Genomic DNA, 55,705 nt, shown 5'->3' with positions numbered 1-55,705 from the left:
ACCGTCTGACCGCCACCAAACGGGGTATCCGGCTGGCTGACGTTGGCCGAGCGGTTAACCGTGACGGAGAGATTGCCCTGCGCCACGGCGCAGCTGTCCAGCGTCACTTCGCGGTTCATCACCACCGATCCGGTACGGGAGTTGATAATGACTTTTGCATCCTGCACCGACACGTTCACTTCCATATTCTGGATATCGGCCAGCATCCGCACCTGGTTGCTGCTACCGGTTGACGTGCGGATCTGCACGGTGCGGGCATCCAGCGCGGTGGCGCTGCCGTAACCCCGGCTGCGGTTGATGGTGTCAGCAATCTGCTGCGCCATCGTGAAGTCTTCGTTATTCAGTTGCAGGTTAATAGTGTTGCCGGTGCCGAACTGGGTCGGCAGCTCACGTTCGATGATCGCGCCGTTGGTAATACGTCCCCCGTTCAGCTGGTTCACCTGCACGCTGCTGCCGCCCGCCGACGCACCTGCCCCGCCAACCAGAATGTTGCCCTGCGCCAGAGCATACACCTGGCTGTCGACGCCTTTCAGCGGCGTCATCAACAACGTACCGCCGCGCAGGCTTTTGGCGTTACCCATCGACGAGACAACCACGTCGATGGTTTGCCCCTGACGCGCAAAGGCCGGATAAGACGCGGTCACCATCACCGCCGCCACGTTTTTCAGCTGCATGTTGGTCCCCGCCGGTACGGTAATACCGAGCTGAGAGAGCATGTTGTTCAGGCTCTGGGTGGTGAACGGCGTCTGGGTCGTCTGGTCACCCGTCCCATCCAGCCCCACCACCAGGCCGTAGCCAATCAGGGAGTTTTCGCGCACGCCCTGCACGCTGGTGAGATCGCGAATGCGATCGGCCTGCGCAACGGTAGCGACCAGCGACAGCGCCACGGCGAAGAGAAATTTATACATAGGTCACCTCGCTTACATCGGCGATAAGTTAAGGAAGAAGCGTTGCAGCCAGCCCATATTTTGCGCTTCGTTGATGTAGCCGTTGCCGACGTACTCAATGCGCGCATCCGCCACCTGTGTGGACGGTACGGTGTTGGTGCCGCTGATAGTGCGAGGGTTAACCACACCGGAGAAGCGAATGAATTCCGTACCCTGGTTAATGGCGATCTGTTTTTCGCCCACCACGTGCAGGTTGCCGTTCACCAGAACCTGGTCAACCGTTACCGTCAGCGTTCCGCTGAAGGTATTGCTGGCGTTCGCGCCACCTTTACCGTTAAAGGTGTTGCCGCCGGAGGCTTCCACATCCGCACGGGCGTTGCCGAACAGCCCTTGCAGATAGCGCGGTACGGTGTCGAAGCCAAAATTGGTTTTGCCGTCGCGGCTGGCATTCGCCGACGAGCTCTTGCTCGCGCTGACGTTTTCCTGCAACACAATGGTCAGCGTATCGCCGACGTTACGCGGACGACGGTCTTCAAACAGCGGCTGATAACCGTAGTTAATCGGCTGCGCGGTCTGGAAAATAGAGCCGTTCACCACCGGCGCGGGGCCGGGAACGGGTTGGGCGGTAGTCGCACCCTGTACCAATGGTTTAGACGGGATCCAGGCACACCCGCTGAGGGTGACAGCCAGAACAGTCAGGATCGGATAACGAAACGCCGCGTTTTTTTGCATTGCCTTCATCTTCGAAAACAGGGAGCCGGTGCGACGTTTACCGCACCGGGCTACACCTTAGAGTTGCGTCAGTTTTTGCAGCATCTGGTCGGTCGTCGACACTGCTTTACTGTTAATTTCATAGGCGCGCTGGACCTGGATCATATTCACCAGTTCTTCCGCCACGTTAACGTTCGAGGTTTCCACATACCCCTGGTACAGCAGCCCCGCACCGTTCAGGCCGGGGGTACTTTCATTTGGCGTGCCAGAAGACTGCGTTTCGGTGTAGAGGTTCTCACCGATGCTTTCCAGTCCGGTATCGTTCATGAAGGTCGTCAGGTTGAGCTGACCAACCTGAACCGGCGCGGCCTGACCTTGCTGAGTGACGCTGACGATACCGTCACGGCCAATGGTGATGCTCAGCGCGTTCGCCGGGATGGTGATCGCAGGCTGAACCTGGAAGCCGCCCGCCGTCACCAGCTGACCATTCTGATCCACCTGGAACGAACCATCGCGGGTATAGGCGGAGGTCCCGTCAGGCAGTTGCACCTGGAAGAAACCCTGACCTTTGATGGCAACGTCTTTGCTGTTGTTGGTCTGGGACAGGTTGCCCTGGCTGTGCAGACGCTCGGTGGCGACCGGGCGTACGCCGGTACCAATTTGCAGACCGGACGGCAGCGTGGTTTGCTCAGAAGACTGCGCCCCTGGCTGACGAATCGTTTGATAAAGCAAATCTTCGAAAACCGCACGCTGGCGCTTGAAACCATTGGTGCTGACGTTTGCCAGGTTGTTGGCAATTACATCCATATTGGTTTGCTGTGCGTCCAGACCGGTTTTCGCGATCCATAAAGAACTGATCATAGGGAGTCCTGTTAACTCATAGCCAGAAGTTGGTTAGCCTTGCCTGCGTTTTCATCGACGCTGCTGATGATTTTCATCTGCATTTCGAAGCGGCGGGCGCTGGCGATCATGTCGGTCATGGCTTCGACCGGTTTGACGTTACTGCCTTCCAGCACGCCGGACATCACGCGGATGGTCGGGTCGGCCTGTAACGTGGCGCCACGCGTGGCCTGCGCCGCCTGGGTCAGACGGAACATCCCGTCATCACCACGCTGCACTTCGTTGCCTTCCGCTTTCACCAGCTTCAGACGACCGACAGGCGCAACGGTGTTCGCCGGGTCGCCCGGGTTTAACGCCGAGATCGTCCCGTCTGCCGCAATGGTCAGCTCTGACCCTTCCGGCACCGTCAGCGGACCGGCTTCGCCCATCACCGGATGCCCCTGAATCGTCAACTGTCCGGTGGCGCTCACCTGAATGTTACCGTTGCGGGTATACCCTTCTGCGCCGTCAGCCGTTTGCACCGCCAGCCAGCCGTCCTGCTGAAGGGCAACGTCCAGCGGACGCGCGGTGTAATCCATCTGGCCTGGCGTCATGTCGGCGCCCGGCGTGGAGGCGGTGACCAGCGTACGCGTGGGCAATGACAGCCCTTCTACCGGCACCGCACGCAGTGCGTTGAGCTGTGCACGAAAACCAGGCGTGGAGGCGTTCGCCAGGTTGCTGGCGGTAACAGCCTGCTGATTGAGCGTCTGGCTTGCAGCCCCCATCGCTGTATATATTGCGTGATCCATTGCGCTTTCCCGTCAGCCGCTTAACGCAGGTTAACCAGCGTGTTGAGGATCTGATCCTGGGTTTTGATGGTCTGCGCGTTGGACTGGTAGTTACGTTGCGCGACAATCATGTTCACCAGCTCTTTACTCAGATCGACGTTGGAGGCTTCAAGCGCGCCGTTGGTCAGCGTGCCGAAGTTACCGGAACCCGCGGTACCCAGCAGGGCAACACCGGAAGACTGCGTGGCGGACCAGACGTTATCCCCTTCGGACTTCAGGCCTTCGTTGTTGGCAAAGTTAGCCAGCACGATCTGGCCCAGCACCTGGGTCTGTTCGTTGGAGTAGTTACCGACAACGGTGCCGTCATCGTTGATCTGGTAGCTCACCAGATCGCCCGGCTTATAACCGTTCTGGCTCGTCGCCACGATGTTGTTCGCACCGGTGTTCTGTTGCATGGAGCTCTGGAAGCTCAGAGAGAACTCGGCAGGCTCCGCACCGCTAATGATGCCAGTAGTAATGTTGATAGCTGGGGTGGCGTTTGGCGTAGCGCTTATCACGCCAGCAGCGTCGTAGTTATAAACACCCGCCAGGTTACCGTTACTGTCGAAGCTCATCTGTGCCGCTTTTTTTGCAGGAGAACCCGCTACGCTGCCATCCTGGGTATACACATCCCATTTGTTGTCAGTTGTTTTGACATAGAACAGGTTCATGTTGTGCGCATTACCCTGGCTGTCAAACACCGTCACGGTGCCTTTCTTGTTGTAAGAGTCAGGGTTGGCCGGGTCGAATGCGACGGTTGGCGCGGTATCGGTGGAGTTCAGGTTGATCTGCTGAGAGGCCGTGGTGGTGGACTTCGCCGCCATCAGCGTCGTTGGGATGGTGATCGCCTGCGGATTCGCACCGGTTTGCACCGTAGGCGGCGTGCCGGCAACCGGATAACCGGTTAACTGAAGCCCCTGCATGTTCACCAGGTTACGGTTTTCATCCAGCTTGAACTGGCCGTTGCGGCTGTAGAACACGGAACCGTTGGCATCTACCATACGGAAGAAACCGTTCTGGCTGATGGCGACATCCAGACCACGACCGGTGTTGGTGGTCGTCCCGTCAGTGAAGTCCTGGGTGATACCCGCAACCTTCACGCCCAGGCCCACTTTAGAGCCTGCAAACATATCTGCAAAAGACGCAGAACCGGATTTAAAACCATAGGTCGCGGAGTTGGCGATGTTGTTGCCAATGACGTCCAGGTTGGTGGCCGCAGCATTCAGGCCGCTGACCGCTTGAGAAAAGGCCATGACTTACTCCTGATAAGTATGAAGGCTTAGATAATCTGCCGAACTTCGTCGAGTGTGGTGGTACCGGAGGTACCCAAATCCAGTTTGTTGCCATCGCTACCTTTGATGACGCCCTGAACCAGGGCAAACTGTAGCGGCTGAGCTACCAGCTGCGTGGTGCCGTTGCTGGCGCTAATCGCAACCTGATACGAGCCGTTAGGCGCTTTAGTGCCGTCGGTCAGGCTGCCATCCCAGGTAAAGGTATGAACGCCCGCTTTAAGCTCGCCAATCTCAATCGTGCGCACCACGTTGCCGCTGGCGTCTTTGATGGTGGCGGTGACTTTGTCGGCTGGCTGCTGCAACTCAACGCCAAACGGCGTCGTGGTGGTGGTGGACGTGCCATCGGTGGTGCTGGTGCCCGCCAGAATCGTGGTCCCCGGGATCATCACCCCGTGACCGATCAGGTTGGCGGCCTGCAAGGACTGGCTGTTATCGATTTGACCGGAGACCGAGCCGAGCGTGGTGTTCAGTTTCTCAATGCCGCTGACGGTACTGATCTGCGCAAGCTGCGTGGTCAGTTCGTTATTCTGCATCGGATTGGTCGGGTCCTGATTTTTCAGCTGTGCCACCAGCAGGGTCAGAAAGCTGCTCTGTAAATCGGAGGCATTGCTTCCGGTGAGAGAGCTGGAACCGGTTGCACTACTGGTGCTGTTGACGCCGGTATTTGTCGGGTCATTCACGTTTACGGCGATGGACATGCGTGTCTCCTTTACTGGCCGAGAGTGAGTGTTTTGAGCATCATGCTCTTCACGGTATTAAGCACTTCGACGTTTGCCTGGTAGCTGCGTGACGCGGACATGGAGTTCACCATCTCCCCGACCACATCCACGTTCGGCATTTTCACGTAGCCGCTGGCATCCGCGAGCGGGTTGCCTGGCTCGTAAACCAGCTTGTCGGGCGCCTGGCTCTCAACCACGTCCGCCACTTTCACGCCGCCCGTTGCCGCACCCGGTGCAGCATCAACCTGGAAGACGACCTGTTTAGCGCGATACGGTTGTCCGTCAGGTCCGGTCACGCTGTCGGCGTTGGCCAGGTTACTGGCTGCCACGTTCAGTCGTTTGGACTGCGCCGTTAATGCCGAACCGGCGATATCAAAAATATTCAGCAAGGCCATTTACTAATTGCCCCCCTGCAGGACGGTCATCATGCCTTTGATTTGCCCGCCGAGTAGCGTCAGGCCTGTCTGGTATTGCAGGCTGTTATCGGCAAACTGTGTGCGCTCCCGGTCCATGTCGACGGTATTGCCGTCAAGCGAGGGCTGATCGGGGACACGATAAAGTAAGTCAGTTGTTGGCGCGGTCATCGCCTGAGCGGGAATATGCCGTGAGGATGTCAGGGCAAGTGAGACACCCGTCCCTTCGGCACGTCCACGCTCCATCACTTTTTTGAGTTCACTGGAAAAATCAATATCGCGCGCCTGATACCCGGGGGTGTCCGCGTTGGCGATATTGGCGGCTAAAATTTCCTGCCGCTGGGCGCGTAAGTTGAGCGCTTCCTGCTGAAAACGTAACGCGGCGTCGAGTTTATCGAGCATGTCTCCTCCGCTGATGAGAAAATTTCAGTTCACAGCTTAAATCTCACCCCGTCTCCCCTATCGACGGAATAAGCGCAAAATGCGTCGCTATTTGTTGCGTTGATGGAAAACCACTGCGGGTAGAATTTGCTTAATTCTGGACATGGTGGAACGTGCGATGCGGACTTTTAAACGTGGCCTTGCGGCGACCCTGCTGCTTTTGAGCCCTCTTGTGCAGGCTGAGGGGTTAGAGAACCAGCTCAATGCATTCTTTGCGCAGAAGCTGGCCGGTTTCAGCGATGACGTACGCGTGACCGTACGCACCCCGCCTAACCTTTACCCTTCCTGCGAAGCCCCGTCATTTAGCGTGACCGGCAGCACCCGATTATGGGGCAACGTGAATGTGCTGGCGCGTTGCGCCAACGAAAAACGTTATTTACAGGTTGCGGTTCAGGCGACAGGCAATTATGTTGTCGCCGCCGTTCCCATTCCCCGGGGCAGCCTGCTGCAACCAGACAGCGTAACGCTGAAGCGAGGCCGTCTGGATCAGCTTCCACCGCGGACGATGCTGGATATTAACCAGGCTCAGGAGGCGGTCAGCCTGCGCGATGTCGCCCCTGGACAGGCGATACAGCTCTCTATGCTGCGCCAGGCGTGGCGGGTGAAGGCGGGACAACAGGTGATGGTGGTCGCCAATGGCGAAGGCTTTAGTATCAACAGTGAAGGAAAAGCGCTGAATAATGCCGCAGTAGCACAAAATGCCCGGGTCAGAATGTCCTCAGGCCAGGTGGTCAGCGGCACGGTCGGTCCTGATGGGAATATTCTGATTAACCTGTAATCTTTTTAAAGATTTCGCGGCGACTGCCGATAAATATTCAACAAATGATGATGTCAGGCGCAAACGCCGCGAACCCTCGATGAGGACAACACTATGAGCATTGATCGTACATCAGCCCTGAAGCCGGTTAGCACTGTACAACCTCGCGAAACGAGTGAGGCTGCCCCGCAAAAAACGCGTCTGGAAAAAACCTCGACGGCTAACAGCACCAGCGTCACGCTGAGCGATGCGCAGTCGAAGCTGATGCAGCCAGGCAGCAGCGATATCAACATGGAACGAGTTGAAGCGCTGAAAACGGCTATCCGTAACGGCGAACTGAAAATGGATACCAGCAAAATCGCTGATGCGCTGATTCAGGACGCACAGAGTTTCCTCCAGAGTAATTAACCGTATGAGTCGACTGTCAGAAATACTGGATCAGATGACGGTGGTCCTGAACGACCTGAAAACGGTGATGGACGCAGAACAGCACCACCTCTCTTCTGGTCAAATCAACGGCAGCGCGTTGCAACGCATTACTGAAGATAAAAGCTCGCTGCTGGCGACCCTGGATTATCTGGAAAAACAGCGACGCGCTGAGCAAGACACGAAACGCAGCGCCAATGATGAGATCAACGAACGCTGGCAGACCATTACAGAAAAAACCCAGCATCTTCGCGATCTCAACCAGCATAACGGCTGGCTGCTGGAAGGTCAGATTATCCGTAATCAGCAGGCGCTTGAGGTGTTAAAGCCCTATAAAGAGCCGGGGCTGTACGGTGCGGATGGTCAAACGGCCACGGCACGTATCACGGGCGGGAAAAAGATTTCGATTTGACGCACTAGCGGCATGTCATGAAGCGGGGAGCACCTTCTGGTGACTCCCCTTTTGGCGTTTATACCGTGCGGCGGGTAAACTCTTTCACTTTGAAGCCAAGCACCGCCAGCGTGGCAAAGTACGCCACCACCCCGACCACCACCACGGCCATCAGACGCATCAGGCGGTAAGGCATGGTGCCCTGCGCCCATTCAGGCATGACATACAACATGCCAACCAGCGCGGCCGCCATCACTACTACCGCGATCGCCAGACGCAGCAGGAAGCTTGCCCAGCCCGGCTGCGGGGTGAAGATATCCTGCTTACGCAGCTGCCAGTACAGCAGCCCGGCGTTGAGACAGGCCGCCAGACCAATCGACAGTGACAGACCCGCGTGTTTCAGCGGACCAATAAACGCCAGGTTCATCAGCTGCGTCATGATCAGCGTCACAATGGCAATCTTAACCGGCGTTTTGATGTCCTGACGTGAATAGAAGCCGGGCGCAAGCACCTTCACGACAATCAGCCCCATCAGCCCCACTGAGTAGGCTACGAGCGCACGCTGGGTCATGGCGGCATCAAAGGCGGTGAATTTTCCATACTGGAACAACGACACCGTCAGCGGTTTCGCCAGGATCCCCAGCGCCACCGCGCTTGGCAGCGCCAGCAGAAAACAGAGACGCAGACCCCAGTCCATCAGGCGGCAGTATTCATCGTGGTTGCCGCTGGCGAAACTTTTCGACAGCGACGGCAGCAGAATAGTCCCCAGCGCCACGCCCAGCACCCCGGATGGAAACTCCATCAGACGATCGGCGTAGTACATCCAGGACACCGAGCCCGACACCAGGAAAGAGGCGAAGATGGTATTGATGATGAGCGAGATCTGGCTGACGGACACGCCGAGTATTGCCGGTCCCATCTGTTTGATAACGCGCATTGCGCCCGCATCTTTGAAATTAATGCGCGGCAGAACCAGCATGCCGATCTTTTTCAGGTGCGGGAGCTGGTAAGCAAGCTGTAACACCCCGCCGACGGTCACGGCCCAGGCCAGCGCCAGCACCGGTGGGTTAAAATGCGGCGCGGCGAACAGCGCAAAGCCAATCATGCTGACGTTAAGGAACGTGGGGGCAAAGGCCGGCACGGAGAAGCGGTTCCAGGTATTCAGGATGGCGCCCACCAGCGACGCCAGCGAAATCAGCAGAATATAGGGGAAGGTTATCCGCAGCAGTTGCGTCGTCAGGGCAAATTTATCCGCCGTGTCGGCAAAGCCCGGCGCCGTTACCATGATTACCCAGGGCGCTGCCAGCATCCCCAGTACGGTCACGATCGCCAGCGCCAGCGTCAGTAAACCGGAAACGTACGCCACAAAGACGCGGGTGGCATCTTCGCCCTGCTTGCTTTTATATTCCGCGAGGATCGGGACAAATGCCTGTGAGAAAGCCCCTTCGGCAAAAATACGGCGCAGCAGGTTCGGCAGCTTGAACGCAACGAAAAAGGCGTCAGTCGCCATCCCTGCGCCAAAAACCCTTGCCACAATGGCATCGCGCGCAAAGCCAAGCACGCGGGAAAACATGGTCATCGAGCTGACGGCCGCCAGCGATTTTAATAAGTTCATTAACGTGAAGTTCCACAACCCTACGGATTTCCAGGACGGATAAGCGAAAGCGCCACCCGGCAAAGCCAACAAGCGGCGCTTAGTCTAACCGGATTTCAACGAATTACTATCGGCAGATGTTACAGCGAGTTATTCCGACATCGCTTCGCGCCAGAGTCGTTCCACGATGCGCTGCGCCAGAATGGCCTGCTCCCCGGACGTTTCAGGAACCGTCTGATTCTGCACGCAGGTAATGAAGTGACGCGCGCAGCCCACAAAGCCACGCTGCTCCAGGGTGCTCTGCCAGCCGGGAACGGGTAACGCGAGCACGCCATTGCCCTTCTCTTCCCGCCACTCACGCATATCGGTGACGTCATACAGCGCGCCATCCGTAACGGCCTGCACGGACTCGCGTTGGCTGCCCGCACGACGATGCATGCTGGTCGTCACCTGTAAATGCTCAACGGCAAAATGATGTTCGGCGTAAACCATTTCACCCTGCTCGTTGGTCAGCAGCGTGCCGCTTTGCAGCTGGGCTTTTCCGTTACCCAGCCACAGGGCCGTATCCACGACGTGGAGATAATCATCCAGCAGCGTGAACCGCAGATCGTTCGGCCCTACGCTGTCGGTACGGTGCTTATCCATACGCAGAGAGGCAAACGAGCCGGACTGCGCTTTAAGCTTCTGATAGAGCGGCGCAAAACGGCGGTTGAAGCCGACCATCAGCGTCAGCTTTTTACGCGCGGCCAGCTCAATCAGTCGTTCAGCATCCTGCACATTTTCCGCCAGCGGCTTATCAACGCAGACGTGAACGCCTGCGTTCAGCAACTCGCTCACCACCTGGAAGTGCGTCGCGGTTGAGGTATGCACAAATACCGCATCACATTCACGGGCTAAATCCTGGAGTGAGCCAGCATAAGGGATGCGCCAGGTTTTGCAGATGCGCTCTGCTTTCTCGCGGGTGGGCGACCACGCCCCTTGCAGCGTCCAGTCTGACGCGGCGCCTAAAACGGGCAGCCATGCTTTTTGCGCAATCCCGCCCAGCCCCACCACTCCAATGCGTAATGTAGTCACGGTTAATCTCCCAGGTGTGCGAGTAAAGCATCCAGACGCTGCTTCAGCCCGGCAACCTCGTCTTCCAGGGCTGCCACGCGCGCGGTCAGGCTGTCGTTTGATGCTGGCGTGTCGGATTCGACGGCCAGCGTAGAGGACTCCACGTCGCCGCTAAACAGGTGCATGTAGCGGCTTTCACGCTTGCCCGGCTCGCGGGCCAGACGCACCACGTAAGGACCGTCCTCGCGTGAGGCTAATCCCTCCAGCGTCTGTTCAACGTCCTGCATATCCTGAAACTCATGCATGCGGGAGGCGCGTGTGCGCAGTTCACCCGGCGTCTGCGCCCCGCGCAGCAGCAGCGTGGTGATAACCGCCACTTCTGCGGCGCTGAGTTTTAAATCGCCAAATTCGGAATTACAAAAGCGCTGTTCATATTTAGTGACGCGATTACCGAAGCCGCTGACGGTGCGCAGGTAGTGGCGCTTCACCAGCTCATCAAGGATATCCTGCACCTCGTGCTCGCCAAGGTTCATCACTGGCTCACGGTTCGTCTTTTGGTTGCAGGCCATCGTGACGGCATTCACGGAAAGAGGATACTGTTCCGGCGTCGTAACCTGCTTTTCCAGCAGGCAGCCAATCACGCGCGCTTCGGCGCCATTTAACTGATATTTCATCTTTTCTCCTTAACGACCCGCGGTCCACTCCTGCGTGGTGAGCGCGGTGAGGACATGGTCCCGCCACTCGCCGTCAATCAGCAGATAATCTTTGGCATAGCCCTCTTTCTCAAACCCCAGGCGGGCCAGCAGATCGCCGCTGCGCTTATTGTGCGGCATGTAGTTCGCCATAATGCGATGGATATGTTGCGTGCGCTGCATGTAGCGAATCGCCGCCGTCAGCGCCTCAAACATGAGCCCCTGCCCCTGCCATTTCTGGCCGATGGAATACCCGAGATAGCAGGCGTGAAACGACCCGCGTACTACGTTTGAAAAATTGGCAATGCCAACGATCTCTTTCTCTTCCGGATCGAGAAGCGCGAAATAAAACGCACTTCCCTGTTTGTGAAATTCCGCAATCATACTGAGGCGCGCCTGCCAGCCAGAGGGGTAGCAATGGCTCTCGTCCCGAACGGGTTCCCAGGGTTTTAAAAACTGGCGATTCTCGGCGTAATAATCCGCCAGACGCCAGGCATCACGCTCATGCACCAGACGAACGACCAGCCTGTCCGTCGTCAGACGCACTTTTGGCACATTACTGCGATAGCCAAACATCGATACCACTCCTTCCCGTCGCTTCTGCTCTGCCTGTTAGCTTTACTATACCTGCGCCTGTGCCTTCTGTGAAAACAGTGACATACCATTTTTATCGCTTTTCACATTTTTCGATGAGAACTCTCTATCAAAGCACCTTTTTGATAAAAAAATATTGTCGCCAGCAGGTATGTGAAAAAGCGCGGCGACACCGCAGAATATTAGCGTGCTCACCTTTTATTTTCCCTGGAGGGAAAATGTCCCGCGTATCACAGGCCAGGAGCCTGGGTAAATATTTCCTGCTCGTCGATAACATGCTGGTCGTGCTCGGCTTTTTTGTCGTTTTTCCACTTATATCGATTCGTTTTGTCGATCAAATGGGCTGGGCGGCGCTAATGGTCGGGATCGCGCTGGGCTTACGCCAGTTTGTACAACAGGGTCTTGGCGTGTTTGGCGGGGCAATAGCCGACCGCTTTGGTGCGAAACCGATGATCGTCACCGGCATGCTGTTACGTGCGGCGGGATTCGCCACGATGGCAATCGCTCATGACCCCTGGCTGCTGTGGTTCTCCTGTTTCCTTTCCGGGATTGGCGGCACCCTTTTCGACCCACCGCGTACCGCGCTGGTGGTTAAGCTTATCCGTCCGCAACACCGGGGGCGTTTCTTCTCAATTTTGATGATGCAGGACAGCGCTGGCGCGGTAGTGGGCGCCCTGCTGGGAAGCTGGCTGCTGCAATACGATTTCCGCCTGGTCTGCGCCACCGGCGCGGTGCTGTTTATTCTCTGCGCGCTGTTTAACGGTCTGTTTCTGCCTGCATGGAAGCTGTCGACGGTAAAAGCGCCGGTGCGGGAAGGGCTTGACCGCGTGCTGAGCGATAAACGCTTCGTCACCTATGTTTTAACGTTGACCGGCTACTACATGCTCGCCGTGCAGGTCATGCTGATGCTGCCGATTATGGTTAACGATATTGCTGGCACGCCGGCGGCGGTAAAATGGATGTATGCCATTGAGGCCTGCCTTTCTCTGACTCTGCTCTATCCGATTGCCCGGTGGAGCGAGCGCCGTTTCCGGCTTGAGCACCGTCTGATGGCCGGGCTGTTGCTGATGACGCTGAGCATGATGCCCATCGGCCTGGTGAGTTCACTCCAGCAGCTGTTTATGCTGATTTGCACCTTCTATATTGGCTCAATCATTGCCGAGCCGGCCCGTGAAACCCTGAGCGCGTCACTTGCCGACGCCCGGGCCCGTGGCAGCTACATGGGCTTCAGCCGTCTCGGACTGGCGCTTGGCGGCGCGCTGGGTTACACCGGTGGCGGCTGGCTGTTTGATGCCGGAAAAGCGCTCCATCAGCCGGAGCTGCCGTGGGTCATGCTCGGTATGGTCGGCTTTATGACGCTGATTGCCCTCTGGTGGCAGTTCAGTGATAAACGCAGCACCCGCGGGATGCTGGAGCCTGGCGCCTGACCTTCTGGGGGAGGATATTTACCTCCCTTCACTATCAGTTTTTTCTGCTGGTTTCTCCAGGATCACCCTGACATACTGGCGTATCAGGACAGATGCGCCGATTTTATGTTGAGGAACACCATGAAAAAGATCGTTATTGCCGCTGCGTTAATTGTCAGTGGGCTGCTGGTGGGATGTAACCAGCTTACGCAGTACACCGTCAGTGAGCAGGAAATTAATCAGGCGCTGGAAAAACATAATAACTTTTCAAAAGATATCGGCGTGCCCGGCCTTGCGGATGCACATATCGTCCTGACGAATCTCGCCAGCCAGATTGGGCGCGAGGAGCCTAACAAAGTCACCCTGTCCGGCGATGCCAGCCTGGACATGACCTCGCTCTTCGGCAATCAGAAAGCGGATATCAAGCTGAAGCTCAAGGCGCTGCCGGTCTTCAATAAAGAGAAAGGGGCAATTTTCCTGCAAGAGATGGAAATCGTCGATGCGGTCATCACGCCGGATAAAATGAAACCGGTGCTGCAAACGCTGATGCCTTATCTCAACCAGTCGTTACAGAACTATTTCAACCAGCAGCCCGCCTACGTTCTGAGCGAAGACAAGAGTAAGGGCGAATCTCTGGCGAAAAAATATGCCAAAGGGATAGAGGTGAAACCGGGTGAAATCATCATTCCTTTCACCGACTAAATACTCCGGGCGCTCAGGCGCCCGTTTTTTTTAACGGAATAGTGTGCAAACGAAAACGTTTCCGCTTATGATTTGTGTCCGGCAAAAACAGCCATCTTATGACTGATCCCTTTCAAGCCGGAGCTTCCATGACTGTACAATCCCAGGTTCTCAAAATCCGCCGCCCAGACGACTGGCATATCCATCTTCGTGATGGCGACATGCTGAAAACCGTCGTGCCGTATACCAGCGAAATTTATGGCCGTGCGATTGTTATGCCTAACCTGGTTCCGCCAGTCACCACCGTCGAGGCCGCGATCGCCTATCGCCAGCGTATCCTTGACGCCGTTCCGGCCGGGCACGATTTTACTCCGTTGATGACCTGCTACCTGACGGACTCGCTGGATCCCAATGAGGTTGAGCGCGGATTTAACGAAGGTGTGTTCACCGCCGCGAAGCTCTACCCGGCAAACGCCACCACCAACTCCAGCCATGGGGTGACGAGCATTGACGCCATCATGCCCGTTCTGGAGCGTATGCAAAAACTGGGAATGCCACTGCTGGTGCACGGGGAAGTGACCCACGCTGACATTGATATTTTCGATCGCGAAGCGCGTTTTATCGAAACGGTCATGGAGCCGCTGCGCCAGCGTCTTCCTGGGCTGAAGGTAGTGTTTGAACACATTACGACCAAAGATGCCGCAGAGTATGTCCGGGATGGAAACGAATTGATTGCCGCCACCATCACCCCGCAGCACCTGATGTTTAACCGTAACCACATGCTGGTGGGTGGCGTTCGCCCACATCTGTATTGTCTGCCGATCCTCAAGCGCAATATCCACCAGCAGGCGCTACGTGAGCTGGTCGCCAGCGGCTTCCCGCGCGCGTTCCTCGGCACGGATTCCGCCCCGCATGCCCGTCACCGAAAAGAGGCGAGCTGCGGCTGTGCAGGCTGCTTTAACGCCCCGACCGCCCTGGCAAGTTACGCAACCGTCTTTGACGAGATGAATGCGTTAGGCCATTTCGAAGCCTTCTGCTCCCTTAACGGCCCGCGTTTCTACGGTCTGCCGGTTAATGACACGTTCATTGAGCTGGAGCGCAAAGAAAGCCAGGTTGAAGCGTCGATTGAGCTCACCGACGATACGCTGATCCCCTTCCTGGCCGGTGAAACCGTAAGCTGGACGGTAAAAAGCTAAAAAATTGTCATCCCCCTGTTGTCAAACCGCCAATATAACTGTATAAATAAACAGTATATTACACAGGGGGCATTTATGCGTATTGAAGTCACCATTGCCAAAACCACCGTCCTGCCTGCTGGCGCACTCGACGCTCTGGCGGGTGAGCTATCCCGACGTATTAACAGCACTTTTCCTGAAAACGATGGCGCCATAACGGTACGTTATGCGACAGCAAACCATCTTTCCGTCATTGGCGGCGCGAAAGAAGACAAAGACCGCATCAGCGAAATTTTGCAGGAAACATGGGAAAGCGCCGACGACTGGTTTATCACTGATTAAAATTTGCTCCCTCATTGTGTTTTTTTGCCGGGTCGCCCCGGCTTTTTTTCGTTTCGTCTCCTGAAAGTTCAAAATATTTCAGTATCTTCTTAGAAAATCGTGAACAAGATGACGTTTTATTGTTCGAACAATCCTAAAAAGCAGAAAAATGTGTTGCTACCCGTTTATTTTTTCCTGCGGAACCCTTATTAATTGATATACTGAAAAAGCTTTCAGAAAAACATGCATTGAACCTCAAAGTCGTTGTCTTCTAACACGCATTAAGGGGGTTATAATGGAAAAGAATAATGAAGTCATCCAGACCCATCCACTCGTTGGCTGGGATATCAGCACCGTAGACAGCTACGATGCGCTGATGCTGCGTTTGCACTACCAGACCCCGAATCAGCTAAACCGTGACGAAGCGGAAGTTGGACAGACGCTGTGGCTTACAACAGACGTCGCCCGTCAGTTTATTTCTATTTTGGAAGCAGGCATCGCAAAAATAGAATCTGGCGACTACCAGGAAAATGAGTATAAACGGCATTGACCTTATGCCCCTTTTCACTCAACAGGCACCCTCGCGGTGCCTTATTTATTTCGCTCTTGTATAAGCCCACATAGTTAATTACTCTGCTAACAAAGCGTTAGTAAAGAGAAGCCTATGAAATACGATTTGATCATTATCGGAAGCGGCTCCGTTGGATCTGCAGCCGGTTATTACGCTACGCAGGCGGGTCTGAATGTGCTGATGATTGACGCCCACCATCCCCCTCATTCTGAAGGAAGCCATCACGGCGATACCCGTCTTATCCGTCACGCTTACGGCGAAGGTGAGCGCTATGTACCGCTGGTGCTTCGGGCTCAGACGCTGTGGGATGAGCTGGCCGCAGTCACCGAAGAACGCATTTTTGAGCGCACCGGGGTTATTAATCTGGGGCCCGCCAACTCCACGTTTCTGGCGAATGTCGAGGAGAGCGCGAAAGCCTACCGTCTGGATGTTGAGCGTCTGGATGCGAACGACATAATGGCGCGCTGGCCGGAAATTTCTGTCCCTGAAGACTACATTGGATTGTTTGAAGCCAATTCCGGGGTACTGCACAGCGAAACGGCCATTAAGACATGGATTGATCTCGCCGCCAAAGCGGGCTGCGCACAGTTGTTTAACTGTCCGGTCACGGGTATCACCCACCATGCCGGGGGTTCAACCGTCACCACGTCTGAAGGTGAATATACCGCCACGCGCCTGCTGGTGAGTGCGGGAACGTGGGTGACGAAACTGCTGCCGGATCTGCCCATCCAGCCGGTACGCAAAGTCTTCTCCTGGTTCCAGTCTGACGGGCGTTACTGCAGCCAGAACAAATTCCCGGCGTTCACGGGCGAGTTACCTAATGGCGACCAGTACTACGGTTTCCCCTCGGAAAAAGACGCGCTCAAGATTGGCAAACATAACGGCGGACAGGTCATTTCCTCTGCGGAAGAACGCAAGCCGTACGGAGCCTATCCGCAGGATGGTTCCGAAGCCTTCACGTTCCTGCGTAATATTCTGCCGGGCGTAGGCGGGTTGCTTTATGGCGCAGCGTGCACCTACGACAATACGCCAGATGAAGACTTCATCATCGACACCCTGCCTGGGCACGACAACACCCTGATCGTAACCGGGCTCAGCGGTCACGGGTTTAAATTTGCCTCTGTGTTAGGTGAAATCGCCGCCCAGTTTGCTCAGGGGGTTGCGCCTTCGTTTGATCTCAAACCCTTCGCGCTCTCGCGCTTTAGCCGATAATACCGCTACAGGCTCCGAATAACCGGAGCCTGATTTGCGAGAGGATCATCATGCGCAGACTGGTGAATTACCTTATCAATAACATCCGCGAGCATTTCATGCTCTACATTGTCCTTTGGTCGCTGCTGGCGATTGTTGACGTCATCTTTATTGTATTCTTCTGAAAACCATCACTGACGTTTATTGACACTCCTTTAAACTTATTTAACTTATAGTTTTTATAAAAAGTCATCTCAAATTTATTGAACGAAGCGATTGAAATACATTGCGGAAACATATTCAAATTCGCTGAAATAAAATAACTAAATAACATTATTCCTTTTTTTCAGTTGCATTATTTAATTAATCCGGCCATTTTTATTGCTCAGTCATTTGAGAACGGAAATTCATATGCAATGGCGTAACTCCTCCAGCCGCTACGGAATAATATCCATGTGTTTACACTGGCTATTTGCACTTGCTGTCTATGCCATGTTTGGTCTCGGCCTCTGGATGGTGACATTAAGCTATTATGACGGTTGGTATCATCAGGCCCCCGAATTGCACAAAAGCATTGGGGTTCTGCTGATGATGGGTCTGGTTTTTCGCGTGATCTGGCGACATCTCTCTCCGCCCCCTCCTGCCCCCAAAAGCCATGGCCGTCTTACCCGCATAAGCGCTATTGGCGCACATATCGCACTCTATGCTCTGCTGTTCGCCATTCTGATCAGCGGCTATCTCATTTCGACCGCAGACGGCAAACAGATCAGCGTGTTTGGGCTCTTTGACGTCCCTGCCACGCTGGCTGACGCCGGTTCACAGGCTGACACCGCAGGTGTAGTTCATCTGTGGCTGGCATGGAGCGTGGTGATCCTGTCTGTTCTGCATGGCCTTGCGGCCCTGAAACACCACTTTATCGATAAAGACGATACGCTGAAGCGCATGCTTGGCCGTTCGTCAGTTGACTCTGGAGCATAAAATGAAAAAACGCCTGTTGGGTATCGCATTAGGTTCGCTGTTATTTACCACCGGTTCGGCCATTGCCGCCGACTATAAAATTGATAAAGAAGGCCAGCATGCCTTCGTCAATTTCCGTATTCAGCATCTGGGTTACAGCTGGTTATATGGTACGTTCAATGATTTCGATGGCACATTTAGTTTCGACGAGAAAAACCCTGCTGCCGATAAAGTAAACGTCACCATTAATACTAACAGCGTCGACACTAATCACGCCGAGCGTGATAAACATCTGCGCAGCGCTGAATTCCTGAACGTAGGCAAATTCCCGCAAGCTACTTTCGCGTCGACAGAAGTGAAGAAAGACGGTGATAAGCTCGCTATTACCGGTAATCTTACGCTGAACGGCGTAACAAAACCGGTAACACTGGATGCGAAATTAATCGGCCAGGGCGACGATCCGTGGGGCGGAAAACGTGCTGGCTTTGAAGCCGCCGGCAAAATTCATCTGAAAGATTTTAATATCACCACAGATTTAGGACCGGCATCGCAGGATGTAGAGCTGATTATTTCGGTGGAAGGCGTTCAGCAAAAGTCATAAAACAGGCCCGGCAGGCTTTTACGCCGCCGTGCAATGTTTTACTCCGGGTCCGGAATACCCAGTTTGGTATTCAGTCGGCCCCGGGATTTATTAAAGATCTTATTCCCGTTCTCGCGCCCGGCACGGCGACGACGTTGCTCTTCTTCAGGCAGGATACTCTCTTCACTGCACAGCTCGCTACAGCAGCCATTAAACTTCTCGGCACATGCAGGACACTGAATAAACAGAAGATGACAACCGTCGTTTTTGCAGTTGGTATGCGTGTCGCACGGCGTACCGCACTGGTGGCAGTGAGCGATTACGTCCTCTGAAATTCGCTCGCCCATACGCTCATCAAACACAAAGTTTTTACCGATAAAACGCACCGGTAACCCCTGCTCGCGGGCGCGGCGGGCATATTCAATGATCCCACCCTCAATATGCCAGACTTTATTAAAACCGTTGTGTTTCATCCAGGCACTGGCTTTTTCGCAGCGGATCCCCCCGGTGCAATACATAACGATCTTTTTGTCTTTATGCTCCTGCATCATCTCAACCGCTTTCGGCAGCTGTTCGCGGAAAGTGTCGGCAGGAATTTCCATCGCATTCTCGAAGTGGCCCACTTCATATTCGTAGTGGTTACGCATATCGATGAACACTGCATCCGGATCGTCGAGCATCGCGTTCACTTCAGCGGCCTTGAGGTACTCCCCCACATTAGCGGCATTGAAGTTCGGATCGTCGATGCCATCCGCCACAATACGCTCACGCACCTTCATGCGCAGCACCCAGAACGATTTGCCGTCATCATCCAGCGCAATGTTCAGGCGTAAGCCGTTAAGCGCCGGATCAAAACCATAAAGGAGATCGCGGAAGGCACTGACTTTGCTTTCCGGCACGCTGATCTGCGCGTTAATACCCTCACGCGCCAGATAGACGCGACCAAACACGTTCAGGGCGGTGAAAGCCTGGTAAAGCGCATCGCGGGTCGCCTGTGGATCGTTGATGGTAAAATATTTATAGAAAGAGATCGTTGTGCGCGGTTCGGTTTCGGCCAACATACGCGCTTTCAACATCTCATTCGAAACGCGGTTGTGTAACACTGGCATGGTGTACAAGTCCTGCAATCGTTGAGAAATAAAAATCGGTCGGCATGATATAGCAAACAAAGACAATTTACATCCACACAATTTACGCTACATTTCAGTCAACCTGATTAATCAGACTTAACACTTGCATATTCTTTCATGTTTCGATGACAGACATTTTGGCTATGCCTCAAAAAATGAGACAATAGCCCTTCAGGACGTTAGAACACAGGACAGACATGACCCAGTTACCGAAATTTACTGCCGCGCTTTTACACCCACGCTATTGGTTAACATGGTCAGGCATTGGCTTGTTGTGGCTAATTGTACAGCTGCCTTATCCCGTAATTTTCCGCATGGGTAAAGGACTGGGCCGCATTGCTCAACAATTTATGAAGCGTCGCGCCAGGATCGCGTATCGAAATCTTGAGCTTTGCTTTCCTCAGATGAGCGAATCTGAGCGTCACGACATGGTGGTTAAAAACTTCGAATCTGTCGGCATGGGACTGATGGAGACCGGTATGGCCTGGTTCTGGTCTGATAAGCGCATGGCGCGCTGGACGGAAGTGGCCGGAACCGGCATGGATCCGGTGCATAATCTCAAGGCCAACCAGACTGGCGTCCTGCTGATTGGCGTTCATTTCCTGACGCTCGAAATTGGCGCACGCATGTTCGGCATGCAGGCGCCGGGTATTGGCGTTTATCGTCCCAACGATAATCCGGTGATCGATTTGATCCAGACCAACGGACGCATGCGCTCGAATAAAAGCATGATCGACCGCAAAGACCTTAAAGGGATGATCCGCGCCCTCAAATCAGGTGAAGTGGTCTGGTATGCCCCGGATCATGACTACGGCCCGCAATCCAGCGTGTTTGTCCCGTTCTTTGCGGTGGAAGAGGCCGCGACGACCACCGGGACCTGGATGCTGGCGCGGATGTCCAAAGCCGCTATCGTGCCGTTTGTTCCGCGCCGTAAGCCGGACGGTTCAGGCTATCAGCTCATCATGCTGGAGCCGGAACTCACGCCGCCACTGGATGATGCAGAAACCACCGCGCGCTGGATGAACGCTATTGTCGAGAAATGCATTATGCTCGCTCCCGAGCAGTACATGTGGCTGCATCGCCGCTTCAAAACCCGGCCTCAGGGCGTCCCTTCTCGTTATTAATCTGCATGCGGTCTTCCGGGCCGCAAGCTGTTTTAGCTTTAAAAGCTCCCCGTCATTGCGGCAATCATACCCCAGGCGCATAATTAGCAGGCTTATTACCTCACTGGTCACGGTGCCCTGCACCTCATTATGCGGATAGTTATGTCCTCCACAGATGCTCCCATAAACTGGAAACGCAACCTGACGGTTGCATGGCTGGGTTGTTTTCTTACTGGCGCCGCCTTTAGCCTGGTAATGCCCTTCCTGCCCCTCTACGTTGAACAGCTCGGCGTCACCGGCCATAGCGCACTGAATATGTGGTCCGGCCTGGTGTTCAGCATTACGTTCCTGTTCTCCGCCATTGCGTCGCCTTTCTGGGGTGGGCTTGCGGATCGCAAAGGCCGCAAAATTATGCTGCTGCGCTCCGCGCTCGGCATGGCGATCATAATGCTGTTGATGGGGGTGGCGCAGAATGTCTGGCAGTTTCTGATATTACGCGCGCTTCTGGGTCTGCTCGGGGGATTTATCCCCAATGCCAACGCCCTGATCGCAACCCAAATCCCACGCCATAAAAGCGGCTGGGCATTAGGTACGCTCTCCACTGGCGGCGTAAGCGGCGCACTGCTGGGTCCGCTGGCGGGCGGGCTGCTGGCCGACCACTACGGACTGCGGCCGGTATTCTTCATTACCGCCAGCGTGCTGTTCCTCTGCTTCCTCGTGACGCTTATCTGCATCCGCGAGAATTTCACGCCGGTAGCCAAAAAAGAGATGCTGCACGCCCGGGATGTGCTGGCCTCGCTGAAAAACCCAAAGCTGGTGCTGAGCCTGTTTGTGACCACCATGATTATTCAGGTGGCCACCGGTTCAATCGCGCCTATTCTGACGCTCTATGTCCGCGATCTGGCGGGAAACGTCAGCAACATTGCTTTTATTAGCGGCCTGATCGCCTCTGTTCCCGGCGTGGCCGCGTTGCTGAGCGCGCCGCGGCTCGGCAAGCTGGGCGATCGCATCGGCCCGGAGAAAATCCTGATCTGCGCCCTGATCCTCTCCGTCCTGCTGCTGATCCCCATGTCGATGGTGCAGTCTCCCTGGCAGCTCGGCGTGTTGCGCTTTCTGCTGGGCGCAGCGGACGGCGCGTTGCTTCCGGCGGTGCAGACGCTGCTGGTCTATAACTCCACCAACCAGATTGCCGGGCGTATTTTCAGCTACAACCAGTCGTTTCGCGATCTGGGTAACGTCACCGGGCCGCTGGTCGGCGCGGGGGTTTCGGCCAGTTTCGGTTTCCGGGCGGTCTTTATCGTGACGGCAGGCGTCGTGCTGTTCAACGCTGTTTATTCCTGGCTCAGCTTATCCCGGGCGCTACGCCCGGCGCGCATAACACAACATCGTGACGGCTAATTTACGCATTCATACTTGCAAAATCACATAATCAGCTATTCTTTCCCTGAATACCTTCACGAAAAACAGGGAGACACCAATGACAATGTACGCCACGCTGGAAGAAGCTATCGATGCCGCTCGCGAAGAATTCCTCGCCGATAATCCCGGCATTGAGGAAGAAGATGCTGACGTGCAACAACTCAATATCCAAAAATACGTCCTTCAGGACGGCGATATTATGTGGCAGGCCGAATTCTTTGCTGATGAAGGTGAAGACGGAGAATGTCTGCCGATATTGAGTGGTGAAGGTGCGCAGGCGGTATTCGACGGCGACTATGACGAAATTGAGTTACGTCAGGAGTGGCTGGAAGAAAATACGCTGCATGAATGGGATGAAGGTGAGTTTCAGCTCGAACCGCCGCTGGATACCGAAGAGGGTCAGGCCGCAGCGGACGAATGGGACGAGCGATAAGCTCTCGTTACTCGTAAGGGCCGTGGCTGGCATCGATGGGCAGCAGTAGCGTGTCGAAAATCAGCGAAAACGGCAGATCGAGCACGGTGAGATAGCGCCATGCGGAATCGCGGACATCCCACTGTACGCCGGGGTAGTACTGATTCCCGTGGCCCTGTCCGGGAATGGTGCGGCTGATGATGCTGCCGCAGCCGCTGAGCAGGCATGCCATCATGACAACAATGATTACTTTCATTTCTGACCTCTAAAAAAATACCGGCGATTAAGCCGGTATTTTATTTGGCGGGTGGCGCTTCGCTTACCCGCCCTACTTAACAACTTACTTCGCCTTCAGGGCCAGCGGATTCAGCTTCACGTCCTTGTAGTAGTTCACCCACGAAGAGTATCTCTCCGGAGAAGTCCACACGCGGTAGTGAAGCCGTGCCATCGTCACCGGATCGCTCAACAGCACCAGACGACGGTCGCGGTTAAGCTTTTCTGGCGTCTCATTCAGCGCCTGCTCAACGTGGCGATCGCGGGCGATCTCCAGCACCTGGCTGGCACGGTGACGCGCAGTCGCCATCGCGGTTGCCAGCGCGTTGAATGACGGGTTAAACACGGCGTGCATAAAGCCATCATCCAGCGTGCGTTTGCGGTTCTGCTCCAGATAGGTATCGGTATCCACCAGCACCTGCGGCGGAGAATACTCTTCCGGGATCAGGAACAGCTTCCAGCGTTTGGTACGCAGGCCCACCGTAGAACGGCTGGAGATCACCGACACAAATGGCGACAGGATTAGCGAGAAGACGATTGGCGCCAGCCAGAACAGGAAACGCAGATCCAGCCAGGCCATACCAACGGCCCACACCAGGCCCAGCAGCAGCTGAGAGCCGTGGCGCATAAAGGCTTCACTCCATGGCGTAGAGTCATCGTCACGCTGCGGTGAATTCCACACCACTTCCCATCCCAGGAACGCGCTCACCACGAATACCGTGTGGAACAGCATACGCACCGGTGCCAGCAGGACCGAGAACAGCACTTCCAGCAGCAGTGAAAGGGTTACGCGGCAAAAACCACCGTACTCCTTCGAACCTTTACACCAGATCAGAATGATACTGAGCAGCTTGGGCAGGAACAGCAGCACCATGGTCGACGCGAACAGCGCAATCGCCAGCTCCGGACGCCACTGCGGCCACACCGGGAACAGCTGGCGCGGTTGCAGGAAGTACTGCGGCTCCGTCAGGGCATGCACAACCTGCAACGCGGTCGAGAGTGCCAGGAACATAAACCACAGCGGCGCAGACAGATAGGACATGACGCCCGTCAGGAACACCGCACGGTGAACAGGGTGCATCCCCTTCACCAGGAACAGGCGGAAGTTCATCAGGTTACCGTGACACCAGCGGCGGTCACGCTTGAGCTCATCCAGCAGGTTCGGCGGCAGCTCTTCATACGAGCCCGGCAGATCGTAGGCAATCCAGACGCCCCACCCTGCGCGACGCATCAGCGCGGCTTCCACAAAGTCATGCGACAGAATGGACCCGGCAAACGATCCTTCACCCGGCAGCGGCGCCAGGGCGCAGTGCTCGATGAATGGCTTCACGCGGATAATGGCGTTGTGGCCCCAGTAGTGAGATTCACCCAGCTGCCAGAAGTGCAGACCGGCAGTAAACAGCGGCCCGTAGACGCGGGTCGCAAACTGCTGGCAGCGCGCATATAGCGTGTCCATACCGGACGCTTTTGGCGAGGACTGAATAATACCCGCGTTCGGATTGGCTTCCATCAGACGGACCAGCCCGCTCAGGCAGTCGCCGCTCATCACGGAGTCCGCATCCAGTACCACCATGTAGCTGTACTGGTTACCCCAGCGACGACAGAAGTCATCGATGTTCCCGCTCTTACGCTTAACACGACGACGACGACGACGGTAGAAGATCTGCCCTTCGCCCTGCACTTCAGCAATCAGCTCCATCCAGGCTTTTTGCTCTGCCACGCAGATATCCGGGTTGTAGCTGTCGCTCAGGATGTAGACGTCGAAATGCGCCGCGTTACCGGTCGCCTTTACGGACTCCCAGGTGGCACGCAGCCCGGCGAATACGCGGTCAACATCTTCGTTACAGATAGGCATGATCAGCGCGGTACGGTGCTCAGGATTGAGGGGTTCATCCCCGACCGTCGACGCGGAAATGCTGTATTTGTCACGCCCCATCAGCAGTTGCAGGAAGCCCATCAGCGCCGTCCAGAACCCGGCGGAGACCCAACAGAACAGCACGGCAAACAGCAGAAGGATGCCGCTCTGTAAAATATACGGCAGCAGCTGCATGAAGGAGACCCAGATATCCTGGCCAATCATGTCAGCAGGGTTAATCAATGCCCAGCCCTGGTACGGCAGAATAGTTTTCATGTACCAGGTGGCGACAACCGTCTGTGCCAGCGTCAGCAGCAGCAGAATGTAACGACGAATCGTTCCCACGGTACGCCATTTCTGCTCGGACGCCTGTTGTTCTTTGGTCAGACGTGACAGATAGCGCGGCGTCACGTCACGCCCACGCAGGCGATCCCAGAAGCGACCCACCGGGTTGGTGCGCCACGGATCGGGGAACATAGAGGAACGCGTGGCCTTCGGCATCGCCTGTAGCTGGTCACGCCCTTCGTCATCCTTGATTAACTGCCCTTCTGCCAGCGAGTCTGGCCATGCCTGCTCCAGACGTGCCTTCACTGACCCCAGCGGCGTATCATCATCACGGGAAAAGTGACGATGTTCACCATCCAGCGCGGTGTGAACCGCGCGGATGTCGCTCGCAGGGAGTGCCGCTTTTTCAATGTCCGTTAGCGGCATGGCATCAATATATTCAGATGTATTATTCATTGGCAGGTAGCTGATAGCTCCAGGTTTCACTCAGCGGCTTATCGTTACTGACCAGCGCGGCGCGCATTTCAGTGGTCTGTTTCGGATCTTTCACCTTCACGCGCAGGGTCAAACGCCACCCTTTGGTGACCGGATTGTAACGCACGGCGTTCTCAACGATTTCACCGTTATCGCCAATGCTGGCCTGTGCCGTCACGGCAGTATCCGGCGCCAGTTTTTTCATATCCTGCCCGGTGAAGTCCACGATAAATGCCAGCGTGCCATCCGGCTGACGAATCAGGTTGGACTGCTTCACGTCCCCCGTAGAACGACGCGTCTGCATCACATACGCGTTATCCGGTGCGTGCAGTTTGTCTTCGTCACGGCTGAAGGTGATCGCATACTTGAAGTTCATCTCTTTACCGGCTTCAGGCAGCTGATCCGGTGTCCAGTACGCCACGATGTTATCGTTGGTTTCATCATTGGTTGGAATTTCAACCAACTCAACCTTGCCTTTACCCCAGTCGCCTTTCGGTGTAACCCAGGCGCTTGGGCGCAGATCGTAGCGGTCGTCCAGATCTTCAAAGCGGGAGAACTGACGGCCACGTTGCAGCAGACCAAAGCCCTGCGGGTTTTCCATCGCAAAGCTGCTGACGGCGAGGTGTTTCGGGTTGTTCAGCGGACGCCAGATCCACTCGCCGTTACCAGCATGAATGGAAAGGCCATTAGAATCATGCAGTTGAGGGCGGAAGTTAGTCGCCGGAGACGGCTGATTCGGCCCGAACAGGAACATGCTGGTCAGCGGCGCGACGCCCAGTTTGCCCACTTTATCGCGCAGGTAAACTTTAGACTGCACGTCAACCACCGTGTCACGCCCTGGCATGATCACGAAGCGATAAGCGCCTGTCGCACGAGGGGAGTCCAGCAGCGCATAAATTGTCAGACGTTTGTCGGTTGGTTTTGGACGTTCGATCCAGAACTCGCGAAAACGTGGAAATTCTTCACCTGATGGCAGCGCGGTATCAATTGCCAGACCGCGCGCAGAAAGCCCGTACACCTGCCCCGCGCCAATCACGCGGAAGTAGCTGGCGCCAAGCATGCTGACGATTTCGTCGTTTTTATCTTTGCTGTTAATCGGGTAAAGCACCTTGAAGCCTGCGAAGCCGAGGTCTTTCACCGTGTCTTTATCGTGTTGCACATCGCCAAAATTGAAATAATCCGGGCTGTACTTGATTTTACGTACCGCGGTCGCCGTCACTTCATTGATGGCAACCGGCGTGTCGAAGTACATACCCTGGTGGTAAAATTCAAGCTTGAACGGGGTTTTAATATTGTTCCAGTACGCTTTATCGTGATTGAACTGGATCTGCTGATAGTCCGCGTATTTCATGTCGCGGAAAACGGAGGGCAGGTTACTTTTTGGCGCTTCGTAGCTCTTGCCCGCCATCGATTTAGCCTGTTTTGCGACATCATCGATGTTAAAGGCCAGTGCAGATGAGGTATACAGTGACAACAGCACTGCTACACCCAACCAACGCATTTTCATCATTTGTGGTTTATGTTTCATAATAAGTAAGCACTTCCCCCTTTGTGTGCTTATATCGATCCGATCCATTTTAATGGAAACTCAGGCAATCCGACAACATTATCACTGCTTTGTTCAGCTCGCTGGCTCATGGATTAAGCAAATGAAAGAACCCGCTTTTCACTTTGCGTGCTTATCCTGGAGACAGGGTGTCGGTCTTGGTGTAGGGTTGGCTCCGAATGTAACCATTATGAGCCTTAGGGATAAGGCGAAAAGTCTGAGAATGCGCAAAGTTATATGAGCACAACCCCTGTACAACGTGAATATTTCCTCGACTCGATCCGCGCATGGCTCATGCTATTGGGGATCCCTTTTCATATTTCACTGATCTATTCCAGCCACACCTGGCATGTGAACAGCCAGATGCCCTCCTGGTGGCTGACGCTGTTCAATGATTTTATCCATGCCTTCCGCATGCAGGTGTTTTTCGTCATTTCAGGCTATTTCTCTTACATGCTCTTCTTGCGCTATCCCCTCAAGCGGTGGTGGAAAGTGCGCGTGGAGCGCGTGGGCATACCAATGTTGACGGCCATTCCGCTGCTGACGCTGCCGCAGTTCATCATGTTGCAGCATGTTAAAGGCAAGGCGGAAAACTGGCCTAATCTCTCGTTCTATGAGAAATACAACACCCTGGTCTGGGAGCTGATTTCCCACCTCTGGTTCCTGCTGGTACTGGTGGTGCTAACCACGGTGAGTTTGCTGATCTTCAGTCAACTGCGCCAGCGCGCGAGCGCCGCAACCTCGACCTTCTTCGCCAACATCACCCTGGGCAAGCTGTCGCTGCTGTTTCTTGCGCTGGGGGTCGCGTATGCCGCCGTCAGGCGTACGCTGCTCATTGTCTACCCTCCCATTCTGAGCGATGGGCTGTTTAATTTCGTGGTGATGCAGACCCTGTTCTACATTCCCTTCTTCCTGATTGGGGCGCTGGCATTTATTCATCCCCGGCTTAAAGCGCTGTTTACCACCCCCTCCCCCTGGTGTGCGGTGGGTGCTGCGCTGGCCTTTGCCGCCTATCTTCTCAATCAGCGCTTTGGCAGCGGGGACGCGTGGATGTATGAGACAGAGAGCGTGATAACGATGCTGATGGGCCTGTGGATGGTTAACGTGGTGTTCGCCCTTGGCCATCGTCTGCTGAATTTTAAATCAAGTCGCGTCACCTATTTCGTTAATGCTTCACTGTTTATCTACCTGGTCCACCATCCGCTGACGCTGTTTTTCGGGGCGTACATTACGCCGCATATCAAATCGAATGCGCTGGGCTTCTTCACCGGTCTGGTCTTTGTGGTTGGCATTGCCATCGTGTTGTATGAAATCCACCTGCGGATCCCGCTTTTGCGTTTCCTGTTCTCAGGCAAACCTCAGGTTAAAGCGGGATAAAAAAACGGCGCCTCCAGAGCGCCGTTTTTGCTTTTCAGACATCAAAATGCCTGGCTGCGCGCGGTCAAAAGCCGCTGATACAGGTCGGCGGTGTGCTCATCGAAACAGACAAAAATGACTTTTTCCGGCATGGGTTTGAGGGAAAGGTAGTGATAAACGGTATTCACGGCGATCGTAGCTGCCGCTTCCTTTGGATAACCGTACACCCCGGTGCTAATGGCGGGGAACGCCATGGTCTTATAGCCGTTATCTGCCGCAAGCCGCAGGCAGTTACGATAAGCCTGCTCCAGAATCTCAGCCTCATGGCGGTCGCCACCGTGCCAGACGGGTCCAACGGTATGGATCACCGCTTTGGCCGGGAGATCGCCCGCAAGCGTAATAACAGCATGCCCCGGCGGGCACTCTCCCTGCTGCTGGCGCACGGTTTTGCATGCTTCAAGGAGCTGAGGGCCCGCGGCCCGGTGAATGGCACCGTCTACCCCGCCCCCACCCATCAGGGAGGAATTGGCTGCGTTGACGATCACGTCAACGTGCACCGTCGTGATATCGCCATGAATAACGTCGATTTGCGGTCTCATAAACACCCTCTGCAACCCGCCTTTTTCATCAGTGTATCGCAGAGGGAGAAGGAGAAAAACTGTCGCGAAAAAAACGGCGATTAACGGTAATCCACCTGAACGACCGCAAGCGTTTTCTTTTCATTCAGGTATTTCATGGTGACAGCGGCCAGCGCTGAGTGAGGATGATGGCCCCGGAGCGCCTCGTCATAACTGATAGTATGCGTTTTCATACGGTTATTTTCCGGGCAGGAAATTGCAAACTGCTGATGCCGGGGCGTGACTTCGCACGGGTCAGCGACCACCGCGCCACGAAAATGAATCACCCCACCATTCTCTACAGTTGCTGAATAAGCCGGAGGAAAAAAAGAGGACAGGATCAGTCCCAGACCAGAAATAATACACGCTGCGGATTTGAACATTATTTGTACTCCTCAATGAAATTCGTCCTTGAGGGGTAAAAACGCTCCGTTATGACGTATCAATTTAAGCAACCCGTTTGCTGGGTTCTTGATATCAGCATAGCTTACCTGTGCAGCGCCGCCACTTTATTAAATCATTGATTTTATGAATGATTAAAGCGTACTTGCCGGTGCGTTCCACTGCTGTGATAAATGAAGCGATTTTCCATCGGAAACGGTGACGATTATTTTTACCGCATCCCCTGAGCGAATATTTAAACTGATTCGCGTTAAATCAATCGGCTGATTAGCGGGTATAAAAAGAGTATTTTTCTGCCGCGATGTACTTTGTCCCCCCTGCCCCTGTCGGACAGATAACACCTCAACCTGACATTCGCAGGCGTCTGCCAGCGTGACCTGAGGAATAATGGTTGTCACATTTGCCTGCTGTGAGGTGCTGAACGTTATCTGGCTGGCAAGCGCGGCAAGGAGAATGAAGGTGCTCATGAGATCCTCCCGAAAAAAAACAGGGCGCATGCCCTGTTTTTTGGTACAGAAATGAATCAGTACTGGTGTGCGGTCGCGTTGTTGCCGAAGCCAACCTGGTGCACAGTCACCGTTGAGCCGGACGCTGTCTGGTCTACCGCCGCGCCGTTGCCGCCGCCGAACTGTTTCACGTTGATAACAGAATCTTTGCTATTCCACTGGTCGATGGTGGCGCTGTTACCAAAGCCTTTTTGCAGCAGATCGATAGAACTGTCATCAGAGCCCTGGCCAACGTCTGCGCCGTTACCGCCACCATGCTGGGTAATGGTCAATTCAGAATCTCGGGCGTCCGTCTGCAAAGCAAGCGCGGAGTTACCGCCGCCGTACTGGTAAATGCTCAGGGTTGAGTCAGGGCCGTTATTGCCGCCACCCCAGCCACCACCGTGACCGCCGCCAAATTGTGGTACCGCACCTGCGAAAGCACTGCCAGAAACTACGATTGCTGCAATAACTGCCACTTTGAAAAGTTTCATGGTAAACCCCCATCGGATTGATTAAGGCGTCACACATCGCTAGCGTTGAATAACGCGAATAGCCATTTGCGACTGTCTCTGTACTACAACTGCTGTTTTCTGCGTACCATACTGCGTTATATTCGCCCTGTTACCCGAGCCTTTCTGGATAATCATGGCGGTGTTGCCAAAAACGCCCTGCTTAATACTCGCATCGTTGCCGTTGCCGGTCTGATCGATATAAGCAAGGTTATACGTCCCTGACTGATCAACATTCGCGCGGTTATTCCCGCCCTCCTGGGAAATAACGGACAGCAATTTAGAACCGCCCTGGCGTACATCAGCATTATTTCCTGAACCCTGTTGACCAATAATGGCTGCCTGATTGTATGAAGCTTTACTTAATTCATTTATCGCAAAATTATATTCAGAACTGGCTAAATCTGAATCACCTGCGATTACAAACCCAGGCGCACCCAGTAATGTAAACATCATAAACAACGTTTTGTTTTTCATGCTGTCACCCTGGACCTGGCTATAAAAAAGGTATTCCTTACTCCGTTAACGCGATTCGTTTTGTTAACGCCGCGTTACGGAAAAGAGTATGTCTGCCGAAACATGTTTAATATCTCACCCGTGCGCCTTATTTTTATATTCCCCTTCACCTCAAAGTCGTAAATCTCGCCTGAAACGACGGGATACTCGCCTAAAGCAGAAACCAAAAATGTCTTCCTGCGCTTGTACAACAGCGAGACAGGTTGTCCAACCTGTACCGGCTTCTTCAGACAAAAACGACAATGCCCTTTGTCACGCGCGTGACACGAAGCAAGTTTTCTTAAGAAAAAACTCCGGCTTAGGGAAGTCTTATGTTTTTAGCAGAGTTCATACTTTTTACCGGTTGGCTTACAATAATAAAAAACCAGATAATACAACTCATTATAATATACCGTATGGTTTTTAAAATCTGTGCACGTTTATACACCTGTACAACTTTCCCCTTATCTTAAAATCTATTAACCCTGCAAAATACACAAATAAATATCGAATTTTACATTCTGTTACACGATTAACACTTGCTTTAAAGTTTGCAATAGCTAGATTGAAAACAGCAGTACGTTATTTGTTTTTAATTTTACCGCCTCCTTTGGAGGAAGGTTTTTTAACTACACACAGCAGTGCCACACCTGCAGTACTTCTGGTGCCCTTTTCAATAAAACGAGGGCAACTGCCGGGTGTCATAAATAACGTGGGGTTTCATCATGTTTAATGAAGTCCATAGCTTACCCGGTCATACATTATTGTTGATCACAAAACCTTCCTTACAAGCGACAGCGTTATTGCAGCATTTAAAACAATGCCTGTCACTTAACGGGAAACTTCATAACATTCAACGTTCTTTTGATGATATCGCTCCTGGCAGCATCATTCTTCTCGATATGATGGAAGCGGATAAAAAACTGATCCATTACTGGCAAGATAATTTAAGCAGGAAAAACAATAATATCCGCGTGTTGTTATTGAATACGCCTGATGAGTATCCTTTCCGCGAAATTGAGAGCTGGCCGCATATTAACGGCGTGTTTTACGTTACAGAAGAAGAAAACCGTGTCGTGGAGGGTTTGCAGGGCATATTGCGGGGGGAGTGTTATTTCTCGCAAAAACTGGCCAGCTACCTCATTACCCACTCCGGAAATTATCGCTATAACAGTTCGGAATCGGCCCTTCTGACGCACCGTGAGAAAGAGATCCTGAACAAACTGCGTATTGGTGCTTCAAATATTGAAATCGCCCGTTCGTTATTTATCAGCGAAAATACGGTTAAGACGCATCTTTATAATCTTTTCAAAAAGATAGCTGTTAAAAATCGCACGCAGGCGGTGTCGTGGGCAAACGATAACCTCAGGCGTTAATAGCATGAAACGCACCCTAAGTTGGATTGCCGCCGCAGGCATTATGCTTGCTGCCGGAAACCTTCAGGCTGTTGAAGTGGAAGTTCCTGGACTGTTGACCGACCACACCGTCACCTCTGTCGGACACGATTTTTATCGTGCCTTCAGCGATAAGTGGGAAAGCGATTATCCGGGTAATTTAACCATCAACGAACGGCCCAGTGCGCGCTGGGGAAGCTGGATCACAATAACCGCTAATCAGGACGTTATTTACCAGACTTTTTTATTCCCAACGAAAAGAGACTTCGATCAGAACGTCGCTTTCGCACTGGCACAAACCGAAGAAGCTATTAACCGCCTACAGTTAGATAAAGCCCTTTTGAGCACAGGCGATTTAGCAAAAGATGAGTTCTAGCAACGACACCTATTTCGGAGGCTGTAATGCGTCTCGCACACACAGTGATTTCGTTAATGCTCATTGCGCCGTTGAGTTGGGCCGGAAATATGACATTCCAGTTCCGCAACCCTAATTTTGGCGGCAACCCGAATAACGGAGCCTTTATGCTTAACCAGGCGCAGGCTCAAAACTCCTATAAAGACCCCAGCTATGACGATGATTTCGGTATCGAGACCCCGTCAGCTCTGGATAATTTTACTCAGGCCATCCAGTCGCAAATATTAGGTGGCTTATTAACCAACATTAATACCGGAAAACCCGGCCGGATGGTCACTAACGACTTTATCGTCGATATTGCCAATAAAGACGGGCAGCTTCAGTTAAATGTGACAGACCGAAAAACCGGTAAGACGTCGACAATCCAGGTTTCCGGTTTGCAGACCAGTTCAACTGATTTCTAAACAACCCCGAAATAAGGACAATTATTATGCAGCGCTTTTTTATTTTAGTTGCAGTGTGCTTATTAAGCGGTTGTTTAACTGCCCCGCCAAAAGAAGCCGCTAAACCCACCCTAATGCCCCGTGCCCAGAGCTATCGGGATCTGACGCATCTGCCGGGCCCTACCGGGAAGATATTCGTCTCGGTCTATAACATTCAGGATGAGACGGGCCAGTTCAAACCGTATCCGGCCAGTAACTTCTCCACGGCCGTACCGCAGAGCGCCACCGCGATGCTGGTTACCGCCCTGAAAGATTCGCGCTGGTTTATCCCGCTGGAACGCCAGGGGCTGCAAAACCTGCTTAACGAACGAAAAATCATTCGTGCTGCACAGGAGAATGGTACCGTTGGCGTCAATAACCGCATGCCGCTACAGTCTCTCACCGCAGCCAATATCATGGTGGAAGGCTCGATTATCGGCTACGAAAGTAACGTGAAATCGGGCGGCGCGGGTGCCCGTTACTTTGGTATCGGGGCCGACACGCAGTATCAGCTGGATCAGATTGCCGTCAACCTGCGCGTGGTTAACGTGAGCACGGGTGAAATTTTATCCTCCGTGACCACCAGTAAAACGATTCTCTCATATGAAGTGCAGGCGGGGGTATTCCGCTTTATCGACTACCAGCGTTTGCTGGAGGCTGAAATTGGCTATACCTCTAACGAGCCGGTCATGCTGTGTCTGATGTCGGCCATCGAAACCGGGGTGATTTTCCTGATTAATGACGGCATCGATCGCGGCTTGTGGGATCTTCAGAATAAAAGTGACGTGAGTAATGCGGTGCTGGTGAAATACCGTGAGATGTCGGTTCCGCCGGAGTCATGATTGGCGGCGTATAAAAAGGCGAGATTTTCGTCTCGCCTTTTTTTTATTTACCTACCACAGGAACGTTCTGGCTCTTCTCGCGTCGGGCTGCAAGCCAGAGACCGCTGTTCTTCATAGCGTAGCCAAACAGTAATCCCAGCATGAGCGAAGGGACCACCAGCTTCCAGTCCCCCTGGCCTGCAAAGGTCGCGCAGGCACCCATGAACGTGCCGGGCACAAAGGACAACAGCAGATGTTTTGCCTGAACGCACATCAGGAAAGCCACAATACCAGTCATGACGTACCCCAGGATTTCCACATGCGGCGCCAGCGCGCTGCCCTTCATAATGATCAGCGCCCAGACCACGCCACTCAGTAACGTGCTGCCTGAAATAAAGAGCCCTTTAAAACCACCCTGCGGACAGGCGAAATAGGCCGTGCAGCCAAGAAAACCGGCCCAGCTCAACAAACCGAGAGATACCGCCACCCAACCCCAGAGGCCGGAGAGGATGCCAGTCGTGATTGCAATACAAAGTAATATGTTCATGGTGCGCATCTTAGCAGATGCGCACCCTAGAAATGAGATCAGAAGCACGTTACGTGCAAGTTGAAATGTATCGTTGCAGGATTTTTGTGATTTAAATCACTCTTCACTCTCTTCTTCCAGCTCATCCCACATGGCAGCGATAGCGTCACGCGTCAGCGGAGCCAGCGTTCTCCAGAACGGAGAGGTGGCGTGGGCTTCAACTTTACCCAGGAAGGTTCCGACCCACGGCAGCAGATACGTTTCGAACAGGGTTTCAATCGCCTCATTCTCATCATCACCTGCTTTATCTTCAATCCATGAGGCCGCCAGCAACAGGGTACCGATATGATCGGCAGGCATATCCGTCAGCGGCATGCCGCGTTCTGAAAGAAACGCCCGAACTTCCGCTTCGGTCGCACCTTCCTGCCAGGCAGAACGATACGGCGACACGCGACACTCTTCCCCCACGAACAGCGCGTTGTAATCCGTTGAAATCTGCTGCATATCGCAACTTTTTTGCAAGCGTTCCAGCAACTCATCCTGTTCCAGCGGCCAGCTCTGCGCCAGTTTACCTTCACGAATCAGGGTAAACAGCGGAACCAGCAGTGGATCCTGCGGCTGGCGGTAATATAAGGTGCCCAGCACGCGGCAAAGGATGGAAAACTCATTCATGTTTTTATTCCGTTATTGATTAAAGATCGGCAAATTCATCAATCGGCGCCATGCCGCGCGACTCAAGGAAGTCGAGCATACGACGCGGCGTGACGTTCAGGATCTGTTCTTCCGGGAAATTCACGTCCCGCAATATTTTCAGGCACTCGCTGAAATCACCCAGCGTGAAGGCCGTGTGTGAATCAGAGCCCAGCGCCACCATTCCGCCCGCGTCACGCACGGCCGCCGCAACGTCGCGGCAGTTGGCCTCACTGCCCTTACGCGAATGCACGAACGAGGAGTTGTTGATCTCCAGCGCCACGCGGTGCTTCGCTGCGGCCTGTGCCACGGCCTGAATATCGATCGGGTATTTCGGGTTTCCCGGGTGGCTGATAATGTGCACATTGCCGCTGGCAATGGTGGCAATCATCGCCGCAGTGTTGGTCTCTTTATCCTGGGGCGCAAAGACCGGCTCGTGGAAGCCGGCGAGGATCAGATCTAACGAGGTCAGCATCGGGCCGGTGCAGTCAATTTCACCGTCGGTATTTTTGATGTTCGCTTCGATGCCGCGCAGGATCCCGATACCGTCAACCAGACGTGGCCAAATACGCATATTCACAAAATGCCAGTAGTGCGGCGCATCCGCCATATCCGGACCGTGATCGGTTATCGCAAACAGTTTGATGCCTTTCAGCTTCGCCTGAGCGATATAATCATGGAGGTTACTGTAAGCGTGGGTACTGGCGACGGTGTGCATATGCAGGTCAACGGGATACATCTTTCTCTCCTCTGCGGTTTTTCCAAAGGATAGCAGTTATCAGCGGCGAATATTAGCAAAAACCCGGCGAACGCCGGGTTTCTCTCAGTAGCCTCGCTGTCTGTCGACCTGTCCGGTCACCGCATTGCCCTTCTCTATTTCGCTGATGGTATGCGAGATATACGCCACGGCCTCCGCCGGTCGCGTCACGGCCGCAATATGGGGCGTCATCGCCACGCGCGGATGTGCCCAGAGCGGGCTGTCTGTCGGCAGCGGTTCGCGGCTATACACATCCAGCATTGCGCCTTTCAGTTTACCGCTATCCAGCGCTTTCAGCAGATCGTCTTCCACAACGTGTACCCCGCGCGCCAGGTTCATTAAGTAGCTATCTTCTGCCAACTTGTTGAGGAGCGTGCCATTGATAATGCCGACCGTTTCCGCCGTATTCGGCAGCAGGTTAATGAGAACGCGTGTCCCTTTCAGGAACGCCGGGAGTTCGTCCAATCCGGCAAAGCTCTCGACGCCCGGATAATCCTTACGGCTCCGGCTCCAGCAGCGCAGTGGGAAGCCCCACGGAGCGAGCGCTTCGGCGACTTTCGAACCCAGCACACCCGCCCCGAGGATGCCGACGGTGAAATCTTCACGCTGATAATCCGGGAGAGGTTCCCAGTGGGATTGCTGTTTAAACGCCTGATAATCGTCGAAGCGGCGGAACCAGTGCAGCACCTGGCTTACGGCGTATTCCTGCATCTGCTCCCCCATACCGGTATCTTCCAGACGAAACAGGGGAATATCTTCCGGCAGCATTTCAGGGTGCGCCTTCAGCTTACTGAGAATGGAATCCACCCCCGCACCAAGAGCAAACACCGCCTTCAAACGGCGTCCCTGTAGCATTTCGACCGGGGGATGCCAGACCAGCGCGTAGTCGGCATGTTCATTATCGCCCTGTTTCCATTCGCGAACGCGTGCGCCAGGCAGTGCCGCCGTGAGCGCCTTAATCCAGTAAGCCGTATCAAAAGTGGGGTGATAGAAGATAATATCCATAGTCATTGCCTTTTAGTGCGCTGTTTTATTTTCATTTTCAACTGGCTTGTCAGCATAACAAATTTCTCGCTAAACCGCGTTGCTGATAAAAGAGGCGCTTTTCGCACATTTCGAAATCAGGTTGCCTGAAGTTTGTCTAAACACGCTAAATTACTGAAAAAGTGGGTTGACGGCAGTACGGCTTTTCCTTACATTAGCGCCCGTCCCGACAACAACGGGATGACAATATGGTGAGGTGTCCGAGTGGCTGAAGGAGCACGCCTGGAAAGTGTGTATACGGCAACGTATCGGGGGTTCGAATCCCCCCCTCACCGCCATATTTGAAGAAGAGCTCGCATGAAAATGCGGGCTTTTTTTTCGCATATTGCACGACTGCGGGGGGGATGAGAACCCCCGACCGGGGTTCGACAACTGGCGCAGCCAGTTGGACAGACTGTGAGCGTAGCGAACAGGCTGCCCGAAGGGCGAGCGAAGCGAGTCAATCCCCCCCTCACCGCCATATTTGAAGAAGAGCTCGCATGAAAATGCGGGCTTTTTTTTCGCATGTTGCACGACTGCGGGGGGGATGAAAACCCCCGACCGGGGTTCGACAACTGGCGCAGCCAGTTGGACAGACTGTGAGCGTAGCGAACAGGCTGCCCGCAGGGCGAGCGAAGCGAGTCAATCCCCCCCTCACCCTAACCCTCTCCCCGGAGGGGAGAGGGGATAGTTAGGTGCTCGCATTCAGTTGTCCCCTGGAAACGTTACTCCTCCACCATCCGGGCATATTCTTCGGTTAGAAAATCCACCAGCGTCCTGACCGATGGCAGCAGGCCGCGCCGGGAAGGATATACTGCGTGAATCACTTCCCGTCTTGGCTCCCACGCGTTCAGCACCCGAACAAGCTCACCTGAAGCCAGCTGATCCTTCACCATCAAAATGGGCAACTGTACCACGCCCACGCCCGCCATCGCTGCCTCCCGCAGCGCCAGCATATCGGTAGTCACCAGGCGCGGCGTGAAGTGAATGTCTGCTTTCGCCCCCTCCGGCCCGCTCAGCTCCCACTTATGCAGGTGTTTACCAGCGCCCATACTTAAACCCGGCCATTCGCTGAGCTCAGAAGGCATCGCCGGGTTGCCCATCCGTTCAATCAGTGTCGGCCCGGCAACCAGACAGTGTCCCCTGTCCGCCAGCACCCTTAATACCAAATCGCTGTCATCAAACGGGCGCGGACGAACGCGGATCGCCACATCCACCCCCTCCCCCACCAGATCGACCCGGCGGTTGGTGGCTTCAAGCTGGAGGTTGATCCCCGGATAGCGCGCCATAAACCTCGCCAGCATGGGCCCCACGTGAACGTGCAGTAGGGTTACGGGGCAAGTGATCCTGACCATACCGCGCGGCTCAGCCTGTAAAGCAGCCACCGCCTCCTCCGCAGCTTCAGCCTCCACCAGCATGGCTTTACAGTGCTGATAGAACGTCTGCCCCACTTCAGTCACCGCAAACTGCCGCGTGGTACGTTGTATCAACCGAACACCCAGGCGTTCTTCCAGCTGCGCAATCCGACGGCTCAGTTTCGACTTTGGCTGATCGAGCGCCCGCCCCGCCGCCGCAAAGCCGCCATGCTCCACCACCTTCACAAACCATACGAAATCATTGAGATCCTGCATACGCCCCCATTGTTCCATTTAAGGAACAGTGAATGTCATTTTTGCTATCTACCGGGATATTAACCCTGAATATAAGCTAATTACATCAACAGGACATCAGGAGTTAATCATGAAAAACGTAACAGGCGTGTATACCGCACCTCGTCCGCACTGGGTCGGTGATGGTTTTCCGGTTCGTTCGATGTTTTCTTACCAGACGCACGGCGAACCGCTGAGCCCGTTCCTGCTGCTTGACTACGCCGGACCACATACCTTCCCGGCGGATGGCGCAAAACGCGGCGTGGGCGAGCATCCTCATCGCGGTTTTGAAACGGTGACCATCGTCTACTCAGGCGAAGTTGAGCACCGTGATTCCACCGGCAGAGGCGGCGTTATTGGTCCAGGCGATGTGCAGTGGATGACGGCAGGCGCAGGCATTTTGCACGAGGAGTTCCACTCCAGCGCGTTCTCGCAGAAAGGCGGTGAACTGAAAATGATGCAGCTGTGGGTCAACCTGCCCGCCAAAGACAAAATGGCGACACCTGGCTACCAGAGCATCACTCAGGCGGATATCCCGGTGGTCACCCTGCCGGATAACAGCGGAACAATGCGCGTGATTGCTGGCCGCTTTGGAGAGGTAACCGGCCCGGCGCATACCTTCTCACCGCTTAACGTATGGGATCTCGCGCTGCACCAGGGCAGCCACCTGACGCTCAATCAGCCCGAAGGCTGGAGCACGGCGCTGGTTGTTGTTGAGGGCAGCGTGACGGTGAACGGCACCACGCCTGCGGGTGAGGCGCAGCTGGTCGTGCTGAGTCAGAGCGGCGACAAGCTGCATCTCGAAGCCAGCAGCGATGCCAAAGTGTTGCTGATGGCCGGGGAGCCACTGAATGAACCCATCGTGGGCTATGGCCCGTTTGTGATGAACAGTAAAACCGAAATCGCCGAAGCTATTCGCGATTTCAACTCCGGCCGCTTTGGCCAAATCTAAACGTAATAAAGGAGCGCATTATGTCTACCCCTGCAAACTTCAACGGTGCACGTCCCGTTATTGACGTCAATGATGCCGTTATGCTGCTTATCGATCACCAGAGCGGATTGTTCCAGACTGTTGGAGACATGCCAATGCCTGAGCTGCGCGCTCGTGCAGCAGCGCTGGCAAAGATCGCCTCGCTGGCGAAGATCCCGGTGATCACCACGGCGTCGGTTCCACAGGGACCGAACGGCCCGCTTATCCCGGAGATCCACGCCAATGCGCCGCACGCACAGTATGTGGCACGCAAGGGTGAGATCAACGCCTGGGATAATCCGGAGTTCGTGGCGGCGGTGAAAGCCACCGGACGCAAAACGCTGATTATCGCGGGGACGATTACCAGCGTTTGCATGGCCTTCCCGTCTATCAGCGCGGTGGCGGACGGATATAAAGTGTTTGCGGTGATTGATGCCTCCGGCACCTACAGCAAAATGGCGCAAGAGATCACCCTGGCGCGCGTGGTGCAGGCAGGCGTGGTACCGATGGACACAGCGGCAGTGGCCTCAGAGATCCAGCGCACGTGGAACCGTGAAGATGCGGGAGAATGGGCAGAGGTGTACACACACATCTTCCCTGCCTACCAGCTGCTGATCGAAAGTTACAGCAAAGCGCAGGACGTCGTGAAAAACAGCGAAGTGCTCGATTCGCAGCGTTGATCCTGCGCGGTGCGCCATAAGCTGATTAAGGCTTAACCGAACAGGCACGAATGCAGAAAATCTGCTTGACCGCTTTCGCGCAACTCCCTATAGTAGCGCCCCGTTGCCCCCCAAGCGGTCAGGCAGCAAAACAATATGGTGAGGTGTCCGAGTGGCTGAAGGAGCACGCCTGGAAAGTGTGTATACGGCAACGTATCGGGGGTTCGAATCCCCCCCTCACCGCCATATTTTAAGAAGAGCTCGCATGAAAATGCGGGCTTTTTTTTCGCATGTTGCACGTCTACGGGGGGATGAGAACCCCCGACCGGGGTTCGACAACTGGCGCAGCCAGTTGGACAGACTGAGAGCGAAGCGAGTCAATCCCCGCCGGTGCGGGTGATACCGCCTCACCCATAAAAAAAGCCCGCGCATAAGCACGGGCCCGTTTTAAACTATTCCTCAGTTATTCAACTTCCCCGCCGGCTGCTTTCCTTCAGGAGAAGAAACCTGCCCCGGCAATCCCCCCTCTTCATCTCTGCGCTCCCCCAGCCAGTAATCCGCATTTTTAATCCCAAGCCGAACCGGATCAAACTGTGGATCAATTCCCTGCGCATTCTGGGTTTCATAATCCTTCAGGCTGGCAAAGGCTTTTTTATGCAAGAGGACAATGGCAATAATGTTGAGCCAGGCCATCAGCCCTACCCCGATATCCCCTAATCCCCATGCCAGATCCGCGGTGCGGATTGTGCCATATACCGTGGAAGCCATCAGACATAATTTAAGCAGGAATGTCAGCCACGGACGGTGAATTTTACGGTTGATGTAGGCGATATTGGTTTCAGCGATATAGTAATAGGCAATGATGGTGGTGAAGGCAAAGAAGAATAGCGCGATGGCGACAAAGTAATTACCAAAGCCCGGCATCATACTTTCCATCGCTGTCTGCACATAGCCAGGACCCGCCGCCACGCCTGCAATACCGGTATAAAGGGCTGCGCCGTCGACGCCCTGAACATTATAAAGCCCGGTGATCAACAGCATAAACCCGGTCGCGGAGCAGACAAACAGCGTGTCGATATATACGGAGAACGCCTGAACCAGCCCTTGTTTCACCGGATGACTTACGGCTGCTGCCGAGGATGCATGTGGCCCGGTGCCCTGCGCCGCCTCGTTGGAATAGACGCCGCGTTTAACGCCCCACATGATAGCCTGGCCCAGAATAGCGCCAAATCCCGCTTCAAGGCCAAAAGCACTTTTCCAGATCAGCAGGATAACAGCAGGCAGTTTTTCAATATTGATCGCGATAATAACGCAGGCAACAATAATATAGCCGAGCGCCATAAACGGAACGACCATACTGCTAAAGCTGGCGATCCTTTTTACACCACCGAAAATAATGAAGCTTAACAGTACAGCCAGTATTGCCGCCGTAACGTTTGGGTTAAGACCGAAGGCAATATCCAGGCTGGCGGCAATTGAGTTTGCCTGTACGCCCGGAAGTAATAAACCGCAGGAGAAAATGGTCACAATAGCAAATAACCATGCGTACCACTTCACCCCCAACCCTTTTTCAATATAAAAGGCAGGTCCCCCACGATATTCGCCGTTAATTTTTTCTTTATAAACCTGACCTAACGTGGATTCAACAAAAGCAGAGCTGGCGCCTAAAAATGCCACTACCCACATCCAGAAAAGCGCACCGGGGCCACCAAAGGTAATGGCGGTCGCCACACCGGCGATATTCCCTGTCCCTACGCGGCCCGCCAGCGTCATCGTCAACGCCTGAAACGATGATACGCCGGCATCGGTAGCCCCGCCCTGAAACATCAGGGTAATCATATGTTTTATATGACGTAATTGTAGAAAACGACTACGCAGTGAGAAATAGAGACCGACACCCAGACATAAAAATATTAACGCAGGGCTCCAGATAACACCGTTAATTGCACTAACCAGTTCGTTCATGTATGACCCTCAGCGTGATGTTCCAGAGGAAACGATCCCCTGGTGTGTTTCTTCTTAGAATTTAATTTGAACAAGTACGAAACATAGATAATTACCCAAAAGACACCAACTTAATTTTTACTGCTTAGTCATGTTCTGTGACAACATTCACGTTTAATTTTCACCTAACAATTAGCGCGATCATTATATTTACAGGTATTTTGTGGGTATTGTAAATACATATCACATTTTTGCGACCTGTATAAAAAGCGTTCGCAGCAAATTAACAGCAATATTATTATTACCGAAAAACGGTGCGTAAATCCCGTTGAATGCTATAGGAAATAAATATGATTAAAAAAAAGCCATGCGAACAGAGGGAATAAAAGAAGCTTCCCGGCATGACGCCGGGAAGAAATGACTTAAAATGTGAAATGATCTTAGTCGGAGTACACTTCCAGCGTTCGTTGACACAGCGCTGAGCGGACGCAGTCCTCTTTTGTGAAGCGGACCACCCCTATCATCTCATCTTCCTCAAAACGTGACATGGCATCGCTCAGGCCAGACTTCACGCCCGACGGCAGGTCACACTGGGTAATATCGCCGTTGACGATAACCGTCACGTTCTCCCCGAGGCGCGTTAAAAACATCTTCATTTGCGCAGCGGTCACGTTCTGAGCCTCGTCAAGAATAACGACCGCATTTTCAAATGTACGTCCGCGCATATAGGCGAACGGCGCGATTTCCACCTTGCCAATCTCTGGTCGCAGGCAGTACTGCATAAAGGAAGCGCCCAACCGCTTCACCAGCACGTCATAGACGGGCCTGAAGTACGGGGCAAACTTCTCAGAAATATCGCCAGGCAGGAAGCCCAGATCTTCATCCGCTTGCAGTACCGGACGGGTAACGATGATCCTTTCCACGTCCTTATGAATCAGCGCCTCCGCCGCTTTGGCGGCACTGATCCAGGTTTTCCCGCATCCGGCTTCCCCGGTTGCAAAGATGAGCTGTTTACTCTCGATAGCATTCAGGTAGTGCGCCTGAGCTTCATTCCGCGCCACTATTGGCGATGCATCGCGGCTGTCCCGCGCCATGCCAATGGATTCTACGCCGCTCATCTGCACAAGCGAGGTGACCGATTCTTCTTCACGCTGTTTATGGCTACGTGAATCCCGTCTCAGCACACGTTTTGCTTCGCGACGAGCTTTGATCACTGCTTTCTGTCTTCCCATGGATAGCACCTTGAGTTGTTGGTATTCATCACACGCGCCAGCATCGGCACGATTATGCGCACGAACATCAGAGGGTTGGCTTCCTTGTAAGCCATTGCTTGCATTACCGGATGACGATACAGAACGGCTACGCGCACCGTTATGCACGTCGGTAGAAATCGTATTTAGAGGTGGAGGGGAGAATTTTGTGGTGAGGAAATCGCTGCCGGAGTCTGAGCCTCCGCGCCGGGTGCTGCGGTTGATGTGTTTACCTTGTCCAGTACAGGACGCAACCATTCGCGATCTCCATAGTGAGTCAGTATCACTGCCGGGAACTACCGCTGTCTTATCTTAAGTACATCAGGAATTATCATAAATGCAACATTTATTTTACCTAGATGCAACCTTTAAGACTGTTCCTGCAGCGGAATCAGTCTCATATATGAATATTACAGAAATATAACAACAAGATAGTCATATGGAAAAATAATGTCCCCGCGAACTGTCGCAGGGACGATTATCAGGCTTCTATCAGACCCTGAGCGAGCCAGGTCTTCGCGTCACGCGCGCCGGGCAGGGCAAAGAAATAGCCGCCGCCGATGGGCTTGATGTACTCCTCCAGCGCTTCGCCGTTGAGCCGCTTCTGCACGGTGAGGAACCCTTTCTCCAGATCGTGCTGATAGCAGACAAACAGCAGTCCCATATCAAGCTGACCGGAATTGGTCACCCCCAACGAGTAGCTGTAGCCCCTGCGCATCATCAGGCTGGACTGGGTCTCTTTGGTGCGAGGATTGGCGAGACGAATATGGCTGTCCAGCGCGATGACATCTCCGTTCGGATCGCGGGCGTAGTCGGGTTCATCGTGCTCGTGCTTCATGCCGAGCGGTGCGCCGGTTTGCTTATCGCGGCCGAAGATCGTCTGCTGCTCTTTCAGCGGCGTGCGGTCCCAGAACTCCACGTGGAACTGAATGATACGCACCGCCTGATAGCTGCCACCCACCGCCCAGGCCGGTTCGCCCTGATCCGCCGTCACCCAGACCACGTTTTTCATCAACACGGTATTGCTGCTGTCCGGGTTGGCGGTACCGTCTTTGAAGCCCAGCAGGTTGACCGGCGTCTCTTTCCCTTTACTGCGCGCGGCGTGGTCAGAGATAAAACCTTCCCGCTTCCAGCGCACGCTGAGCAGATCCGGGGTGTGCTTGATGATATCGCGCAGGGCGTGGATCACCGTATCCTGGGTATTGGCGCAGATCTGCAACAGCAGATCGCCGTGGCACAACGCCGCGTCGAGAGAGTCATTCGGGAATCGCGTCATTTTTTGCAGCGCTTTCGGCTTCTGCTTCGCCAGACCGTAGCGATCATCAAACAGCGATTCCCCCACCGACACGGTGATGGTCAGATTATCGGGAGCGATAAACGCCCCGAGGATCCCGGAATCCATCGGCGGCAGGCGCGGATTCGGTGTTTCCGGTGCCGGACCGCCCGCCGTAAGGAAGGCAATGCGCGTGGTCAACAGCCTGAACAGACGCTCAAGGTCAGCCTTATCACTCGCCAGCGAATCGAAAGCCACCAGCATCATCGAGGCCTGCTGCGGCGTCAGGATTCCTGCCTGGTGCTCACCATAAAACGGCTGCGTTTCCATACGCGCATCCGGGGAGAGCGTGCCGGGGGCACTTTGCGGTTTTGCCGCATGCGCCACCGGACAGCCGCCCGCCAGGGCAAACGCGCCGCCCAGCGCCCCTACCCCTTTTAACAACCGACGTCGGGAAGGTTCCGCCACGTCGTACTCATCATGCTTGTTCATCGCTTAGTCCAGACCCAGAACGCCACGCAGCAGGGAGAGATCTTCCGCCAGCGTCGTAATCGGGCCTTTCAGCGCGTTACGGTCAGCATCGGTCAGCTTGTCGTAGGTTTCGAACCCGTCTTTGGTACGGTATTTCGCCAGGATGGCGTCAACTTTCTTAAAGTTGGCATCCACTTTCGCCAGCAGTTCGCCGTTCTCTTTTTGCAGCTGGGGCCGCAGCAGATCGACAATTTTTTGTGCGCCGTCGACGTTTGCCTGGAAGTCCCACAGGTCGGTGTGGCTGTAGCGATCTTCTTCGCCGCTGATTTTGCTCGCGGCCACTTCTTCAATCAGACCCGCAGCACCACCCACCACTTTCGACGGCGGGAAGGCCAGCTCGCTGATGCGTTTTTGCAGCTCCAGCACGTCGCTGTTGAGCTGATCGGCGTATTTCTCCATCCCTTTGGTGGAGCTATCGCCAAACAGGGCTTTTTCCAGTCGGTGGAAGCCGGTGAATTTCGGATCGGCGGCCTTCTGCTCGTAGTCATCTTCGCGGGCGTCAATGCTGCCATCGAGGTCAGAGAACAGCTCGGCAATCGGCTCGATGCGCTCGTAGTGCTGACGTGTAGGCGCATACAGGGATTTCGCTTTTTCGATATCGCCCGCTTTCACCGCGTCGGTAAAGGCTTTGGTGCCTGCCACCAGGTCAGCCGTCTCTTTGGTGACGTAGGCTTTATAGGCGGTAATGGCGTCGCCGAGGCTCAGCAGCGCGGTGCCTTTGGCCGCGTCCGCCGTCGCTGCGCCTTTGACGATCAGCTTACCTTTCGGGTTAGTCAGCAGGCCGCAGGTCATGTCATATTCCCCCGGCTGAAGATTAGCGGTCATTTTCTGGCTGAAGCCAGGCGCGATATTTTCACGCTCTTCTACCACCATCACGCCTTTCAGGATCTCCCACTCCAGCGCCTTCTGGCTGTGGTTCTGAATAATAAACTGGGTTTTACCGCTGTTAACCGTGATGGTCATCGGCTCGCACTGTTTATCGTTGACGGTGACTTTTACCTGCGGAATATCTGCTGCCTGAGCGGCGAAGGCAGACGCGAACAGCGCTGCCACACCAACCTGTAACGCGCTACGACGGAATTGAATAGCCATGTCTCTTCCCTTTAAAGTATGTTGTAACTAAACAAAGCGCTTCACGGCGCAGTACGCGACGGCTGAGCGCTGGGGCGCGATGGCATGAAGAACAGCACCAGCGCCGGAATAAGATAGATAAAGTACATCGCCACCTCGCTGACACTCGGCGTTTCCTGATAGCCGAAGATACCTTCAAGGAGCGTGCCGGTCAGTGAGTGGGTGGAGAGAACGTTACTAAAATCAAACGCCACGTCCTGGAAGTGGTTCCACAGGCCCGCTTCATGGAAGGCGCGGATCGCCCCTGCCGCCAGCCCCGCGGCCACCAGCAAAATAAACAGGCTGGTCCACTTGAAGAACGCGCCCAGGTTAAGACGAATGCCGCCCCAGTAGAGCAGGAAGCCAAGCACAACCGCCGTGGCCAGCCCAAGCATCGCGCCCAGCGGCGGCCAGATGCCCACGTCCTGCTGAAAAGCCGCGAGCAGGAAGAAAACTGACTCCAGGCCTTCACGCGCCACGGCGAAAAAAACCATCATGATCAGCGCCCAGCCGTGGTGGTTGCCTTTTTGCAGGGCGTTATCCACCGCCTGCTCCAGCTGTACCTTCACGTTACGGGAGACCTTGCGCATCCAGAACACCATCCAGGTGAGGATCACCACCGCTATTACGGCAACAATGCCTTCAAAAAGCTCTTGCTCTTTCTGAGGAAATTCACCGGTGGTTTCGTTGATAAGAATACCCAGCCCCAGGCAGAGCGCCGCGGCCAGGAAGACGCCAACCCACATCACGCCGATCCAGCGTCCACGCTGGGTGCGCTTCAGATAACTGGCGATAAGGCTAACAATCAGGGCCGCTTCAAGGCCTTCACGTAACATAATGAGAAAAGGAACAAACATGCAGACACCTTAAATGTTTATCGCGGTCAACTGATGCAAAGAAAGGTAAATTCTTGTGATAGTGATTATCATTACGGCTACAAGAAAAACAAGCGAAATATGTGGAGTTTTGATGACCAGATGTAAACGCATTGCGGAATAATAATTGCCTGAGTAACCGTTGCGTTTATAAGGTATAACGAAAATGCCCATTTACGGTTAACCGGGGCTGTGGCTAAATGTCCGCCTCGAAAACCAACTGAAAATAAACCATGTTTAAAATTGTCCATTTCCTGCTGGCGCTGGTGATTATTCTTGCGCTTGCCTGGCTGGTGAGTTTCGACCGCCGAAAAATTCGCATTCGTTTCGTTTTACAGCTGATCGTGATTGAAATCGCGCTGGCATTCTTTTTTCTGCATGCAGAAAGCGGCCTGTTCATTATTAAACATGTCTCCGGTTTCTTTGAATCACTGCTTAAATTCGCTGCCGAAGGGACGAATTTTGTCTTTGGCGGGATGGGTGAAAAAGGGCTGGCGTTCATTTTCCTTGGCGTGCTCTGCCCCATTATTTTTATCTCGGCGCTGATTGGTATTCTGCAGCACTGGCGTATTCTGCCGATCTTTATTCGGGTTATCGGGACGCTGCTGTCAAAACTGAACGGCATGGGCAAGCTGGAATCCTTTAACGCGGTGAGCTCACTGATACTCGGTCAGTCTGAAAACTTCATTGCCTACAAGGGCGTGTTGGGCGATCTCTCCTCACGCCGCCTGTTTACGATGGCTGCAACGGCGATGTCGACGGTTTCGCTGTCGATTGTCGGTGCCTATATGACCATGCTCGACGCCAGATTTGTCGTCGCGGCACTGATCCTGAACATGTTCAGCACCTTTATTATCCTTTCGGTCATTAACCCGGCCCGCCCGGAAGCCGAACCCGATATCAAACTGGAAAAGCTGCATGAATCCCAGAGCTTCTTTGAAATGCTGGGCGAATATATTCTGGCCGGTTTTAAGGTGGCGATGATTATTCTGGCGATGCTGATTGGCTTTATCGCCCTTATTAGCGCCGTTAATGCCCTCTTCTCCAGCGTATTTGGCCTGAGCTTCCAGCAGATTCTGGGTTACGTGTTTTATCCGCTGGCGTGGCTTATTGGTATTCCGCTGAGCGATGCCTTAAGCGCGGGCAGTATTATGGCAACCAAACTGGTGGCGAATGAATTTGTGGCGATGATCGAGCTGCAAAAAATAGCCCACCAAATGTCACCGCGCGGACTGGGGATTTTGTCAGTGTTCCTGGTGTCGTTCGCTAACTTTGCCTCCATTGGTATTGTGGCGGGGGCAATAAAAGGCCTGAACGAGCAACAGGGTAATGTGGTGTCGCGGTTTGGTTTACGCCTGGTGTACGGGGCAACGCTGGTGAGTTTGCTGTCGGCGAGCTTTGCGGGGTTGGTGTTGTAAGTTTTGTGCGGTTAATGCCCGGCGGCGCTTCGCTTGCACGGGCCTACGATACTACAACGGCGGGATTTCCCGCCGTTTTTTATTAAAACTGTACGCACACCGGCTGGTCGACCCGCATCACCGACTCCTGTGCGAAGCGGGATTTATAAATACCGCGTAAAGCCTCAATGTTTTTCTCGCTCTGCGCGTCTTTGCCGTGGATCAGCATCAGCGCCTTGCTCGGCTCGCGCGCCACCTTGCCGTCGTTACCCAGCCACTGACCACGGGCATCAAACACCGTTAAGCCATCGCGAAAGCGCGGCGTCACGTCCTGGTCGACAAACTGCTGCCATTCGTTGCCTGTAATTTGCGCCCCGGCAGGACGGTTTAAGCCGAAATAGAGCGTGGTTTGCTGCATCTGATTTTCTGCTTTGCAGGTTTCCACCGCCGCATGCTGCGCGGGTGCGTTACAGCCCGCCAGCATTACGAATGCTGCCACCATTAGCCCTGTTTTAATTCTCATTGATGAAGACTCACATAGGTGAAAGGACTATCCCCTCTCCCCACCGGGGAGAGGGTTAGGGTGAGGGGGAAATTACTCAGCCTGGAGCTTAGACGGCGGCGCTGAGTGGTAATGCGCATCCGCTTCCGCAAAGCGCTTCTGCATAGATGCAGACGGCGCTTTACCCAGCAGGCTAAACACCACAATACCGAGGCTGCCGAAGATGAAGCCCGGGATAATTTCGTACAGGCCCAGCCACGCGAACTGTTTCCAGACGATAACGGTAACCGCACCGATGATCATCCCCGCCAGCGCGCCGTTGCGGGTCATGCGTGACCACAGAACGGAGAATAGCACCACCGGACCAAATGCGGCGCCAAAGCCCGCCCACGCGTAGCTCACCAGCCCCAGCACGCGGTTTTCCGGGTTAGCCGCCAGCGCAATCGCCACCAGCGCCACCAGCAGCACCATAAAACGCCCTACCCACACCAGCTCTTTCTGGCTCGCGCCCTTACGCAGGAACGCTTTGTAGAGGTCTTCGGTGATGGCACTGGAGCACACCAGCAGCTGACAGCTCAGGGTGGACATGACTGCCGCCAGGATCGCGGAGAGCAGGATACCGGCAATCCACGGGTTGAACAGGATCTGCGCCAGCTCGATGAACACGCGCTCGGCGTTCTGGTTTACCGCGCCCGCCTGCGCCGGGTTGTTGTTGAAGTAGGCGATACCGAAGAAACCGACCGCGCACGCCCCCGCCAGACACAGGATCATCCACGTCATGCTGATGCGACGCGCGTGAACGATGGTGTGGTGAGAATCCGCCGCCATAAAGCGCGCCAGAATGTGCGGCTGACCGAAGTAGCCCAGGCCCCATCCCATCAGGGAGACGATGGCCACGAAGTTCAGCCCTTTCAGCATATCGACGTTTTCGATGCTCTTCTGCTTGATCACTTCCAGCGATTCGCCAAAGCCGCCGACGGTAAAAATCACAATTATCGGGGTCAGGATCAGGGCGAAAATCATCAGACTCGCCTGCACGGTATCGGTCCAGCTTACCGCCAGGAATCCGCCCACGAAGGTATAGAGGATGGTCGCGGCCGCACCGGCCCACAGCGCCGTTTCATAGCTCATGCCGAAGGTGCTTTCGAACAGGCGCGCACCCGCCACAATGCCGGAGGCACAGTAGATGGTGAAGAACAGCAGGATCACCACCGCAGAGATAATACGCAATATGCGGCTGTTATCTTCAAAGCGTCCGGTGAAGTAATCCGGCAGCGTCAGGGCGTTGTTGTTGGCTTCGGTATGCACACGCAGACGGCCTGCTACCAGCTTCCAGTTAATCCATGCGCCAACGGTCAGGCCGATGGCGATCCAGCTTTCGGAGATACCGGAGATGAAAATCGCGCCCGGCAGCCCCATCAGCAGCCAGCCACTCATGTCGGAAGCGCCCGCTGAAAGCGCGGTGACCATCGGGCCTAAGCTGCGCCCGCCGAGGATGTAGTCGTCAAAGTTTTTAGTGGAACGCCATGCCAAAAACCCTATCAGGATCATGCCAAAAATATAAACGAGAAATGTCACCAGCATCGGTGTGCTAATAGCCATTCAAATTCTCCAAAATGTCGAGCGACAACCGTCCGGGTTGCCTTGTTATGTCATCACCGGAACGTAGTGATGTGTGTATGTGTTTCCGTTGGGCGCGCTATCCTGCCGTATACGCATCCCACTGACAAACGATTTAACACTGCATTTACATGAATTTCATCCCTGGTTTTATACGTCTTTCCTATAGGTTGCACTCGCTCACGCTTTTACGGGTTGCACCTTTAAAAAATGTTAAGCACCGCATAAAAACTGGGCTCAGAAACCGCCGCGCGTTCTTTTTCACAGCTAACTAATCGTTAACAATCCATTCATTTTCCAGCTTGCAGACCAGGTCACATTTAACACGGTTGCACAAAGTTGCAACATGGTGGATATTTCACGCTATCAACAGAACGCTATTACAGAACAACAGGAGTTTTGGCATGGGGATGACCACCATGGGGGTTAAGCTGGATGACGCTACCCGCGAACGGATTAAAACCGCTGCGACCCGTATCGACCGCACGCCGCACTGGTTAATCAAGCAGGCGATTTTTAACTATCTGGAAAGACTGGAGAGTGAAGAAGGTCTGCCGGAGCTGCCTGCCCTGCTGGCGGGCGCTGCGAACGAAGGCGAAGAGGCCGCGACGGCCGCTGATGAGAACCACCAGCCGTTCCTGGAATTTGCCGAGCAGATCCTGCCGCAGTCCGTCAGCCGCGCCGCCATTACCGGCGCCTATCGCCGTGCCGAAACCGACGCCGTGCCGATGCTGCTGGAGCAGGCGCGCCTGCCGGAAGCCGTTGCCGCTCAGGCGCACAGCCTGGCGTATCAGCTCGCCGACAAGCTGCGTAATCAGAAAACCGCCAGCGGACGCGCCGGTATGGTGCAGGGTCTGTTGCAGGAGTTCTCCCTCTCCTCGCAGGAAGGCGTGGCGCTGATGTGTCTGGCGGAAGCGCTGCTGCGTATCCCAGATAAAGCCACCCGCGATGCCCTGATCCGCGACAAAATCAGCAACGGCAACTGGCACTCCCACATTGGCCGCAGCCCGTCCCTGTTTGTGAACGCCGCCACCTGGGGCCTGCTGTTTACCGGCAAGCTGGTCTCCACCCATAACGAAGCCAACCTGTCGCGCTCCCTGAACCGTATTATCGGCAAGAGCGGCGAGCCGCTGATCCGTAAGGGCGTGGACATGGCGATGCGCCTGATGGGCGAGCAGTTCGTCACCGGGGAAACCATTGCCGAAGCGCTGGCGAACGCCCGCAAGCTGGAAGACAAAGGCTTCCGCTACTCCTACGACATGCTGGGCGAAGCGGCGCTGACCGCCGCCGACGCGCAGGCCTACATGGTCTCTTACCAGCAGGCGATCCACGCCATCGGTAAAGCGTCCAACGGTCGCGGTATTTATGAAGGGCCAGGCATCTCTATCAAGCTTTCCGCCCTGCACCCGCGCTACAGCCGCGCGCAGTACGACCGGGTGATGGAAGAACTCTACCCGCGCCTGAAGTCCCTGACCCTGCTGGCGCGCCAGTATGACATCGGCATCAACATCGACGCCGAAGAGGCGGATCGTCTGGAGATCTCCCTCGATCTGCTGGAAAAACTGTGCTTCGAGCCGGAGCTGGCGGGCTGGAACGGGATTGGTTTCGTTATCCAGGCCTACCAGAAACGCTGCCCGTTCGTCATTGACTATTTGATTGACCTGGCCAGCCGCAGCCGTCGCCGCCTGATGATCCGTCTGGTGAAGGGTGCCTACTGGGACAGCGAAATCAAACGCGCCCAGATGGAAGGACTGGAAGGCTATCCGGTCTATACCCGCAAGGTCTACACCGACGTCTCTTACCTCGCCTGCGCGAAAAAACTGCTCGGCGTGCCGAACCTGATTTATCCGCAGTTCGCCACACACAACGCCCACACCCTGGCGGCGATCTACAGCCTGGCGGGTCAGAACTACTATCCAGGCCAGTACGAGTTCCAGTGTCTGCACGGCATGGGTGAACCGCTGTACGAGCAGGTGACCGGTAAAGTGGCCGACGGCAAGCTGAACCGTCCATGCCGTATTTATGCCCCGGTAGGTACTCACGAAACCCTGCTGGCCTACCTGGTGCGTCGTCTGCTGGAGAACGGGGCGAACACCTCCTTCGTTAACCGCATCGCCGATACCACACTGCCGCTGGACGAACTGGTGGCCGATCCGGTACAGGCCGTAGAGAAGATGGCGGCGCAGGAAGGCCAGATTGGTCTGCCGCATCCGAAGATTGCCCTGCCGCGCGAGTTGTATGGTGCAGGCCGCGTCAACTCGGCGGGTCTGGATCTCGCCAACGAACACCGTCTGGCGTCGCTCTCTTCTGCCCTGCTTAACAGCGCATTGCAGAAGTGGCAGGCCAAACCGATCCTTGAGCAGTCCGTTGAAGACGGTGAAATGCAGCCGGTGATCAACCCGGCAGAGCCGAAGGATATCGTCGGCTACGTGCGCGAAGCCACAGAAGCGGAAGTGGATCAGGCTTTGGAGAGCGCGGTGAACAACGCGCCAATCTGGTTTGCCACCCCGCCGCAGGAGCGTGCCGCCATTCTGGAACGCGCGGCGGTGCTGATGGAAGATCAGATGCAGCAGCTTATCGGCATTCTGGTGCGTGAAGCGGGTAAAACCTTTAGCAACGCCATCGCCGAAGTGCGCGAGGCGGTCGACTTCCTGCACTACTACGCCGGTCAGGTGCGTGATGATTTCGACAACGAAACGCACCGTCCGCTCGGCCCGGTGGTCTGTATCAGCCCGTGGAACTTCCCGCTGGCAATCTTCACCGGCCAGATTGCCGCGGCCCTTGCCGCAGGCAACAGCGTGCTGGCAAAACCGGCAGAGCAGACTCCGCTGATTGCCGCTCAGGGCATCAACATTCTGCTGGAAGCGGGCGTACCGGCGGGCGTGGTGCAGCTGTTGCCGGGGCGCGGTGAAACGGTGGGTGCCAAACTGACCTCCGATAACCGCGTGCGCGGCGTGATGTTTACCGGTTCGACCGAAGTAGCCTCCCTGCTGCAACGCAACATCGCCACCCGTCTGGATGCGCAGGGCCGTCCAACGCCGCTGATCGCTGAAACCGGCGGCATGAACGCCATGATCGTGGACTCCTCCGCGCTCACTGAGCAGGTCGTCGTTGACGTGCTGGCCTCTGCCTTCGACAGCGCGGGTCAACGCTGTTCCGCCCTGCGCGTGCTGTGCTTACAGGATGACGTGGCTGACCACACGCTGAAGATGCTGCGCGGTGCGATGGCGGAATGCCGCATGGGCAACCCGGGCCGTCTCACCACCGATATCGGGCCGGTGATCGACGCGGAAGCCAAAGCCAACATCGAAAACCACATTCAGACCATGCGTGCCAAAGGCCGTCCGGTGTTCCAGGCGGTGCGTGAGAACAGCGAAGATGCCCGCGAGTGGCAGACCGGCACCTTCGTGGCGCCAACGCTGATTGAGCTGGCAAGCTTCGACGAGCTGAAAAAAGAGGTCTTCGGCCCGGTACTGCACGTTGTGCGCTACAACCGTAACAACCTCAACGAGCTGATCGATCAGATCAACGCCTCGGGTTACGGCCTGACGCTCGGCGTGCATACCCGTATCGACGAAACCATTGCCCAGGTGACCGGCAATGCTAAAGTCGGCAACCTGTACGTCAACCGTAATATGGTCGGCGCAGTCGTGGGCGTGCAGCCGTTCGGCGGCGAAGGCCTCTCCGGCACCGGTCCGAAAGCGGGTGGCCCGCTCTACCTGTACCGTCTGCTGGCTAACCGTCCGGAGAACGCCCTGGGCGTGACCCTGGCGCGTCAGGACGCGGACTATCCGGTGGATGCGCAGGTGAAAGCCGTGCTGACCCAGCCACTGGACGCGCTGATTAAGTGGGCAGAAAACCGCCCTGAACTGCGTGCAATTGCGCAGCAGTACGGCGAGCTGGCGCAGGCCGGTACCCAGCGCCTGCTGCCGGGTCCAACCGGTGAGCGCAACACCTGGACGCTGATGCCGCGCGAGCGTGTGCTGTGCATGGCGGATGACGAGCAGGATGCGCTGGTGCAGCTGGCAGCCGCTACAGCAACGGGCTGTGAGGTGCTGTGGCCGGAAGATGCGCTGCATCGCGACCTCGCCAAACAGTTGCCAAAAGCGGTCTCGGCTCGCATTCGCTTTGCGAAGGCCGATGCCCTGCTGACCCAGCCGTTTGACGCGGTGATCTACCACGGTGATTCCGACCAGCTGCGCGAACTGTGTGAGCAGGTTGCGGCCCGCAGCGGTGCCATCGTTTCCGTGCAGGGCTTTGCGCGCGGGGAAACCAACCTGCTGCTGGAGCGCCTGTACGTTGAGCGCTCGCTCAGCGTCAACACCGCGGCGGCAGGCGGTAACGCCAGCCTGATGACCATCGGTTAATCGTGTAAACTCTCCCCGGTGACGCTACGCTTACCGGGGCTACAAAATAGCCCAGGCCGGACAAGCACAGCGTATCCGGCTTTTTTACATGGAGGGGATGATGAAAAGAGTATTTCTCGCAGGTGCAGCCCTGCTCATGAGCGCCAGCGCGCTGGCCGACGAGTGCGATAACGCGACCACCCAGCTTGAACTGAACACCTGTAGCGCGCAGCAGTACCAGGCCGCCGATAAAAAGCTCAACGAGACCTATCAGGCCGCCATCAAACGTGCGGCTGCACCTCAGCGCGATCTGCTGAAAAAGGCGCAGCAGGCGTGGATCAGCCTGCGCGACGCGGACTGTGCGTTTATCGGTTCGGGTACGGAAGGCGGGAGCGTTCAGCCAATGATTGTGAACCAGTGTCTGGCGGAAAAAACCGTGGAGCGCGAAGCGTTTCTGGCCACGCTGATGCAGTGTGAAGAGGGCGACTTAAGCTGTCCCCTCCCGCCGGGCTGACGCGGCACTGAGCAATCCCCTCGCCCCTCCGGGGAGAGGGTTAGGGTGAGGGGAACATACGGCGGTGGCGGTCATTCCGTTCACTTTATGTTCCTTGCTACTCTGTAACGACATGACCGGTGAACGTGCCAGGGTGGCTCAGTCGCCACCACCCT

General features: G+C 54.9%; 58 protein-coding genes, 2 tRNA genes and 1 other RNA gene (1 of these 61 cut by a window edge). 28 read left to right on the top strand and 33 right to left on the bottom strand.

Going from position 1 to position 55,705, the window contains the following annotated elements:
• The 8 genes in view from CKK19_RS18640 to flgB are tightly spaced (at most 57 nt apart) and all read right to left on the bottom strand, a layout consistent with a single transcriptional unit that may run on beyond the window.
• On the bottom strand, positions 1–908 hold the 5' portion of the coding sequence (locus tag CKK19_RS18640; RefSeq protein WP_022647728.1) for a flagellar basal body P-ring protein FlgI. It extends 190 nt beyond the left edge of the window; only the first 908 of its 1,098 coding nucleotides appear in the window; it begins with the start codon at positions 906–908; its stop codon lies beyond the left edge, outside the window.
• A gap of 12 nt (positions 909–920) precedes the next feature.
• Positions 921–1,619, bottom strand: coding sequence for a flagellar basal body L-ring protein FlgH (gene flgH / locus CKK19_RS18635; protein WP_003857987.1), 699 nt, complete (start codon positions 1,617–1,619; stop codon positions 921–923).
• 57 nt (positions 1,620–1,676) lie between these two features.
• Positions 1,677–2,459 (bottom strand): flagellar basal-body rod protein FlgG, encoded by a 783-nt coding sequence (gene flgG / locus CKK19_RS18630; RefSeq protein ID WP_000625853.1) that lies wholly within the window; start codon positions 2,457–2,459, stop codon positions 1,677–1,679.
• A gap of 11 nt (positions 2,460–2,470) precedes the next feature.
• Positions 2,471–3,226, bottom strand: a complete 756-nt coding sequence (locus tag CKK19_RS18625) for a flagellar basal body rod protein FlgF (protein WP_022647727.1) — start codon at positions 3,224–3,226, stop codon at positions 2,471–2,473.
• 20 nt (positions 3,227–3,246) lie between these two features.
• Complete coding sequence (flgE, locus tag CKK19_RS18620; protein ID WP_023305860.1) at positions 3,247–4,497, bottom strand: flagellar hook protein FlgE; 1,251 nt, start codon at positions 4,495–4,497, stop codon at positions 3,247–3,249.
• Positions 4,498–4,523: 26 nt separating this feature from the next.
• On the bottom strand, positions 4,524–5,234 hold the full coding sequence (gene flgD / locus CKK19_RS18615; RefSeq protein ID WP_003857994.1) for a flagellar hook assembly protein FlgD: 711 nt from the start codon (positions 5,232–5,234) through the stop codon (positions 4,524–4,526).
• An 11-nt stretch (positions 5,235–5,245) separates the two neighbouring features.
• Complete coding sequence (gene flgC / locus CKK19_RS18610) at positions 5,246–5,650, bottom strand: flagellar basal body rod protein FlgC (protein WP_003857997.1); 405 nt, start codon at positions 5,648–5,650, stop codon at positions 5,246–5,248.
• Between the two features lie 3 nt (positions 5,651–5,653).
• The gene (gene flgB / locus CKK19_RS18605) at positions 5,654–6,070 is read right to left on the bottom strand and encodes a flagellar basal body rod protein FlgB (protein ID WP_045622629.1); all 417 of its coding nucleotides are present in this window, start codon (positions 6,068–6,070) and stop codon (positions 5,654–5,656) included.
• 157 nt (positions 6,071–6,227) lie between these two features.
• On the opposite strand from flgB, the gene flgA reads away from it, so the two are divergent.
• The 3 genes from flgA (at position 6,228) to flgN (ending at position 7,704) form a co-directional block, all read left to right on the top strand.
• Positions 6,228–6,887, top strand: coding sequence for a flagellar basal body P-ring formation chaperone FlgA (flgA, locus tag CKK19_RS18600; RefSeq protein ID WP_022647723.1), 660 nt, complete (start codon positions 6,228–6,230; stop codon positions 6,885–6,887).
• A 93-nt stretch (positions 6,888–6,980) separates the two neighbouring features.
• Complete coding sequence (gene flgM / locus CKK19_RS18595; RefSeq protein WP_063853811.1) at positions 6,981–7,274, top strand: flagellar biosynthesis anti-sigma factor FlgM; 294 nt, start codon at positions 6,981–6,983, stop codon at positions 7,272–7,274.
• Between the two features lie 4 nt (positions 7,275–7,278).
• Positions 7,279–7,704, top strand: coding sequence for a flagella biosynthesis chaperone FlgN (gene flgN / locus CKK19_RS18590; RefSeq protein WP_022647721.1), 426 nt, complete (start codon positions 7,279–7,281; stop codon positions 7,702–7,704).
• A 58-nt stretch (positions 7,705–7,762) separates the two neighbouring features.
• Here flgN and murJ read toward each other — a convergent pair whose 3' ends face one another.
• The 4 genes from murJ to rimJ all read right to left on the bottom strand — a co-directional run bounded on the left by murJ (position 7,763) and on the right by rimJ (position 11,598).
• Positions 7,763–9,298 (bottom strand): murein biosynthesis integral membrane protein MurJ, encoded by a 1,536-nt coding sequence (gene murJ, locus CKK19_RS18585; RefSeq protein WP_017384735.1) that lies wholly within the window; start codon positions 9,296–9,298, stop codon positions 7,763–7,765.
• A 129-nt stretch (positions 9,299–9,427) separates the two neighbouring features.
• Entirely contained in the window at positions 9,428–10,351 is a 924-nt protein-coding gene (locus tag CKK19_RS18580; RefSeq protein WP_063853810.1) for a Gfo/Idh/MocA family protein, read from the bottom strand.
• A gap of 2 nt (positions 10,352–10,353) precedes the next feature.
• On the bottom strand, positions 10,354–11,004 hold the full coding sequence (locus CKK19_RS18575; RefSeq protein WP_022647719.1) for a YceH family protein: 651 nt from the start codon (positions 11,002–11,004) through the stop codon (positions 10,354–10,356).
• Positions 11,005–11,013: 9 nt separating this feature from the next.
• Entirely contained in the window at positions 11,014–11,598 is a 585-nt protein-coding gene (gene rimJ, locus CKK19_RS18570; protein WP_003858007.1) for a ribosomal protein S5-alanine N-acetyltransferase, read from the bottom strand.
• A 236-nt stretch (positions 11,599–11,834) separates the two neighbouring features.
• Between rimJ and mdtH the strand changes: the two genes are divergently transcribed.
• From mdtH to CKK19_RS18525, 9 genes are all read left to right on the top strand, one after another.
• The gene (gene mdtH, locus CKK19_RS18565) at positions 11,835–13,043 is read left to right on the top strand and encodes a multidrug efflux MFS transporter MdtH (protein WP_022647718.1); all 1,209 of its coding nucleotides are present in this window, start codon (positions 11,835–11,837) and stop codon (positions 13,041–13,043) included.
• A gap of 120 nt (positions 13,044–13,163) precedes the next feature.
• Entirely contained in the window at positions 13,164–13,724 is a 561-nt protein-coding gene (locus CKK19_RS18560; protein WP_022647717.1) for a lipoprotein, read from the top strand.
• A 128-nt stretch (positions 13,725–13,852) separates the two neighbouring features.
• Positions 13,853–14,899: a dihydroorotase gene (gene pyrC / locus CKK19_RS18555; protein ID WP_063853809.1), complete on the top strand. Its 1,047-nt coding sequence runs from the start codon at positions 13,853–13,855 to the stop codon at positions 14,897–14,899.
• Between the two features lie 75 nt (positions 14,900–14,974).
• Complete coding sequence (gene dinI, locus CKK19_RS18550) at positions 14,975–15,220, top strand: DNA damage-inducible protein I (RefSeq protein ID WP_022647715.1); 246 nt, start codon at positions 14,975–14,977, stop codon at positions 15,218–15,220.
• A gap of 274 nt (positions 15,221–15,494) precedes the next feature.
• Positions 15,495–15,749, top strand: coding sequence for a biofilm formation regulator BssS (bssS, locus tag CKK19_RS18545; protein WP_023299782.1), 255 nt, complete (start codon positions 15,495–15,497; stop codon positions 15,747–15,749).
• A gap of 114 nt (positions 15,750–15,863) precedes the next feature.
• Positions 15,864–16,982 carry an N-methyl-L-tryptophan oxidase gene (solA, locus tag CKK19_RS18540; protein ID WP_225455202.1) on the top strand — a complete coding sequence of 373 codons (1,119 nt, stop codon included), beginning with the start codon at positions 15,864–15,866 and terminating at the stop codon, positions 16,980–16,982.
• 50 nt (positions 16,983–17,032) lie between these two features.
• Entirely contained in the window at positions 17,033–17,146 is a 114-nt protein-coding gene (locus CKK19_RS18535; protein WP_022647713.1) for a YceO family protein, read from the top strand.
• 226 nt (positions 17,147–17,372) lie between these two features.
• Positions 17,373–17,939, top strand: a complete 567-nt coding sequence (locus CKK19_RS18530) for a cytochrome b (RefSeq protein ID WP_063853807.1) — start codon at positions 17,373–17,375, stop codon at positions 17,937–17,939.
• A gap of 1 nt (position 17,940) precedes the next feature.
• The gene (locus CKK19_RS18525; protein WP_022647711.1) at positions 17,941–18,519 is read left to right on the top strand and encodes a YceI family protein; all 579 of its coding nucleotides are present in this window, start codon (positions 17,941–17,943) and stop codon (positions 18,517–18,519) included.
• Between the two features lie 38 nt (positions 18,520–18,557).
• Here the strand turns inward: CKK19_RS18525 and CKK19_RS18520 are convergent, their stop codons facing one another.
• Positions 18,558–19,607: a rhodanese-related sulfurtransferase gene (locus tag CKK19_RS18520; protein WP_023299780.1), complete on the bottom strand. Its 1,050-nt coding sequence runs from the start codon at positions 19,605–19,607 to the stop codon at positions 18,558–18,560.
• A gap of 218 nt (positions 19,608–19,825) precedes the next feature.
• Between CKK19_RS18520 and CKK19_RS18515 the strand changes: the two genes are divergently transcribed.
• The 3 genes from CKK19_RS18515 to CKK19_RS18505 all read left to right on the top strand — a co-directional run bounded on the left by CKK19_RS18515 (position 19,826) and on the right by CKK19_RS18505 (position 22,583).
• Positions 19,826–20,752 carry a Kdo(2)-lipid IV(A) acyltransferase gene (locus CKK19_RS18515; protein ID WP_063853806.1) on the top strand — a complete coding sequence of 309 codons (927 nt, stop codon included), beginning with the start codon at positions 19,826–19,828 and terminating at the stop codon, positions 20,750–20,752.
• A gap of 141 nt (positions 20,753–20,893) precedes the next feature.
• A complete protein-coding gene (mdtG, locus tag CKK19_RS18510; RefSeq protein ID WP_022647708.1) occupies positions 20,894–22,129 on the top strand; it encodes a multidrug efflux MFS transporter MdtG in 1,236 nt (411 codons plus the stop codon).
• A gap of 79 nt (positions 22,130–22,208) precedes the next feature.
• Positions 22,209–22,583 (top strand): MysB family protein, encoded by a 375-nt coding sequence (locus CKK19_RS18505; protein ID WP_003858026.1) that lies wholly within the window; start codon positions 22,209–22,211, stop codon positions 22,581–22,583.
• A gap of 7 nt (positions 22,584–22,590) precedes the next feature.
• On the opposite strand, the gene CKK19_RS18500 is transcribed toward CKK19_RS18505, so the two are convergent.
• From CKK19_RS18500 to mdoG, 3 genes are all read right to left on the bottom strand, one after another.
• A complete protein-coding gene (locus CKK19_RS18500) occupies positions 22,591–22,818 on the bottom strand; it encodes a YceK/YidQ family lipoprotein (RefSeq protein ID WP_003858030.1) in 228 nt (75 codons plus the stop codon).
• A gap of 84 nt (positions 22,819–22,902) precedes the next feature.
• Positions 22,903–25,431 (bottom strand): glucans biosynthesis glucosyltransferase MdoH, encoded by a 2,529-nt coding sequence (gene mdoH, locus CKK19_RS18495; protein ID WP_023299777.1) that lies wholly within the window; start codon positions 25,429–25,431, stop codon positions 22,903–22,905.
• On the bottom strand, positions 25,424–26,977 hold the full coding sequence (gene mdoG / locus CKK19_RS18490) for a glucans biosynthesis protein MdoG (RefSeq protein WP_032622136.1): 1,554 nt from the start codon (positions 26,975–26,977) through the stop codon (positions 25,424–25,426). The genes mdoH and mdoG overlap by 8 nt, the downstream gene beginning before the upstream one ends.
• A 255-nt stretch (positions 26,978–27,232) precedes the next feature.
• Here mdoG and mdoC point away from each other — a divergent pair, with 255 nt between their 5' ends.
• Positions 27,233–28,372 (top strand): glucans biosynthesis protein MdoC, encoded by a 1,140-nt coding sequence (gene mdoC / locus CKK19_RS18485; protein ID WP_022647705.1) that lies wholly within the window; start codon positions 27,233–27,235, stop codon positions 28,370–28,372.
• 41 nt (positions 28,373–28,413) lie between these two features.
• Here the strand turns inward: mdoC and ymdB are convergent, their stop codons facing one another.
• From ymdB to csgB, 5 genes are all read right to left on the bottom strand, one after another.
• Positions 28,414–28,950 carry an O-acetyl-ADP-ribose deacetylase gene (gene ymdB / locus CKK19_RS18480; RefSeq protein ID WP_038415816.1) on the bottom strand — a complete coding sequence of 179 codons (537 nt, stop codon included), beginning with the start codon at positions 28,948–28,950 and terminating at the stop codon, positions 28,414–28,416.
• 80 nt (positions 28,951–29,030) lie between these two features.
• Complete coding sequence (locus CKK19_RS18475; protein ID WP_063853805.1) at positions 29,031–29,351, bottom strand: type 1 fimbrial protein; 321 nt, start codon at positions 29,349–29,351, stop codon at positions 29,031–29,033.
• Between the two features lie 153 nt (positions 29,352–29,504).
• Entirely contained in the window at positions 29,505–29,837 is a 333-nt protein-coding gene (gene csgC, locus CKK19_RS18470; RefSeq protein WP_023299776.1) for a curli assembly chaperone CsgC, read from the bottom strand.
• Positions 29,838–29,893: 56 nt separating this feature from the next.
• Positions 29,894–30,349, bottom strand: coding sequence for a curli major subunit CsgA (gene csgA, locus CKK19_RS18465; RefSeq protein ID WP_003858043.1), 456 nt, complete (start codon positions 30,347–30,349; stop codon positions 29,894–29,896).
• 39 nt (positions 30,350–30,388) lie between these two features.
• Entirely contained in the window at positions 30,389–30,844 is a 456-nt protein-coding gene (csgB, locus tag CKK19_RS18460) for a curli minor subunit CsgB (protein ID WP_058647090.1), read from the bottom strand.
• Positions 30,845–31,587: 743 nt separating this feature from the next.
• Between csgB and csgD the strand changes: the two genes are divergently transcribed.
• Genes csgD through csgG form a run of 4 tightly spaced genes read left to right on the top strand, consistent with a single transcriptional unit; the run spans position 31,588 to position 33,935 of the window.
• Entirely contained in the window at positions 31,588–32,238 is a 651-nt protein-coding gene (csgD, locus tag CKK19_RS18455; protein ID WP_006809293.1) for a biofilm master transcriptional regulator CsgD, read from the top strand.
• A gap of 4 nt (positions 32,239–32,242) precedes the next feature.
• Positions 32,243–32,632: a curli production assembly/transport protein CsgE gene (gene csgE / locus CKK19_RS18450; RefSeq protein ID WP_003858052.1), complete on the top strand. Its 390-nt coding sequence runs from the start codon at positions 32,243–32,245 to the stop codon at positions 32,630–32,632.
• A 26-nt stretch (positions 32,633–32,658) separates the two neighbouring features.
• Positions 32,659–33,075 carry a curli production assembly/transport protein CsgF gene (gene csgF / locus CKK19_RS18445; protein ID WP_003858054.1) on the top strand — a complete coding sequence of 139 codons (417 nt, stop codon included), beginning with the start codon at positions 32,659–32,661 and terminating at the stop codon, positions 33,073–33,075.
• Positions 33,076–33,101: 26 nt separating this feature from the next.
• On the top strand, positions 33,102–33,935 hold the full coding sequence (csgG, locus tag CKK19_RS18440) for a curli production assembly/transport protein CsgG (RefSeq protein WP_023299773.1): 834 nt from the start codon (positions 33,102–33,104) through the stop codon (positions 33,933–33,935).
• Between the two features lie 43 nt (positions 33,936–33,978).
• Here the strand turns inward: csgG and CKK19_RS18435 are convergent, their stop codons facing one another.
• From CKK19_RS18435 to ghrA, 4 genes are all read right to left on the bottom strand, one after another.
• The gene (locus CKK19_RS18435) at positions 33,979–34,461 is read right to left on the bottom strand and encodes a DUF1097 domain-containing protein (RefSeq protein WP_072200882.1); all 483 of its coding nucleotides are present in this window, start codon (positions 34,459–34,461) and stop codon (positions 33,979–33,981) included.
• A gap of 96 nt (positions 34,462–34,557) precedes the next feature.
• Complete coding sequence (locus CKK19_RS18430) at positions 34,558–35,112, bottom strand: molecular chaperone (RefSeq protein ID WP_022647698.1); 555 nt, start codon at positions 35,110–35,112, stop codon at positions 34,558–34,560.
• Positions 35,113–35,131: 19 nt separating this feature from the next.
• Complete coding sequence (locus CKK19_RS18425) at positions 35,132–35,869, bottom strand: phosphatase (protein ID WP_022647697.1); 738 nt, start codon at positions 35,867–35,869, stop codon at positions 35,132–35,134.
• An 84-nt stretch (positions 35,870–35,953) separates the two neighbouring features.
• Positions 35,954–36,892, bottom strand: a complete 939-nt coding sequence (ghrA, locus tag CKK19_RS18420) for a glyoxylate/hydroxypyruvate reductase GhrA (RefSeq protein ID WP_063853804.1) — start codon at positions 36,890–36,892, stop codon at positions 35,954–35,956.
• Positions 36,893–37,121: 229 nt separating this feature from the next.
• On the opposite strand from ghrA, the gene CKK19_RS18415 reads away from it, so the two are divergent.
• Positions 37,122–37,209, top strand: a tRNA-Ser gene (locus tag CKK19_RS18415).
• A gap of 45 nt (positions 37,210–37,254) precedes the next feature.
• Positions 37,255–37,391, top strand: a non-coding RNA gene (locus CKK19_RS18410) — RtT sRNA.
• 244 nt (positions 37,392–37,635) lie between these two features.
• Here the strand turns inward: CKK19_RS18410 and CKK19_RS18405 are convergent.
• Positions 37,636–38,541: a LysR family transcriptional regulator gene (locus CKK19_RS18405; RefSeq protein ID WP_023299771.1), complete on the bottom strand. Its 906-nt coding sequence runs from the start codon at positions 38,539–38,541 to the stop codon at positions 37,636–37,638.
• A gap of 109 nt (positions 38,542–38,650) precedes the next feature.
• Between CKK19_RS18405 and CKK19_RS18400 the strand changes: the two genes are divergently transcribed.
• The 3 genes from CKK19_RS18400 (at position 38,651) to CKK19_RS18390 (ending at position 40,434) form a co-directional block, all read left to right on the top strand.
• Positions 38,651–39,511 (top strand): pirin family protein, encoded by an 861-nt coding sequence (locus CKK19_RS18400; protein WP_022647694.1) that lies wholly within the window; start codon positions 38,651–38,653, stop codon positions 39,509–39,511.
• Between the two features lie 20 nt (positions 39,512–39,531).
• Positions 39,532–40,209, top strand: a complete 678-nt coding sequence (locus tag CKK19_RS18395; RefSeq protein WP_003858068.1) for an isochorismatase family protein — start codon at positions 39,532–39,534, stop codon at positions 40,207–40,209.
• Positions 40,210–40,346: 137 nt separating this feature from the next.
• Positions 40,347–40,434, top strand: a tRNA-Ser gene (locus CKK19_RS18390).
• Between the two features lie 213 nt (positions 40,435–40,647).
• Here the strand turns inward: CKK19_RS18390 and CKK19_RS18385 are convergent.
• The 5 genes from CKK19_RS18385 to efeU all read right to left on the bottom strand — a co-directional run bounded on the left by CKK19_RS18385 (position 40,648) and on the right by efeU (position 47,153).
• Positions 40,648–42,153, bottom strand: a complete 1,506-nt coding sequence (locus CKK19_RS18385; RefSeq protein WP_022647693.1) for an alanine/glycine:cation symporter family protein — start codon at positions 42,151–42,153, stop codon at positions 40,648–40,650.
• A 419-nt stretch (positions 42,154–42,572) separates the two neighbouring features.
• On the bottom strand, positions 42,573–43,364 hold the full coding sequence (phoH, locus tag CKK19_RS18380) for a phosphate starvation-inducible protein PhoH (RefSeq protein ID WP_017384762.1): 792 nt from the start codon (positions 43,362–43,364) through the stop codon (positions 42,573–42,575).
• 499 nt (positions 43,365–43,863) lie between these two features.
• Positions 43,864–45,147, bottom strand: a complete 1,284-nt coding sequence (gene efeB / locus CKK19_RS18375) for an iron uptake transporter deferrochelatase/peroxidase subunit (protein ID WP_023305843.1) — start codon at positions 45,145–45,147, stop codon at positions 43,864–43,866.
• 3 nt (positions 45,148–45,150) lie between these two features.
• Positions 45,151–46,278 carry an iron uptake system protein EfeO gene (gene efeO, locus CKK19_RS18370; protein ID WP_022647690.1) on the bottom strand — a complete coding sequence of 376 codons (1,128 nt, stop codon included), beginning with the start codon at positions 46,276–46,278 and terminating at the stop codon, positions 45,151–45,153.
• Positions 46,279–46,319: 41 nt separating this feature from the next.
• Entirely contained in the window at positions 46,320–47,153 is an 834-nt protein-coding gene (efeU, locus tag CKK19_RS18365) for an iron uptake transporter permease EfeU (protein WP_063146131.1), read from the bottom strand.
• A gap of 251 nt (positions 47,154–47,404) precedes the next feature.
• On the opposite strand from efeU, the gene CKK19_RS18360 reads away from it, so the two are divergent.
• The gene (locus CKK19_RS18360) at positions 47,405–48,589 is read left to right on the top strand and encodes a NupC/NupG family nucleoside CNT transporter (RefSeq protein WP_023305841.1); all 1,185 of its coding nucleotides are present in this window, start codon (positions 47,405–47,407) and stop codon (positions 48,587–48,589) included.
• A gap of 82 nt (positions 48,590–48,671) precedes the next feature.
• On the opposite strand, the gene CKK19_RS18355 is transcribed toward CKK19_RS18360, so the two are convergent.
• Positions 48,672–49,091, bottom strand: coding sequence for a DUF3574 domain-containing protein (locus CKK19_RS18355; protein ID WP_023305840.1), 420 nt, complete (start codon positions 49,089–49,091; stop codon positions 48,672–48,674).
• A 72-nt stretch (positions 49,092–49,163) separates the two neighbouring features.
• Positions 49,164–50,672 (bottom strand): sodium/proline symporter PutP, encoded by a 1,509-nt coding sequence (gene putP, locus CKK19_RS18350; protein ID WP_022647686.1) that lies wholly within the window; start codon positions 50,670–50,672, stop codon positions 49,164–49,166.
• Between the two features lie 422 nt (positions 50,673–51,094).
• Between putP and putA the strand changes: the two genes are divergently transcribed.
• On the top strand, positions 51,095–55,057 hold the full coding sequence (putA, locus tag CKK19_RS18345) for a trifunctional transcriptional regulator/proline dehydrogenase/L-glutamate gamma-semialdehyde dehydrogenase (protein WP_063853803.1): 3,963 nt from the start codon (positions 51,095–51,097) through the stop codon (positions 55,055–55,057).
• Positions 55,058–55,157: 100 nt separating this feature from the next.
• On the top strand, positions 55,158–55,550 hold the full coding sequence (locus CKK19_RS18340; protein WP_063853802.1) for a lysozyme inhibitor LprI family protein: 393 nt from the start codon (positions 55,158–55,160) through the stop codon (positions 55,548–55,550).
• Positions 55,551–55,705 lie beyond the last annotated feature (155 nt).

Origin of the sequence: Enterobacter sp. CCUG 70166 (assembly GCF_020224095.1) — a bacterium.
In the GTDB taxonomy this organism is placed as follows: domain Bacteria; phylum Pseudomonadota; class Gammaproteobacteria; order Enterobacterales; family Enterobacteriaceae; genus Enterobacter; species Enterobacter intestinihominis.
Note: the sequence above shows the minus strand (reverse complement) of the source record. Positions and strands in the feature narration are given on the sequence as shown.

What these genes read in the sequence shown, in the direction of transcription:
- mdtG (WP_022647708.1), top strand. Translation starts at nt 20,894, where the DNA reads ATGTCCTCCACAGATGCTCCCATAAACTGGAAACGCAACCTGACGGTT.
- dinI (WP_022647715.1), top strand. Translation starts at nt 14,975, where the DNA reads ATGCGTATTGAAGTCACCATTGCCAAAACCACCGTCCTGCCTGCTGGC.
- CKK19_RS18525 (WP_022647711.1), top strand. Translation starts at nt 17,941, where the DNA reads ATGAAAAAACGCCTGTTGGGTATCGCATTAGGTTCGCTGTTATTTACC.
- bssS (WP_023299782.1), top strand. Translation starts at nt 15,495, where the DNA reads ATGGAAAAGAATAATGAAGTCATCCAGACCCATCCACTCGTTGGCTGG.
- rimJ (WP_003858007.1), bottom strand. Translation starts at nt 11,598, where the DNA reads ATGTTTGGCTATCGCAGTAATGTGCCAAAAGTGCGTCTGACGACGGAC.
- CKK19_RS18425 (WP_022647697.1), bottom strand. Translation starts at nt 35,869, where the DNA reads ATGTATCCCGTTGACCTGCATATGCACACCGTCGCCAGTACCCACGCT.
- CKK19_RS18535 (WP_022647713.1), top strand. Translation starts at nt 17,033, where the DNA reads ATGCGCAGACTGGTGAATTACCTTATCAATAACATCCGCGAGCATTTC.
- flgC (WP_003857997.1), bottom strand. Translation starts at nt 5,650, where the DNA reads ATGGCCTTGCTGAATATTTTTGATATCGCCGGTTCGGCATTAACGGCG.
- efeO (WP_022647690.1), bottom strand. Translation starts at nt 46,278, where the DNA reads ATGGCTATTCAATTCCGTCGTAGCGCGTTACAGGTTGGTGTGGCAGCG.
- ymdB (WP_038415816.1), bottom strand. Translation starts at nt 28,950, where the DNA reads ATGAGACCGCAAATCGACGTTATTCATGGCGATATCACGACGGTGCAC.
- CKK19_RS18405 (WP_023299771.1), bottom strand. Translation starts at nt 38,541, where the DNA reads ATGCAGGATCTCAATGATTTCGTATGGTTTGTGAAGGTGGTGGAGCAT.
- csgD (WP_006809293.1), top strand. Translation starts at nt 31,588, where the DNA reads ATGTTTAATGAAGTCCATAGCTTACCCGGTCATACATTATTGTTGATC.
- csgC (WP_023299776.1), bottom strand. Translation starts at nt 29,837, where the DNA reads ATGAGCACCTTCATTCTCCTTGCCGCGCTTGCCAGCCAGATAACGTTC.
- CKK19_RS18475 (WP_063853805.1), bottom strand. Translation starts at nt 29,351, where the DNA reads ATGTTCAAATCCGCAGCGTGTATTATTTCTGGTCTGGGACTGATCCTG.
- flgA (WP_022647723.1), top strand. Translation starts at nt 6,228, where the DNA reads ATGCGGACTTTTAAACGTGGCCTTGCGGCGACCCTGCTGCTTTTGAGC.
- CKK19_RS18340 (WP_063853802.1), top strand. Translation starts at nt 55,158, where the DNA reads ATGAAAAGAGTATTTCTCGCAGGTGCAGCCCTGCTCATGAGCGCCAGC.
- phoH (WP_017384762.1), bottom strand. Translation starts at nt 43,364, where the DNA reads ATGGGAAGACAGAAAGCAGTGATCAAAGCTCGTCGCGAAGCAAAACGT.
- flgM (WP_063853811.1), top strand. Translation starts at nt 6,981, where the DNA reads ATGAGCATTGATCGTACATCAGCCCTGAAGCCGGTTAGCACTGTACAA.
- csgB (WP_058647090.1), bottom strand. Translation starts at nt 30,844, where the DNA reads ATGAAAAACAAAACGTTGTTTATGATGTTTACATTACTGGGTGCGCCT.
- ghrA (WP_063853804.1), bottom strand. Translation starts at nt 36,892, where the DNA reads ATGGATATTATCTTCTATCACCCCACTTTTGATACGGCTTACTGGATT.
- csgE (WP_003858052.1), top strand. Translation starts at nt 32,243, where the DNA reads ATGAAACGCACCCTAAGTTGGATTGCCGCCGCAGGCATTATGCTTGCT.
- csgA (WP_003858043.1), bottom strand. Translation starts at nt 30,349, where the DNA reads ATGAAACTTTTCAAAGTGGCAGTTATTGCAGCAATCGTAGTTTCTGGC.
- flgB (WP_045622629.1), bottom strand. Translation starts at nt 6,070, where the DNA reads ATGCTCGATAAACTCGACGCCGCGTTACGTTTTCAGCAGGAAGCGCTC.
- mdoG (WP_032622136.1), bottom strand. Translation starts at nt 26,977, where the DNA reads ATGAAACATAAACCACAAATGATGAAAATGCGTTGGTTGGGTGTAGCA.
- murJ (WP_017384735.1), bottom strand. Translation starts at nt 9,298, where the DNA reads ATGAACTTATTAAAATCGCTGGCGGCCGTCAGCTCGATGACCATGTTT.
- mdoH (WP_023299777.1), bottom strand. Translation starts at nt 25,431, where the DNA reads ATGAATAATACATCTGAATATATTGATGCCATGCCGCTAACGGACATT.
- CKK19_RS18360 (WP_023305841.1), top strand. Translation starts at nt 47,405, where the DNA reads ATGTTTAAAATTGTCCATTTCCTGCTGGCGCTGGTGATTATTCTTGCG.
- CKK19_RS18575 (WP_022647719.1), bottom strand. Translation starts at nt 11,004, where the DNA reads ATGAAATATCAGTTAAATGGCGCCGAAGCGCGCGTGATTGGCTGCCTG.
- csgG (WP_023299773.1), top strand. Translation starts at nt 33,102, where the DNA reads ATGCAGCGCTTTTTTATTTTAGTTGCAGTGTGCTTATTAAGCGGTTGT.
- csgF (WP_003858054.1), top strand. Translation starts at nt 32,659, where the DNA reads ATGCGTCTCGCACACACAGTGATTTCGTTAATGCTCATTGCGCCGTTG.
- CKK19_RS18560 (WP_022647717.1), top strand. Translation starts at nt 13,164, where the DNA reads ATGAAAAAGATCGTTATTGCCGCTGCGTTAATTGTCAGTGGGCTGCTG.
- CKK19_RS18625 (WP_022647727.1), bottom strand. Translation starts at nt 3,226, where the DNA reads ATGGATCACGCAATATATACAGCGATGGGGGCTGCAAGCCAGACGCTC.
- CKK19_RS18395 (WP_003858068.1), top strand. Translation starts at nt 39,532, where the DNA reads ATGTCTACCCCTGCAAACTTCAACGGTGCACGTCCCGTTATTGACGTC.
- mdoC (WP_022647705.1), top strand. Translation starts at nt 27,233, where the DNA reads ATGAGCACAACCCCTGTACAACGTGAATATTTCCTCGACTCGATCCGC.
- flgN (WP_022647721.1), top strand. Translation starts at nt 7,279, where the DNA reads ATGAGTCGACTGTCAGAAATACTGGATCAGATGACGGTGGTCCTGAAC.
- efeU (WP_063146131.1), bottom strand. Translation starts at nt 47,153, where the DNA reads ATGTTTGTTCCTTTTCTCATTATGTTACGTGAAGGCCTTGAAGCGGCC.
- CKK19_RS18355 (WP_023305840.1), bottom strand. Translation starts at nt 49,091, where the DNA reads ATGAGAATTAAAACAGGGCTAATGGTGGCAGCATTCGTAATGCTGGCG.
- putA (WP_063853803.1), top strand. Translation starts at nt 51,095, where the DNA reads ATGGGGATGACCACCATGGGGGTTAAGCTGGATGACGCTACCCGCGAA.
- CKK19_RS18515 (WP_063853806.1), top strand. Translation starts at nt 19,826, where the DNA reads ATGACCCAGTTACCGAAATTTACTGCCGCGCTTTTACACCCACGCTAT.
- flgH (WP_003857987.1), bottom strand. Translation starts at nt 1,619, where the DNA reads ATGCAAAAAAACGCGGCGTTTCGTTATCCGATCCTGACTGTTCTGGCT.
- CKK19_RS18435 (WP_072200882.1), bottom strand. Translation starts at nt 34,461, where the DNA reads ATGAACATATTACTTTGTATTGCAATCACGACTGGCATCCTCTCCGGC.
- flgG (WP_000625853.1), bottom strand. Translation starts at nt 2,459, where the DNA reads ATGATCAGTTCTTTATGGATCGCGAAAACCGGTCTGGACGCACAGCAA.
- CKK19_RS18530 (WP_063853807.1), top strand. Translation starts at nt 17,373, where the DNA reads ATGCAATGGCGTAACTCCTCCAGCCGCTACGGAATAATATCCATGTGT.
- CKK19_RS18500 (WP_003858030.1), bottom strand. Translation starts at nt 22,818, where the DNA reads ATGAAAGTAATCATTGTTGTCATGATGGCATGCCTGCTCAGCGGCTGC.
- CKK19_RS18430 (WP_022647698.1), bottom strand. Translation starts at nt 35,112, where the DNA reads ATGAATGAGTTTTCCATCCTTTGCCGCGTGCTGGGCACCTTATATTAC.
- putP (WP_022647686.1), bottom strand. Translation starts at nt 50,672, where the DNA reads ATGGCTATTAGCACACCGATGCTGGTGACATTTCTCGTTTATATTTTT.
- mdtH (WP_022647718.1), top strand. Translation starts at nt 11,835, where the DNA reads ATGTCCCGCGTATCACAGGCCAGGAGCCTGGGTAAATATTTCCTGCTC.
- solA (WP_225455202.1), top strand. Translation starts at nt 15,864, where the DNA reads ATGAAATACGATTTGATCATTATCGGAAGCGGCTCCGTTGGATCTGCA.
- CKK19_RS18385 (WP_022647693.1), bottom strand. Translation starts at nt 42,153, where the DNA reads ATGAACGAACTGGTTAGTGCAATTAACGGTGTTATCTGGAGCCCTGCG.
- flgD (WP_003857994.1), bottom strand. Translation starts at nt 5,234, where the DNA reads ATGTCCATCGCCGTAAACGTGAATGACCCGACAAATACCGGCGTCAAC.
- flgE (WP_023305860.1), bottom strand. Translation starts at nt 4,497, where the DNA reads ATGGCCTTTTCTCAAGCGGTCAGCGGCCTGAATGCTGCGGCCACCAAC.
- CKK19_RS18520 (WP_023299780.1), bottom strand. Translation starts at nt 19,607, where the DNA reads ATGCCAGTGTTACACAACCGCGTTTCGAATGAGATGTTGAAAGCGCGT.
- efeB (WP_023305843.1), bottom strand. Translation starts at nt 45,147, where the DNA reads ATGAACAAGCATGATGAGTACGACGTGGCGGAACCTTCCCGACGTCGG.
- CKK19_RS18400 (WP_022647694.1), top strand. Translation starts at nt 38,651, where the DNA reads ATGAAAAACGTAACAGGCGTGTATACCGCACCTCGTCCGCACTGGGTC.
- CKK19_RS18505 (WP_003858026.1), top strand. Translation starts at nt 22,209, where the DNA reads ATGACAATGTACGCCACGCTGGAAGAAGCTATCGATGCCGCTCGCGAA.
- pyrC (WP_063853809.1), top strand. Translation starts at nt 13,853, where the DNA reads ATGACTGTACAATCCCAGGTTCTCAAAATCCGCCGCCCAGACGACTGG.